Raw genomic sequence first — 55,715 nt, forward strand, 5'->3', positions numbered from 1 at the left:
CTGGAAGGCAGGGTTGGACGCAGCGAATGAGTAGGTTGCGAAAGCCGCAACGCCGGTGATGACCAGAGCCAGCGCCATCAGGTTGTAAACCTTCAGCATATAGGCGCGGAGACCTTCATCGATCATCGCACCAGTCTGTGCACGGGTCTGCGCCATGCGGTTCTGGTAGTTATTGAAGTCAGCCATTGTTTCCTCTTTTGAGCTCCGTAATTGCTACGGTGTCGGGATACCTCCCGGGCGCCGCTGCGGAGCTTCAGCAAGCCTGTCCAGAATATGATGGCAGAACGTGTCCGATACAAGGCCTTTTGCAGTCGAAAAGACACCATATGCGCGAAAAGCGCTCACGTTTTGGCGATCATTACAAAGAATTAATCGCTAAAGTTAAGCGGGGCACAACCGATGATCATTCCCCCGCCTGCCGCAGAACCGGCGCGGCCTTCTGGCCGAGAATGCGCCAGGTGCCGATGAGGCCTATGCCAACAGTCATGACGAGAGCGACAACGAGGGTCCCGATCGCCACATCCGGCAGGAAACTGGAAGGCAACTTCATGATGCGGGCGATCACGAACCATGCGGAGACGCCACCGGCGAAAAGCGCGAAGACGGCGGTGGCGAGACCGAGCATCATATATTCGTAGGAGAAAGCGCGAATGAGCAGATTTCGCGTGCCGCCCAGCGTTTTCAGGATGACGGCATCATGGGTGCGGGCTCGGTTTCCGGCAGCGAGTGCGCCGGCGAGAACGAGAACGGATGCTATCAATGCGACGGCTGCGGCAGCACGGATGGCGGTGGCGAGCTGGCCGACCAGCCGGTTGACGACATCGAGAGCGTCCTTCACGCGCACGCTTGTTATCGTCGGGTAGGTGTTGGTAACGGAGCGCAATATCCGGCCTTCGTCGCTTGCGGAAGCGGAAGGATCGGCAAGTGTCGCCAGCCAGGCATGGGGTGCGCCGCGGAATGTATTCGGCGAAAATACCATGACGAAATTGATCGACAGGGATTCCCATTCGACGTTGCGCAGATTGGCGATCTTTGCCGTAATGCTGCGGCCGAGGACGTTGACGGTTACTGTGTCGCCAATCTTGAGGCCAAGTTCCTGTGCCTCTTTTGCCGCGAAGGAGACCAGCGGTTCACCGCTATAGTCTGGCCCCCACCATGTACCTTCCGTGAGCTTCGTGTTTTCCGGCATGTTTTCGGAATAGGTTATGCCGCGATCGCCACGCAACAACCAGCGGCCGGATGGCGGCACCTCCATCTTCGTCACATCTTCGCCGTTGAGCGCCAGAATACGGCCGCGCAGCATTGGCACTTCGGTCAGTGTGCCTTGGGGTGCTTCCCGTTTCAGCAGATCACGGAAGCCCTGCACCTCGCTGCCCTGAATGTCGACGAAAAAGAAATTCGGTGCACGTTCCGGCAGGCTGTCGGTCAGCTCGCGGCGCAGATTGCCGTCGATCAGTGTCAGCGTCACGAGCAATGTCAGGCCAAGGCCAAGTGAGAGAACGACCGAAGGCGTGAGCGCTCCCGGCCGGTGAATATTGCCGATCGCCAGACGAAGGGCGGCGGAATGGACGCGCGGGCTGCGTTTGGCGATGGCCTTGACGCCGGAGGCCACCAGCCGCAGCACCACGAAGGCAAAAGCGATGGCGGCGAGGAACACCGAGGCTATGAAGCGATCTTCCGCCGAGAAGATCGCAAGGGCTGCCAGCGCTGCCAGCAACAGGCCCGTTGCTGCCAGATAGGGCCAGGACGGCCAGTTGCCTTCCTCGAAACCCTGTTCGCGGAAAAGTGCCGTTGCCGGAACCTCACGCGCCTGGCCTAGCGGCACGATGGCGAAAGCGAACGTCGTCAAGAGGCCGAACAAAGCGGCGAGACCGAGCGCACCGGGATAGAAGGCAAGCTCTTCCGGTACGGGCAGCACGCCTTCCAGAAACCGCATGGCAATCAGAGGTGCGATGGCGCCAACAACGAGACCGATGACGATACCGACGGCGGCAATGAACGCGATCTGGAAAAGATAGGTCATGGTGACCACGGAGGCCGGTGCGCCGAGACATTTCAGCGAGGCGATCGTGGTGCGCTTGGAATCGAGAAAGGCGCGAACGGCGTTGGCGACACCGACACCACCGACGATAAGGGCGGTGAGGCCCACCAATGTCAGGAATTGCGAGAAGCGGTTGACGTTTTCGGTCAGCGACGGTGCTGCCCGATCACTGGTGCGGATGGACCAACCGGCATTGGGAAAGGCCTTGTTGGCCGCGTCGGTCATCGTTGCCCGCGCTGCAGGGTCACTCAGCTTGATCTTGTAGGCGTGTTCGACGAGGCTGCCGGTCTGAACGAGACCGGAGGCGAAAAGGGCGTCGCGGCTGATCATCAGCCTTGGCGCGAAACCGAAACCGTCGGATAGCGCATCCGGCTCATCGACCACCGTGCCGGTCAGTTTCAGCTTTGTGTTACCAAGCAGGACTTCGTCGCCGATCTTGATGCCGAGCCGTTCCAGCAACAGCGGTGCGGCAATGGCGCCATAGGTGTCGCCATTGCCGGCCAGAAGTTCACTCAGCGGCCGGTTGGGATCGGCTACGAAGGTTCCATAGAGCGGATAGGCGCCGTCAATGGCTTTCACTTCCGTCAGCGTCTGTTCGGAACCATCCGCAAGGCGGGCCATGGAGCGAAGCCCGGTGGAAACCGCGACCGTGCCAAGGCCATCCAGATAGGCCTGTTCCTCCTGCGTCGCCTCCCTGTTGCGCAATTCGAAACGCACGTCGCCGGCCAGAATCGACTGGCCTTCGGTGGCAATGGCGCTGGTGACAGCGCGCGACACGGAATTGACGGCGGCAATAGCGCCGGTTCCCAGCGCGATACAGGCGAGGAAAATGTAAAAGCCGCTTAACCCGCCGCGAATTTCGCGCCGTGCGAGCCTCATGGCATTTCTGATATTGGCGAAAGACGGAAGAAGAGATCCGATCATGCCGATACCGCCCGCGCCATCTGGGGGCGGGCGCTGTCGCCCTCAATCTCGCCGGAGCGCACTTTGATCTGCCGAGAGCAGCGGGCGGCGAGCGACGGATCATGGGTAACGAGGACCATGGTCATGCCGCGTTCGGCCTGTTTGGTAAAAAGAAGATCGGCGATCTGTTTACCGGTATCGGTATCGAGATTACCCGTGGGTTCATCGGCGATCAGCACGGCCGGCGAGGGGGCAAGCGCGCGGGCGATGGCGACACGCTGCTGTTCGCCACCGGAGAGCTGGCCGGGATAGTGGTTGAGGCGTTCTCCGAGACCGACGGCGACGAGTTCACGCCTGGCGATCTCGAAGGGATTGGGGGTATTGGCCAGTTCCAGCGGAACGGCGACGTTTTCCAGCGCCGTCATATTGGCGATGAGGTGGAAGGACTGGAAAACGATGCCGATATTCTTGCCGCGAAAATCCGCCAGTGCATCCTCGCCGAGCCTGTGCAGTTGCGTATCCGCGATGATGATTTCACCGCTGTCCAGCCGTTCGAGACCGGCAAGCACCATCAGCAGCGTCGATTTCCCCGAGCCGGAAGGGCCGACAATGCCCACCGCTTCACCTTCACCGATCAAAAGATCGATGGATTTGAGAACGTGGACGGAGGCGGCGGCGTTGCCGAGCGTGAGGTCGGCCTTCTTCAGCTCTATGATGCTTTTCGTCACAATTCTCGTTCCTATATAAGGTGATGAAAATGGTCTGGCGGTGTCGATGCGGTCGGTATTTCAGACAATGGAAACCAAGTTAGGCCAAGTTAGGAAAGCCGTGATGAGATTTAAAGCTGCCCTGTTTCACTTCATCGTCATTTTCTCCGCCGCCCTTTCCGGCACGGCTGCCACCGCTCAGGAACGGACATTGCAACTGGTCGGCCTCGGCGACAGTCTCATGGCCGGGTATCAGCTGCCACCTACCGACAGCTACACCGTACAGCTTGAAGCTGCATTAAAGGCGAAGGGCGTCAGTGTCGCCATCGCCAATGCCGGCGTGTCCGGCGATACCTCATCCGGTGGTCTGGCGCGGGCGGAATGGTCGGTTCCTGATGGTACGGACGGAGTCATTCTGGAACTCGGCGCCAACGATGCGCTGCGTGGTATTGCCCCGGAACAGACGGAAAAGAACCTCGATTCCATCATTTCCGGTTTTCAGAAACGCAATATAGCGGTGCTGCTGGTCGGCATTATGGCGCCGCCGAATATGGGTGACGACTATGCCAGGCGCTTCAATCCGATCTTTCCGAAGCTTGCGGAAAAATACAACCTGCCGCTTTATCCCTTCTTTCTGGATGGCGTAGTGAGCGATGACAAGCTGAAACTGGATGACAAGATGCACCCCAATACCGAAGGTGTTGCCGTGATGGTGGAGAAATCTTTGCCGGCTGTTGAAAGCTTCATCAAGACAATCGGTGCGCAAAAAAAATAAGCACTTGCGCCCGTCTGCATTGCGTGATTCGCTATGCTTGTTCTGCCAAGAGATTCGGGGAGCTCGCCATGCCGAGACTGTTTACCGCCCTCGAAATTCCGCGCAATGCGGCTATGAGCCTCTCATTGTTGCGCGGTGGTCTGCCGGGAGCCCGGTGGATCGATGTGGAGAATTATCACATAACCCTGCGTTTTATCGGTGACATCGACGGACGGACCGCCGATGAGGTTGTCGATAGGCTGGATCGGATCGAGAGGCCGGAGTTCCAGCTTAATCTCACCGGTATGGGTTCCTTCGGCTCCAAGAAACCGCATTCCATCTGGGCCGGGGTTTCTCCCTCGCCGGAAATGCATGCGCTGCAGGCCGAAGTCGAGAGAATTTGTCAAAGGATCGGTCTCCCGCCTGATCCGCGCAAATTCATGCCGCATGTGACGCTGGCGCGGCTGCGCTCCTCGCGTCTGGACGATGTGGTGCATTATCTTTCCGGACGCGGCAATTTCCGCACATCGCCCTTCACCGTCGGACGTTTCGTGCTGATGTCGTCGAAGGAATCGGTAGGAGGCGGCCCCTATGTCGTGGAAGAGGCGTTCCCACTTCACGAAGCGCGGTCCAGCTCCATCTTTTCGAGCAACGAGCTGCATCCCGCCAAAAGCATGTTGTAGACGGTCAGAAATCCGTCTTCACCACCGAAATAGGGATCCGGGACGCTCTCGTGGCGTCCCGAAGCATAGTCCAGAAACAGGTGGATTTTGTGCCTGCGGTTTTCCGGCGCCTTTTGAAGCAGTTTCGCCAGATTGCTCGTATCCATGGCAAGGATGAGATCGAAGTTTTCGAAATCGGCCTGGCTGACCTGCCGCGCGCGCTGCCCTGAAATATCGATGCCATGCTTGCGGGCTATCGCGATGGATCGGCGATCCGGGGCATTGCCGGTATGCCAGCCGCCGGTGCCGGCGGAGTCGACCGTCAATTGGCGGGATACACCATCTCTATCGGCAAGGTTTGTCAAAACGCCTTCGGCAAGTGGTGAGCGGCAGATATTGCCCATGCAGACAAAAAGAACAGCTATATGTTTCATGGAATATGCGTCGATCCGGTCGTTGAGGCGTTAATGGGTATCAAGCGGAGGCAAGATTGATGAAATATCCCAGAGTTGAACCGGAAGCCATCCGGCAGGCATTGTCTAAACTCGAAGGCTGGGCCCTGCGAGAGGACGGGGCGGCGATCGTCAGGTCCTTCAAGTTCTCCAGTTTTGCGGAAGCCTTCGGTTTCATGGCGGAATCGGCTCTTGCGGCGGAAAGGCTCAATCATCACCCGGAATGGTCCAATGTCTATTCGCGCGTGAAAGTCTGCCTCACCACGCATGATTCACAGGGCGTAACCGAGCGGGATTTTCTTCTGGCCGAGGCCATGCAGAAGGCAGCGGAAGGCCGGGGGAATTGAACGGCGGGCGTTAACTCCCATATAATAGCCGTGACCGGAGGACCGTCGATCATGGATGATGTGAAAATCGGTGAAATTCTTCTGCCGGGTGAAACCGACAAGCAGCAGGAGCGCGAGAATGTCGTGCGCGCCAAATTCTGGCCCAAGCTGAAGCGGGTGATGACCAAGGTGCCGTTCGCGCGCGACGCGGCTGCGGCCTATTATTGCGCGATCGACCGTGACACGCCGCTGCGCGCCAAGGGCATTATTCTCGCTGCGCTCGCTTATTTCATCATGCCCATCGACGCCGTGCCGGATATGCTGGCGGTCGTCGGTTTTACCGATGATATCGCAGTCATCACTGCCGCGCTCGCCATGATCCGCGCCCATATCAAGATGGAGCATTACGATGCGGCGGATGCCATGCTGAAGAGACAGCAGGAAGCCGGGTAACGCCTCTGTGATGTGCCCGCCCGACGCAGCCTGACGGGTGACAAATTCTTGCCTGAATTTGTGTGTCATACACATGAAGGAAGGTCGTTCCGCGCCCTTCCTTCAGGGTGCGGGGAGTCGCCAATCTGTAACACTGCAAGACGTTTTAGGCATTTTATGCGTGTTGTTGACGGTTTGGTAACCGCTTCCCGACCACAATGAGAAAAGACGATCCGCACCTGAACGTGGCCGATCCAGAAAATGGAGCCCGCCGCTGCTTCGGGCTAATGGAAGACAATAACCCGGCAGGAAATTCTATGTTTGTAAGAAGTGTAGCAACCGCAGCGGCCATTTTGCTGACCAGCGTCGGCGTAGCATCTGCACAGTCGCCCACGCGCATCCAGCAGTTCAATGCTTGGGGTGCCTATTCGTACAAATCGGGCAACAGCACCGTCTGCTACGTTCTTTCCATTCCGACCGCCAAGGAACCGGCGAGCGTCGATCACGGCGATATCTTCTTCATCGTCTCGCAGCGTCCGGGCCAGAACATCTCCTATGAGCCGCAGGCCATGGTGGGTTATCCGCTGAAGCAGGGCTCCAAGGTCAATGTGACGATCGACAACAAGAACTTCGTCATGTTCACCAAGGACAAGGCTGCCTGGGTTGAAAACGCTGCCGAAGAGCCCGCTCTCGTGGCTGCGATGAAGGGCGGCAAGTCGATGACGGTCAAGGCGGTTTCCGGTCGCGGCACCGCGACGTCCTATTCCTATTCGCTCTCGGGTATTTCGGCTGCTCTCAAGCAGATCGAGAGCTGCAAGTAATCCTGACGCTTTATCGCGTTTGATAATGGCCGGTCATCGACCGGCCATTTGCGTTTTTGCTTGTTTGATGCTAAAGGCGCGGCAACATTGACAGGCGGATGCGCGAAAAGTGCTCCGCCTTTGATTTTCTCGACATGCAGACGATTTTCCGCCTATCCGACAGGCCGGTCGTGCGATGCATGGAACGATGGGATAGCGTGATGTCCGTAATGCAAGCCCCTGCCGGCCTGGCAGTCAAAACCCCGCTGATCGCCAATAGCGATCTCATGTCCGGCAAGCCGTCGCTGATCGGCCTGACGCGTGAGGAAATGGGCGAGGCGCTGGCCGAGATCGGCGTGCCGCAAAAGCAGGTGAAGATGCGCGTCAGCCAGTTGTGGAACTGGCTTTATGTGCGCGGCGTCTCGGATTTCGACAACATGACGAATGTCGCCAAGGAGCTTCGCGAGAAGCTGAAGGCGGCCTTCACCATCGCCCGTCCGGAAATCGTCGAGGAGCAGATATCCAATGACGGCACCCGCAAATGGCTGATGCGTTTTCCGCCGCGCGGTGCGGGACGTCCCGTTGAGATCGAAACGGTGTATATTCCGGAAGAAGGTCGCGGCACGTTGTGCATATCGAGCCAGGTCGGCTGTTCGCTCACCTGTTCCTTCTGTCACACCGGCACGCAGCGCCTGGTGCGCAACCTGACGGCCGAGGAAATTCTTGCCCAGCTGCTGCTGGCGCGTGACCGGCTCGGCGATTTTCCCGATGGTTCGACGCCGGTCGGCGCTTATGTGCCGAGCGAAGGCCGCAAGGTATCCAACATCGTGATGATGGGCATGGGCGAGCCGCTCTATAATTTCGAGCACGTTAAGACCGCGCTTCTGATCGCGACCGATGGTGACGGCCTGTCGCTTTCCAAGCGACGTGTGACGCTGTCCACCTCAGGCGCCGTGCCGGAAATCTTTCGTACCGGTGACGAAATTGGCGTGATGCTGGCGATTTCTCTGCATGCGGTGCGTGACGATCTGCGCGACATGCTGGTGCCGATCAACAAGAAATATCCGCTGAAGGAACTGATCGAGGCCTGCCGCAACTATCCGGGTCTTTCCAATGCCCGTCGCATCACCTTCGAATATGTGATGCTGAAGGACGTCAATGACAGCCTGGAAGACGCCAAGATGCTGGTGCAGCTGCTGAAGGGCGTTCCGGCCAAGATCAACCTCATTCCGTTCAATCCGTGGCCGGGCACGAACTACCAGTGCTCCGAATGGGCGCAGATCGAGAAGTTCGCCGATTTCATCAATCAGGCGGGTTATGCCTCGCCGATCCGCACGCCGCGCGGCCGCGATATTCTCGCTGCCTGCGGCCAGTTGAAGTCGGAATCGGAACGCATGCGCAAGACCGAAAGGCTGGCTTTCGAGGCGATGATGATCGCCAATCACGGTGCGGATGACTGAATCAGCCGCATTTGCGCCATAAAGCTGGTTTTCCGGCGGTTCTCCGATTGATTTCGGTCTGTCTTGTTCCTAGAAAGACGAAAACAGGGAACCAACAGGAGGATATCCATGCGCGCATTCATTCTGGCTCTCGCTGCTGCGAGCGCCATCGTTCTGCCGGCCAAGGCTGAAAACGTCACCGTTGCCGTCACCGCCATTGTTGAACATCCGGCGCTTGACGCTGCCCGTGACGGCGTCAAGGCTGCCCTTGCCGAAGCTGGCTACAAGGAAGGCGAGAACCTCAAATTCCTCTACGAGTCCGCGCAGGGCAATCCCGGCACCGCAGCGCAGATTGCGCGCCAGTTCGTCGGCGATGCGCCCAATGTCATCGTACCGATCTCTACGCCGTCGGCTCAGGCTGTCGTTGCGGCCACGCGTGATATCCCGGTTGTCTTCACGGCGGTTTCCGATCCCGTCGGCGCACAGCTCATCAAGAGCATGGAAAAGCCCGGCGGCAATGTGACCGGCCTTTCCGACATGCTGCCGGTTGGCGAACACCTGGCGCTCATCAAGGAAATTTCGCCGAACGCCAAGTCCATCGGCTTCATCTACAACTCGGCCGAAGCCAACTCAGCTTCGACGCTCGCCCTGCTGAAGGCCGAGGCCGAGAAGGCCGGCCTGAAGGTTGTCGAGTCCGTCGCCACCAAGTCCGCTGAAGTTCAGGGCGCGACCCGCGCTCTGGTTGGCAAGGCTGATGTGATCTACGTTCCGACCGACAACACCATCGTTTCTGCTTTCGAGGCGGCGGCGGGCGTTGCGAGCGAAGCCAAGATCCCGCTTTATGCCGCTGATACGGATTCCGTCGCGCGTGGTGCGGTTGCAGCCCTCGGCTTCAACTATTTCGACGTTGGCAAACAGACCGGCGGCGTTGTTGTCCGCATCCTCAAGGGTGAAAAGCCGGGCGACATTGCTGCAACCGTCGCTGTTGGCACCGATCTCGTGATCAACAAGAAGGTTGCCGAAAAAGTTGGCGTCACCTTCCCTGAAAGCGTGACGAAGCGCGCCACCAAGGTCATCGACTGAACCGAAACCGGACTGAATTGCGGGCGGCGGTATTACGCCGCCCGTTTTACGTGGCACGAGACGGTGCCCGTATCCGCCTGAGGGCGGCAATAACAAGGACATTACCGTGAGCCAAATCGCCTTCTGGGGTGCCGTGGAGCTGGGACTGGTCTTCGCTTTTGTGGCGATTGGCGTCTATCTCGCTTTCCGGGTGCTAGATTTTCCTGACCTGACCGTGGACGGTTCGTTTCCGCTTGGCGCTGCCGTTGCCGCCGTGCTGATCATCGCCGGTCTGAATGCCTGGGTGGCGACGGCGGTTGCGATGGTTGCCGGTGCCGCTGCGGGCATGGTCACCGCAACGCTCAACGTTCGTTTCAAAATCCTCAACCTGCTTGCTTCGATCCTGACGATGATCGCGCTGTTTTCCGTCAATCTGCGGGTGATGGGAAAGCCTAATGTGGCGCTGCTCAATCAGGATACGATGGTATCGCCGTTTTACGGCCTCGGCCTTTCCGAATATCTGGTGCGGCCGCTCTTCGTCGGCGCGCTGGTGCTGATCGCGGTCATTCTCGTCTGGCGTTTTCTTGAAAGCGATGCGGGCCTTGCCATGCGGGCGACGGGGGCCAATGCGCGGATGGCGCGGGCGCAGGGCGTGAAGACCGGCAACCAGATCTATCTCGGCATGGCGCTTTCGAATGCGCTGGTTGCACTCGGCGGTGCGCTGTTTGCACAGACCAACGGCTTTGCCGATGTGACCTCCGGTGTCGGCACCATCGTTGTCGGGCTTGCGGCCGTCATCATCGGTGAGACGCTGTTTGGCGCACGCGGCATTCTGATCGCGCTCATCGGCTGTGTCTTCGGCTCCATTGCCTATCGTCTTGCCATCCAGCTCGCTTTGTCGAGCGATGTGCTCGGTCTCAAGGCGTCCGATCTCAATTTCGTAACGGCGGTATTGGTGGCCATTGCATTGATCCTGCCCCGACTGCGCCGCGGGGGAGCAACATCGTGATTTCCCTTTCCGATATTCAGGTCGTCTTCGGACGTGGCACGCCGTTGCAAAAGCAGGCGCTGGCCAAGATCGATCTCACCATCGAGGATGGCTCCTTCGTCACTGTCATCGGTTCCAATGGCGCCGGCAAATCCACGCTTCTCGGCGTCTTGGCCGGCGACGTGCTGCCGACGGCGGGCAAGGTGATGATTGGTGGTGCCGACGTTACCCGTAAGCCGACCGCCAGCCGGGCCGGTCGGGTGGCACGCGTGTTTCAGGACCCGCTTGCGGGCAGTTGCGGCGCACTCACCATCGAAGAAAATCTGGCATTGGCGGCGTCGCGCGGCGAGCGTCGCGGGTTGTTGTCGGCGCTTGGACGCGGCAGGCGGGATTTCTTTAGAGAACGTATCGCCTCGCTCAATCTCGGTCTCGAAAACCGACTGAAGGATCGCATGGACCTGTTGTCCGGCGGGCAAAGACAGGCAGTGTCGCTTGTCATGGCGACGCTTTCCGGTTCGGATGTGCTGCTGCTCGACGAACATACGGCAGCACTCGATCCCGGCATGGCGGAGTTCGTGATGGAATTGACCCGTAAGGTGGTGTCGGAGCGCAAGCTGACAACGCTGATGGTCACGCATTCCATGCGTCAGGCGCTGGATTATGGTACCCGCACGATCATGCTGCATGCCGGTGAAATTGTACTCGACGTGTCCGGTGACAGCCGCAAGGACCTGGAAGTCGAGGATTTGATCGACATGTTCCGCAAGATACGCGGCCAGAAACTGGATGACGACGAGCTTTTGATCGGCTGATCATTCCCAAAGGCGCCTTCGGGCGCCTTTTTTATTTGCGCTCAGCGCGTCTGCGTGAAGAAAATCTTGACGGCGAAAAGCGAAAAGACGCCGGCGATCGTGTAATCCAGTCCGCGCAGAACCTTCCGGTTGCGTTGCAGCCAGGCGGAGAGAACATCTGCGGCAATCACGATGCCGATGCCGATCGGCAGCGCCACGATGATCGACCAGAGCCCTAGGAAAATAAGCTTGCCGGTGACATGCGGATCGGACGCGCTGACGAATTGCGGCAGGAAGGTCATGAAGAAGATGATGATCTTCGGGTTCAGGAGATTGACCCAGATGCCGTTCAGGAGCGCCGATTTCAGGGAGGACTGGGCTTTCTCGCCGGTGGTCTTGACCATCACGAAATCCGAGCCCTTGCGGATCGCCTGAATGGCGAGCCAGACCAGATAGGCGGCCCCGCCGGTCTTCAGGATCATGAAGGCCGTCGGCGAGGCGACAATGAGGGCGGCGACCCCGAAAGCGACCAGCATCGTGTGCACCGTGATGCCGATATTGGTTCCCAGAAGCGTCATGAAACCCGCTGTCCGGCCCTCGCGCAGCGACCGGCTGATCCACAGCGTCATGTCAGGCCCCGGCGTCACCGCCAGAAGCAGAATGGCGATGGTGAAGGCGATAAGTGTTGGCAGGCTCGGAACGAAATCCATCGCGGCACCCATGAAATCTGGAGATTGCCGTTGCTTAACGCGATTTCGTGTTCCTGCCAATGTTTTTGCGCGCCGGTGCGTTGGCGCGAAAGCAGCTGATCAATTAGAAAGCCGCCGCAATTTTCAAATCGCGGCGGCCGAGAACATTCAGTTTTTCAGGAAGCTGGTGAAGGCGGCGGAATATTCCGTGTGCCAGCGCGACAGCGGCGGGCGGTTCTGGACGATGTCCTGCGCCGCCCAGAGAATGCGTTTCTCGTCCGTCGGGCGGTCCACTTCGCCATCCGGGCAGAGAATGTAGAAATCGCCCCGGCTGATACTCTCGATCATGAAATCGACTGTCTGCTCGCCGGTCCATGCGCCCTGCGGCTTTTCCGTCCTGCCATTGGCGGTCAGGCCGGTGAAGACGAAACCGGGGATCAGCAGGTGGGCAGAAACCGCGCCGTTGGGAATATTGCGCAATTCGTGCTGAAGTGCCTCCGTGAAGGTTTTGACACCCGATTTGGAGACGTTATAGGCCGGATCCCCGGGCGGCGTGGTGATGCCCTGCTTCGAGCCGGTATTGATGATGAGCGACGCCTCGCCATGGGCAACCATGCCCTGGCCAAAGACGCGGCTGCCGTTCACCACCCCCATCAGATTGACGTTAATGACTTTTTCCCAATTGGCCTGTGGTCCGAAAATGGCGCTGCCGGGCTGGATGCCGGCATTGTTCATGAGGACGTGGATGCGTCCGAAACGCTGAATGACGGCGCGTTCCAGCGCCTCCAGCTCATCAAGTTTCGATACGTCGGTCGGGATGGTGACGATCTGCGCTTCACCGTTCTTGGCGACGTTCAGAATATCCGCATGCGCTGCGGCGAGCTTTTCACCGTCGAGATCGACGAGCACGACACTCATGCCGAAGCTTGCGAATTTGCGGGCGGCGGCAAGTCCGATGCCGGATGCCGCACCTGTTATGACAGCGACATTATCTTCCTTGAATGCAGGGTGGATGGTCGTCATAGGTTTCTCCTTCGCGTCGTTTCTGCTGTTTCCAGCGGTTTGCAACGTTGCCTGAACCTGAGTGGCTTCATTCACGGTCTTCAAGTCGATCGCGCCGCTTCATGATAAAGCGCGAATTTTCTAAATGCATGTGACAATCGCTTCGTTCCCAGCGGCGCGGCCTGTCATCACCCGTCGCCAGACGCCCCCATCAATTGTTTTGTCGCTTATCTCACGGAAAAGCGCTTCACACATTTCGGGTTGCACTGTAAAAGTGCCGAAATCCCAAGGAAATGGCGGTGCCCGGATGCCGTCATCATGCAGATGGACATCACTATGGCACTTCCGAAAGACGTTAAGAAAGTCGTTCTCGCCTATTCCGGCGGTCTCGACACCTCGATCATCCTGAAATGGCTTCAGACGGAACTCGGCGCTGAAGTCGTGACCTTCACTGCCGATCTCGGCCAGGGCGAAGAGCTTGAGCCGGCGCGCAAGAAGGCCGAGATGCTGGGCATCAAGGAAATCTTCATCGAGGACGTCCGCGAAGAATTCGTGCGCGATTTCGTATTCCCGATGTTTCGCGCCAACGCCGTTTATGAAGGCGTCTATCTGCTCGGCACCTCGATTGCCCGTCCGCTGATTTCCAAGCACCTGATCGAGATCGCCAAGAAGACCGGCGCTGACGCCATTGCCCATGGCGCCACCGGCAAGGGTAACGACCAGGTCCGTTTCGAGCTTTCGGCCTATGCGCTGAACCCCGACATCAAGATCATTGCGCCGTGGCGCGACTGGGCGTTCAAGAGCCGTACCGATCTTCTGGAATTCGCCGAACAGAACCAGATCCCGGTCGCCAAGGACAAGAAGGGCGAAGCGCCTTTCTCGGTTGACGCCAACCTGCTGCACTCCTCTTCCGAGGGCAAGGTTCTGGAAGACCCGGCACGGGAAGCGCCTGAATATGTGCATATGCGCACCATTTCCCCGGAAGCGGCGCCGGACAAGGCAACCGTCATCAAGGTCGGTTTCCGCAAGGGCGATGCCTGCTCCATCAACGGCGTTGAAATGTCGCCCGCGACGCTTCTCGCCACGCTCAACAATTACGGCCGCGAAAACGGCATCGGCCGTCTTGATCTGGTCGAGAACCGTTTCGTCGGCATGAAGTCGCGCGGCGTTTATGAAACGCCCGGCGGCACGATCCTGCTTGCCGCACATCGCGCCATCGAATCCATCACGCTCGACCGGGGTGCAGCGCATCTCAAGGACGATCTGATGCCGCGTTACGCTGAACTCATCTACTACGGCTTCTGGTTCTCGCCGGAGCGTGAAATGCTTCAGGCGCTGATCGACAAGAGCCAGGAACATGTGGAAGGCGAAGTGACGCTGAAGCTCTACAAGGGCAATGTCATGGTAACCGGCCGCGAGAGCGAAAAGTCGCTCTATTCCGACGCGCTGGTGACCTTCGAGGACGACCACGGCGCTTACGACCAGAAGGATGCGGCAGGCTTCATCAAGCTCAATGCACTGCGTCTTCGCACGCTCGCCAAGCGTAACCTCGGCAAATAATTCTGCTGTCGTGGAAATAATGAAACCCGCTGGCTGCGACGCCGGCGGGTTTTTTCATGTCTCTCTTCTGGAGACGATGCGGAAGCCGATATAGCTGGCGACGGCGGTGAATTCCATCACCGGAATGATGATGCCGAAGCCGGTCAAAGGTGAGCCGATGAGCGAGGCTGCCGCACCACCCGCAAAACCCGATCCCATCTGGATGAAGCCCATCATCGCCGAGGCCGAACCGGCAATATGCGGGAACGGTGCAAGGGCCGCCGTCACCATGGATGGCGTCAGCAAGGCTATGCCGACTGTTGCGACCGCCACGGGTCCCATGATCGAAAGGAAGGATGGCGGTATCAGGAATACCGACAGCAGGATGAGGAGACCGCCTGTTGCCGAAAAACAGAGACCAAGTATGACCGAACGGCGGTCACCCAATCGCGGCGCGATATAACGCAGGGCGATGGAGCCGAAGAAATAGGCGCCGGTTTGCATCAGCATGCCGATGCCGAATGCGGTGGGGGTCATGCCGACTTCATTGATGAGAATGAAGGTCAGCATGGTGGCCTGCGCATAAAGCGCGCCGATGGAACCGCCGAGCACGAGTGCGGCAAGAAGAAAACGTGGCTGTGTGAGCAATGTGCCATAGGCAGACAGGAGACGGCGGGGGCGGATCAGGTTTCTGTCCGGGACTGTCGTTTCGCGCAGAAAGACCACGACCGAAAAGATGGCGATGGCCCCGAGACCGGCCATGAGGAAAAACACCGATTGCCAGCCGAAGGCTGCAAGGGATAGCCCGCCGATTGTTGGTCCCATGGCCGGGCCGACGGCCAGCATGATGCCGATGAGGTTCATGATGCTGGAGGCGTCAGCGCCGGTGAACTGGTCGCGGACCACCGCGCGCGCCACTGTCATGCCGACGGAGGCGCCGATGCCCTGTACCAGCCGTGCGACGAGCAGGACTTCAATCGTCGGTGCAAAAACGGCAAGCAGCCCGCCGCCGAGAAAGATTGAAAGAAAGAACAGGCTGGCCTTTCGCCGTCCAAAAGCGTCGGATGCCGGTCCGGCTATCAACTGGGCGATGGCGAAACCGGCAAAATAAAGCGACAGGCTGAGTTTGACGGCGGGCTCGGTGGTGGCGAAAACCCGTGTCAGCTCCGGCATGGCAGGTGTATAGATCGCCATGGAAATGGGCGCCAGCGCCGTCAGTAACGCACCCAGTATTGCCGTACGCTTTCTGGACATGATCGTTTCTGGCGGCATTGCGATCAGCTGTTCTGGCTCGGCTGTTCCGGCTGCAGATTGTTACGAAGTGTCTGCAGGAAGCTGCGGAAGAGCGCAACTTCTTCCTCGTTCAGACCCTGGGTGGCGTGACGAACCAGCTGGTCGATTTCCTGCCGCACGGCTTCAAGCATGTCGGCAGATGTTTTCGTCAACACGATGCGCTTGGAACGTCTGTCCTGCGGGTCCTGCTGGCGCTCGATGAGGTCAAGCGATTGCAGCTTGTCGAGATAGGCGCAGATCGTCATGGGCTCAATGCCGAGGCGGGCGGCGATGTCAGATTGTTTACTGCCATCAACGACGGCAACCGTCAGCAATGCTCTTGCCTCGCCGGGGGTCAAGCCCAGTCCGGCTTCGGAAATGCGGCGCTCAAATGCACTGTTCAGCAGACGCGCGCCGCTGTTCAGCAAAAATGCCAATGAATCTTTTTCGCGTTTCGTGCCCATGCTTCGCCTTTTCGTAAGTCAGCCTTACTAAATTCCGGGCGATAATCAATGGTACACAAATCATATTGTCGAAAATCGAGTAAAGTATGTGTCAGTTCGGTTGCTATATGCTCAAAAAGATAGTCGAAGATCGTTACGCCAAAGCAAAAAAAGACAGGACGTCCTGCATTTTTTGCGCCTCTTCCGCCGTGCCGATGGAGCTGGCGATTTCGGCCCGGTCGGAAAAATACGACAGGAAGTCGAAATCCGTATCATCGGTCACGTCGGATATGTCGATTACCTCACCCTTGGCGTTCAGCGTCTGCACCGGCAGTTCGGAGGAAAGCTCAAGCCAGGTATCGTGGCCGATTTTCCCCGCATCGTAATATTCCCGGGCGATTTCGCGCAATTCGCGCGGGCTGATGCGGGTGAAATCGATGCGTTTCACCGTCTCCTCGAAGGCTGCACCTGCATCGGATTTGGCCGCCTTGCCGAAATCGGTATTGCCCACGGATCTGGCATTTCTGGAATTGTCCCTGAAAAGGAAATTATTAGAGGACCTTAAAGAATAAATCTCCATAATACATATCTCCATCATGGGATATTATTTCAATAAACCAGATCATGTCGCCGTGGCTCCGGTCAATACTTTGCCGTGCAGACATTGGCGTATTCCACACCAAATTCCGGATATTGAATTGGCGGTGGAGGCGTGCCCATATGGGTTTAAACCGGAATTGTACAAGGAAGATGAAATGCCATCCAAGACCGCGCTTTATCCCGCACTCGTTACCTGGAACGGTCACAACGGTCTGCCGAAATTCGATGCGGTCAAGGATGAGGATTTCGCTCCGGCCTTCGAAGCTGCCCTTCTGTCGCATGAACAGGAAATCGATGCGATTGCCGGCAATGCTCAGGCGCCGACGTTTGAAAACACCGTGACCGCGCTCGAAATAGCAGGCGACGAACTTTCGCGCATTTCAGCCCTGTTCTGGAACAAGGCGGGGGCGCATACCAATGGCGCCATTCAGGCACTGGAGCGGGAAATCGCACCGAAAATGTCGCGGCACTATTCGAAGATCGGCATGAATGAGGCCCTGTTCAAGCGTATCGATACGTTGTGGGAGAAGCGCGATTCGCTTGGGCTGACGGGCGAGGAAAAGCGTGTTCTCGAACGCCACTGGAAGGGTTTCGTGCGCTCCGGCGCCAAGTTGCAGAAGGACCGGCAGGAACGGCTGGCGACCATCAACGAGGAGCTTGCCGGTCTTGGCGCCAGCTTCGGGCAGAATGTGCTGGCGGATGAAAAGAGCTGGAAACTGCTACTTGCCACGGAAGAGGAGCTTGCCGGCATTCCCGGCTTTCTGCGCGATGCGATGGCGGGTGCTGCCCGCGAGCATGGCGAAGACGGGAAATTCGCCGTTACCCTTTCCCGCTCGATCATCGAGCCTTTTCTGACCTTTTCCGAGCGCCGGGATTTGCGCGAACAAGCCTTCAAGGCCTGGGCGGCGCGGGGTGAAAACGGTGGCGAGACCGACAATCGCGAGATCGTCCATCGCACACTCGAACTGCGTGAGGAGAAGGCAAAGCTTCTCGGTTACGCGAATTTTGCCGCCTATAAGCTCGACGACACAATGGCAAAAACGCCCGACGCCGTGAACGGCCTTCTCGGTCAGGTCTGGGAAAAGGCAGTTCTTCGCGCCGCTGAAGAAGAGGCCGAGCTTGCCGCCATCATTGCCGAGGAAGGCAGGAACCACGAGGTTTTGCCATGGGACTGGCGGCATTATGCAGAAAAGCTGCGGACACGGAAATTCAGCTTCTCCGAGACTGAGTTGAAACCCTATCTGCAACTGGAAAAGATCATCGAGGCCTGCTTCGATGTGGCCAACCGGCTCTTCGGAATTCGCGCCGTGGAAGCAAAGGGCGTTGCCGCCTACCATCCGGATGTGCGGGTTTTCGAAATCCGCGATGAACAGGGCGATCTGAAAGCCATGTTCCTCGGCGATTATTTCGCCCGTCCTTCCAAGCGTTCCGGCGCGTGGATGAGTTCGTTCCAGTCACAGCACAAGCTGCCGTTGAAGAACGGCACCGTTGGCGAAATACCGATCATCTACAATGTCTGCAATTTCGCGAAACCGGCCGAGGGAAAACCGGCGCTGCTCTCGCTCGACGATGCACGCACGCTGTTTCATGAATTCGGCCACGCGCTGCATGGCATGTTGTCTGATGTTACCTACCCTTCCGTGTCCGGAACGGGTGTCTCGCGCGATTTCGTCGAATTGCCGTCGCAGCTTTACGAACATTGGCTGACGGTTCCGGAAATCCTGGAAAAATATGCCCTGCATTATGAAACCGGTGCGCCGATGCCGAAAGCGCTGCTGGACAAGGTTCTGGCCGCGCAGACCTTCAATGCCGGTTTCAGCACGGTGGAATTTACTTCTTCGGCCATTGTCGACATGGCGTTTCACACCCGCGACAGCGTCGGTGATCCAATGGCCGTGCAGGGTGAGGTGCTTTCCGCGCTCAACATGCCGAAATCCATCGTCATGCGGCATGCGACGCCGCATTTCCAGCATGTGTTCTCCGGTGACGGTTATTCCGCCGGTTATTATTCCTACATGTGGTCGGAGGTGCTGGATGCCGATGCGTTTTCCGCTTTTGAGGAAACCGGCAATGCCTTTGATGGTGAGATGGCGCGCCGGCTGAAGGACAATATCTATTCTGTCGGCGGTTCCATCGATCCGGAGGAGGCCTATCTTGCCTTCCGCGGCAAGATGCCTAGCCCGGACGCCATGCTGTTGAAGCGCGGCCTCGTATAAGAGTACGCTATAAAAGACTGTCATATTTCTGAGCTAGAACCGGAGCGCAGGGGGCTTATGACAAGCCCCCCCTTTCGCATTTGCAAAAAAAAGGTTATGAGCGCGCCAAACTAAATTGGCGCATCTCACGATAGTAGCGCCCAACCTCAGAGATTTTGAACAATGGCACTTCGCAACATCGCGATCATCGCGCACGTTGACCATGGAAAAACGACGCTCGTGGACGAGCTTCTGAAGCAGTCCGGCTCGTTCCGCGACAACCAGCGCGTCGCCGAGCGTGTGATGGACAGCAACGATCTCGAAAAGGAACGTGGCATCACCATTCTCGCCAAGGCGACCTCGGTGGAGTGGAAGGGTGTTCGCATCAACATCGTCGACACCCCCGGCCACGCCGACTTCGGCGGTGAAGTCGAGCGTATCCTGTCGATGGTGGATGGCGCGATCGTTCTGGTCGATTCGTCCGAAGGCCCGATGCCGCAGACCAAGTTCGTGGTCAGCAAGGCGCTGAAGGTTGGTCTTCGCCCGATCGTCGCGATCAACAAGATCGACCGTCCGGATGGCCGTCATGAAGAAGTCATCAACGAAGTGTTCGACCTTTTCGCGAACCTCGACGCCACCGACGAGCAGCTCGACTTCCCGATCCTTTACGGTTCCGGCCGTGACGGCTGGATGAACGTCAACCCGGAAGGTCCGAAGGATCAGGGTCTTGCACCCTTGCTCGACCTGGTTCTCGAGCATGTTCCGGAGCCCAAGGTCGAAGAAGGCCCGTTCCGTCTTATCGGCACGATCCTTGAAGCCAACCCTTTCCTCGGCCGTATCATCACCGGTCGTATCGCCTCCGGTTCGATCAAGCCGAACCAGGCCGTGAAGGTGCTCGGCCAGGACGGCAAGACGATCGAAACCGGTCGTATTTCCAAGATTCTCGCATTCCGCGGTATCGAGCGCACCGCGATCGATGAGGCTCATGCGGGCGACATCGTTGCGATCGCCGGCCTTTCCAAGGGCACTGTCGCAGACACCTTCTGTGATCCCTCCGTCACCGAGGCGATGACCGCGCAGCCGATCGATCCGCCAACCGTTACCATGTCCTTCATCGTCAACGACAGCCCGCTTGCCGGCACCGAAGGTGACAAGGTTACGAGCCGCGTTATCCGCGACCGCCTGTTCAAGGAAGCCGAAGGCAACGTTGCGCTGAAGATTGAAGAAGCCGAAGGCAAGGATTCGTTCTTCGTGTCCGGCCGTGGCGAATTGCAGCTGGCCGTTCTGATCGAAACCATGCGCCGCGAAGGCTTCGAGCTTGCTGTGTCGCGTCCGCGCGTTGTGATGCACAAGGATGAGAACGGCACCCTGCTGGAGCCGATCGAAGAAGTCGTGATCGACGTTGATGAAGAGCATTCCGGCGTCGTCGTTCAGAAGATGTCCGAGCGCAAGGCTGAAATGGCCGAGCTTCGTCCTTCCGGCGGCAATCGCGTTCGCCTGAAGTTCTACGCCCCGACCCGTGGCCTGATCGGCTACCAGTCTGAACTTTTGACCGACACGCGCGGCACGGCGATCATGAACCGTCTGTTCCATGACTATCAGCCCTTCAAGGGCCAGATCGCTGGTCGCGTCAACGGCGTTCTGCTGTCGAATGGTTCGGGCGAAGCCGTCGCTTACGCCATGTTCAACCTTGAAGATCGCGGCCCGATGATCATCGAGCCGGGTGAGAAGGTTTATGCTGGCATGATCATCGGCATTCACACGCGCGACAACGATCTCGAAGTGAACGTGCTGAAGGGCAAGCAGCTGACCAACATTCGCGCCGCCGGCAAGGATGAAGCCGTCAAGCTGACCCCGCCGATCCGCATGACGCTCGATCGCGCTCTTTCCTGGATCCAGGAAGACGAGCTGATGGAAGTGACGCCGAAGTCCATCCGTCTGCGCAAGATGTTCCTCGATGCCAACGACCGCAAGCGTTTCGAAAAGGCCAAGCTTGCTGTCTGATTGCGACTTGTCGTGACGAATTTGAAAGAACCCGGCTTCGAGCCGGGTTTTTTTATGCATTCGTTTTTATGTGTGCATGAGTCGAAAGGTGCTTGTGTCAAAGGTTAAGGATGCGTTAATTTTTGCTGGTCGTCCACATGAATAGGCTGTGGGTAAGCTTGCCGGTGTTAACCTTTATGACTGGCAAGTTTCCGTGGCCGGGGCCAGAATCGCGTTATGAAAACGTTATCCATCGATGTTCGCCGTGCCGAGCCGCATGATGCGCGCGCCATCTCCGAAGCGCACCGTCTGTCGTGGCAACAGGCCTATGCGGGGCTGATCCCGCACCGGCCGTTGACGCAGATGCTGGAACGCCGCGGCGAAATCTGGTGGAAGAAGGCGACCAGAGGCTCCGCCACCATGCTGGTGGTGGAAGTGGCCGGTGTGGTTGCCGGATATGCGACGCTGGGCCTCAGCCGGGCGCGTGGGCTGCCGCATGACGGCGAGATTTACGAACTTTATCTGCGGCCGGAATATCAGGGCATCGGGCTCGGCTCGCTGCTGTTTACGGAGGCCCGCAGGCTGCTGACATCGCTCGGCTGCAATGGCATCGTCGTCTGGTGCCTCGAAGACAGTGACGTCGCCAATCGGTTCTTCCGTTCGCACGGCGGCCGAGACATTGCCGAAGGCATGGAAGATTTCGGCGGCAAGTCGTTACGCAAGGTTGGTTTCGTCTGGAACTGACAAAAGCTGCGGATGGATTGCGTATTGGCGTGGTTTTTCCCGTCGCCATGCGTAATCGCGATAACCTCAAATCCCGCATTCTGCCTAATCCGCTCAAAGCCATGTTGCAATGCGGCGACTTTCCCAGTATCGAAAACCAAATCCAACCCGTCGAATTGAGGGAAGCGAATGCGTATCGATGCAATTTCCATAGGCAAGAACCCGCCGGATGACGTGAATGTTATCGTTGAGGTGCCGGTCGGTGGCCATCCGATCAAGTACGAGATGGACAAAGACGCCGGTGCGCTGATCGTTGATCGCTTCCTCTACACGCCGATGACCTATCCGGGTAACTATGGCTTCGTGCCGCACACGCTGTCCGACGATGGCGACCCGATCGACGTTCTCATCTGCAACACCCGCCCGCTGGTTCCCGGCTGTGTTATCAACGTCCGTCCCATCGGCGTGATGATCATGGAAGATGATGGCGGCAAGGACGAGAAAATCCTCGCTGTTCCGGCTCCGAAGCTGACGCGCCGTTACGACAAGGTTCACAACTACACCGACCTGCCGGAAATCACGCTGAAGCAGATCGAGCACTTCTTCGAGCACTACAAGGATCTGGAGCCCGGCAAGTGGGTGAAGATGGGCGGCTGGCAGGATGTCGACGTTGCCAAGAAGCTGATCGTCGAAGCCATTGAGCGCTACAAGGCGCAGGGCTGATCGGCTTAACCCATCAGCTTTTTAAAGAGCTTTTCGAAATCCTCCGGGTCGGTGTCGATCCGGAGGATTTTTTTGCGCGCTGTTTCGCCTGAAATGATGGTGATGGACGATTTGGGCAGCCTGAGTTTTTTTGCCAGCAAAACAATCAGGGCCTTGTTCGCCTTGCCGTCTTCCGGCACGGCACTGACGCGGGCTTTCACATAGGCGCGTCCGTCCGCATGCTGCTCCACACCGTCAATCGCATCCCGCCCGCCGCCCGGTGTCAGGCGAACGGACAGGCGGACATGACCATCGTGTTTCTGCCAGCAGCCACTCAAACGGTCATCGGATAAAGCGTGTTCCACATGAAGGAGCGGATGAAGAAGATGATCAGCAGCAGGATGATCGGCGAAATGTCGATGCCGCCGAGATTGGGCAGAATGCGGCGGATGGGGCGCAGGGCCGGTTCCGTGACATTGACCAGGAAGCTGCCGATGGCATTCACAAACTGGTTGCGGGAATTGATGACGTTGAAGGCATACAGCCAGGAAAAAATGGCGCTGGCGATCAGCACCCACGTGTAGAGGTTCAAAGCCAGATCGATGGTCTGAAACAGGGCAAGCATCAATATCTCCGTATCTTGGTTGCAAGACATTTAGACATTCGCTGGTGAACGGGCAAGTGTTGCGCCAATAGGGCTGGCGATTCTTGTGATATCGCTCTATTGCAAACGTCTCATATTCTCTCGAGAGCACCCAGCCGATGTCCCTGCCTTCTGCCGAAAACCGTTTCGGTGCATTCCGGCATAGTTCCTATCGTCGCTTCTTCAGCGCCCGCTTTTTTTCAGCCTTCGCCATCCAGATTGTCAGCGTCTCAGTCGGCTGGCAGATGTACGAGGTGACCGGTAACGCCTTTTATCTCGGTCTGATCGGGCTTTTTCAGTTTCTGCCGTCGCTGCTTTTGATCCTCGTTACCGGAACAGTTGCCGATAGACACAATCGCAGGCGTATCATGGCCGTTTGCCTTGTGGTCGCGGCTGGCTGCGCCGCCGCCCTGCTTGGTTTGACGCTGACGCACAGCTTTTCTCCGTGGCCGGTTTTCGCCATTCTGGTCGTGTTCGGAATTGAGCGGGCGTTCATGGGGCCGGCGGTTCAATCGCTGGCACCCAATCTTGTGCCCGTCGAGGATTTGCCGAACGCCATAGCGTGGAATTCTTCTTCCTGGCAGATGGCATCCATTCTTGGCCCGGTTGCGGGTGGTCTGCTTTATGGTCTCGGCGCTTCCGTCGCCTACATTGTGGCATTCATGCTCTTCATCGTGTCAGCGACGCTGGCGGTGACAATCCGCAAGCCGGAACAACGCGGCCCGGCGAAAGCCATCAGCCTCGAAACAATGCTGGCAGGCTTCAAATTCATTTCGCAGGAAAAAATCGTCCTTGGCGCCATTTCGCTCGACCTCTTCGCGGTCCTGCTGGGCGGCGCAGTCGCCCTGATGCCGATTTTCGCCAAGGAAGTTCTGACGCTCGGGCCATGGGGTCTCGGGTTGTTGCGCGCCGCCCCCGGCATTGGTGCAATTACCGTTGCGGTCATTCTGGCCTTCAGGCCCATCCGCCACCATGCCGGCCTGCTGATGTTTATTGGTGTTGGCCTCTTCGGCATTTCTACTGTCGTGTTTGGTCTCTCCGAAACCGCGTGGGTGTCCATTGCCGCATTGGTGGTCATGGGCGCATCGGACATGGTGTCGGTTTATGTGCGGGAAACCCTGATCGCGCTCTGGACGCCGGATGAGGTGCGCGGGCGTGTGAATGCGGTGAACATGGTGTTTGTGGGTGCATCGAACGAGCTGGGTGAATTCCGTGCCGGCACCATGGCGCATGTCGTCGGGGCGGTGCCTGCCGTCGTCATTGGTGGAGCAGGCACGCTTGCTGTCGCGGTTATCTGGGCGCTCGGTTTTTCGAAACTGCGCAAGATCGACAATCTGGATGCGCCGCGCTGACGGCAACGGGCCTCAGCGCTGGGCCTTGCCCTCAAAAACCAGATCGAGGAAATTGCTGAGCCAAGAGCGGAGCGGCGTGTCGAACAACATGCGGCCCTCAAGGTGCTGGCTGCCGACCTGCGCATTCGGCATGCCAAAGCGCTGCGCGCCGCGCACCACCCAGCTGTGCATCATGGCGCGGGTGAGTTCGGCGTGAAACTGTAGCCCCCAGGCATTTTTACCATACCGATAAGCCTGGTTGGGATAGGTTTCGCCCGATGCTAGAAGCTCGGCTCCGCGCGGCAGCTCGAACCCTTCCTTGTGGAAATGATAAACCATCTTCGGCCAATGCGGCATCAAAAGCCGTCCGTGTTCGGTAGCGTGAAGCGGATACCAGCCGATTTCCACCTTGCCGTCCCGGTCGGCCTCAACCTTGCCGCCCAGATGTTTGGACAACATCTGCGCGCCAAGACAGATGCCAAGAAAGGGCTTGTTCTCCTTCAGCGGAACCTTCAGCCAGTCGATTTCGGTTTTGACATAATCATGCGGGTCATTGGCGCTCATTGGGCCGCCGAAGATGATGGCGCCCGCGTGTTTCTCGAGTGTCTGCGGCAGGTCGTCGCCGAGCGCGGGTCGCCTTATATCCAGCCGATACCCTTTTTCCACCAGCATCTGGCCGACGCGGCCGGGCGTGGAACGTTCCTGATGCAGGACGATGAGCAGCGAAGGTTGTTTTCCCTGTTGCCTGGAAGGGTCAAACAGCATCGTCTTCGTTTTCGCTTTCTTCAGCGGGCCCGGACCTCGTGGCGGCCTGCTGACGTTGCAGAACCCTGTCGCGCACTGAAACACCAAGCAGATCGGCAACTCGCCAGATCACATGGTCTTCCATTTCGCTTCGTTCGCCGTCAGCGTAAACAATATCCCATAATATGCCAATAAGCTCCACCCGCTGATCTTCATCGAGATGGCGGCGGATATCGGTGGTGAAGCGGTAATAATCGACCGCTTCCTTGCCCGCCTCCTGACCGGCGGCGAGAAGCGCATCAAGCTTGCCGGAATCGAGATGGTAATAATCCTGAAGGATTTCGCGCAGGCGGTCACGCTCGCTTTTCGAGACGGTGCCATCCGCTTCCATTACCTGAAAACAGAGGGCGGCGACTGCCACCCTTAAATCATCCGGGCTGAAATCATCCGCATGCGGGCCGACGAGGTTTTGAATAAACGACTGAATCCGGTTGAGCATCGATATCCTGTTCGTCAGAAGAGTTTGAGCCGGGTCTTGGGTTCGGCTTCTGCGCCGGGTTTCTTGACGCCGGGATCATCCGGCGCGCCGCCGAAGAAGGGTACCGCTTCCGCCTTCTCGTCCGCTGCTTTGGTTTCAACGGGCGCTTCGATAGTGGCGGGCTTTTTTTCCTTCGGAGCCGATACGGTAGGCGCGACCTCTATCGGTTCGGCGGGAACGGGTTTCGGCTCGGCGCGAGGCTCGGGAGCAGCTTCGACGACGATTGTTTTCGCAACCGGTTCCGCCCTTGCGGGTGCTGCGGCCATCGCATTTTCGATTGTCAGGTCTTCGACTGGACCTTCGAGCTGGCCAAAAGGTGCTTTCCATTCAAAGGCATCGAGACGGCCCGTCACTGGCGAAACCGGCAGCCATTTTTCCGAAACGACGCCATCCGCCACCCATGCGGGGTCACGCGGCGCGCGCAGCGCCTGCGCCATCCAGTAACGCACCCGGCCCTGATCACCCGTTTCAGCCTCTTCGATATCGGCCATCAGCAGGAAGATGCTTTCACGCGGCTCGATCCGGGCTGCGGCTTCGGCCTTGGCCCGCGCCTTGGCAAATTCCTTGGCATCGAGCGCCGCCTGCGCCACGGCGAACAGGGATTCGATATTGTTGGGCTTCAGGCTTTCCAGCCGCTCGGCGCGTTTCAGCCGGTCGATGGCGGTATCGCCGCTGCGGGCGCGGACATAAAGCTCGGCGATCTGCGGGTGCGGATCGGTTTTCCACACCGGCTCCAGAACCGTGGCGGCCTTGCGCAGATTGTCCTCGCGCAGATAGGATTTTGCTGCGATCAGCGCTGCCGGAACGAGGCTCTTTGCGAGCTTGAGGGCGTGTTTGGCGTCCTCGCGCGCGCCGACCGGATCGCTTTCCAGCTTTTCGCCGGCCTTGGCGGTGAGAAGCACCGCTTTCAGCCGTTCCGCCTCGCCTCGTTCGATGACGCTGGCTGCCTTCTGCTGGTCGAGCAGGCGGATCGCGTCATCCCATTGTCCGTTACGACAACGATTTTCCAGCGTCGCCTGGGCTGCCCAGGGCAGGTAGGGGGCTTTTTCCGCTGCATCCTCGGCATATTGCTGGGCGGCTTCATAAGCACCCTGACGGCGGGCCTCGATATAAAGGCCGCGAAGGCCAAGCTCTCGGGTTTCGGGATCGCGAGCCATGGCTTCGAACTTGCGGCGCGCTTCGTCATATTTGCCTTCGATGAGATCGGCCTGCGCATCGAGCAGGTGGATCAGCGGCTCCTGATCGGCGTTGAGCAATCCTTGCGTGCGGGCCGTCATCTTGCGGGCGAGGATGGCGTTGCCGGCGCCTGCGGCGATGAGGCCGGTGGAGAGCGCCTGGTAACCGCGGTCGCGCTTGCGGGCACGAAAATAGCGGCGGGCGGCATTGGGCGAGGTCCAGACGGCGTTGACGATCCACCAGACCAGCATGACGGCTGCAACCAGCGCCGCGATGATCGAGGCGGCGACCATCAGGCTCATTTCGATCAACTGGCCCTGCCAGACGATGGAAAGCACGCCCGGCCGGTCCGCAAGCCAGGAAAAACCGAAACCAAGCGCCAGAACGATAAGGGCGAAAGTCAGAATTCTGGTCATGCCCTTACCCCTGCCTGCCGGTGCTGGTGATGGCGCGGTTCAATGTGCCGCCGACCAGATTTTCGACCTCGATGCGCGCATCCAGAGATTTCTTGTAATCGGCGGATGCCGTTTTGGCCGCCTCTGGAAGCCCGTTCCATTCAAGTGCTGCGCCCTGCAGATCACCGTTGCGCAGCTTGTTTTCCATGCGTGCGATCATGGCGTCGGGTGTCTCACCCTCGATATTTCCGACCGGGCGGACCTTCACCAGCGAAAAGGCGCTTTCTGTCAGGCGCTCCATGATGCCCTGATTGGGGTCGGGCTGGTTGATGGCCGACAGCATCGCATTGGCGACATCAGGGAATTTCTGCATCAGCTCCGACCGCGACGGCACGCCGGTTGCGGCAAAGGATTGCAGCGATGTGATGGCTGGATCGTCAGGCGTGACCTTGGAGAGCGTGTCGAGTTCCGTCAGGAACGGCCCGCCACGATCGATCGCGGCCTTCAACGCGGCCGAGGCGATGGCGCGGGCGACTTCGATATCGTCGCGTGGTTCGTTGATCTTGGTTTCCGCATCGGTAAGGCGGCGCGTCAGTTCCGCCGTTGCCGAGGCCTGTGCGGATCGTTCCGATTGCAGGGCGGCTTCCAGCGCGGTGACTTTTTCCGAAAGCCCATCCACCTGCGGGGCCTCACCCTTTGCGCCTTCGAGCGTCGCGATGCGCTGCTCCAGTGCCGACGTGTCCGCTGCCGGGGCATTGGCGAGTTGCTGCCGCAGGCCGGTGATATCGGTTTTCAGTGCAGCGATCTCATCGCTTCCGGCTCTTCCGGAATTGGAGGAGGGCAGTATACCTGCATATTGCATGCTGCCGGCGGCGGCGAGTGCTATGAGGCCGCCGACGATACCCGCCGCGATAAGGCCGGAGGTCGCCGCCTGTTTGCGGTCCGCCTGCTGCGGGGTGGACGGTTTGGCCGGTCCCGAAGACGAGGTCGTGGTCGAGGGTTTGGCAGCGGAGGCGTTGCCGGATGTGCTGGAGGAGGCGGTGGAGCCGAAGGCCGGTTTCGAAGCCGCAGCAGCGGTTGCGGCGGCACTCGTTCCGGCTGTATCCGTGGTCGGTTTTGCCTCGGCTTTGGGCGGAACAGTGGCCTGTGATACCGGCTCTTTCTGCTTGTCCCCGGGGGTCTCGGCCTTCGGTTCGGCGGCTGCGGGGTCCGCTTTGCCAACATTGGGCTCGGGCTCGATAGGGGTTTTCCCGGGCTGGTCCCAGATGGGGGCGGGATTGCCCGTTGCGGCTGCCTCAGGCTTTGTTGCCGGAGTGCCCGGTTCTACAGGCGACGACGGCGTTTTGTCATCGGGCTTTTTGTCCATCCTGGCAGCGTCCCCATCGGCGGAAATTGCTTTCACGTCTTTTGCGTCCAGGTCGATTGTGACCGGTTCGGCTTTGGACTTGGAGTGGCGTGGCGGCTTTCCCGATACCATGACAACCTCATTTCTGCCTGCAGTACTCTAAACCTAGTCAGTGACGGCGGCAAAGGAAAGGGGCGAACGCCAATTAGGTTCCAGAGTACTGGCACAGAAGTTCGAACATCGCCGCCTCGCTCGGCTCTTCGGCGGCGATGGCCTTTGAGCGGAAAATTTCCGGAACCAGAGAAAGCACATTGCGGCTGATGCAGATGAACTGGACCGCCGCCAGCGCTGCCGCATATTTTTCCGCCGACGCATGGCTAAAAAAGGCCCGTGCCGCTTCGGACGAATAGAGCAGGACTACATCGGCAGCGGTGTCGAGAAGGGCCGTTTCAAGCATGGTTTCGGGGATGTTCGAGGGCAGCATCTCGTAACAGTCGACCGTTCTGAAGGGAATGCCCGCTGCGGCAAGGCCTTCCTCGAAGACGGAGCCACGTGGCCTGCCGGCGAGATAGATCAGGGGTTGCCCTTCGGAAAGAAGAGCGCGGTGCTCCGTCACCAGCGCCGTCAGACCCAAGGCATCTCCGGAGGCGGTGAGTATCTGCCCGAAGCCGGTATTTTTCGCCGCTTGCGCTGTTGCTCCACCGACGGCAAAAAGTGGTTTCGACAGATGCGGTGCCAGCTGCTCTTCGAATGTATCCAGCGCCCGCAATGCCTCTGCGCTGGTTACCGCGATGGCCGCCAGGGGGGCGGACAGCGCTGAGATGGCGCGTTCGCCATGATGGATGGGATGAAACAGTGGAAGAAGCACCGGCCGATGGCCGAGCGCTTCAAGCTTTGCGGCCGTCCTTTCGCCCGAACGCTGCGGCCGGGTGACGACGATCCGCATCGGCTCAGCTCCAGCCTTCGAAGAAATTGCTGCCCGCCTTGGCGCGCACGTCTTCGCCGGCCTGTCGGCCGAGTTTTGCCGCGTCCCTGCGGTTGCCGGAGATTTCAATGCCGTGGTTTGTCTGGCCATCGGGGGTAAGGATGAGCCCGGAAAAATGCAGATCTTCGCCTTCGCAGGTCGCATAACCGGCGATCGGCGTGCGACAGGAGCCGTCAAGCGCGGCCAGAAAGGCGCGCTCACAGGTCACGGCGTCAAAGGTCGGCCTGTCATTTATGGGGGCAAGCAGCTCGTCCATGCGCGTATCGCCGATGCGGCTTTCCACACAGATCGCGCCTTGCGCCGGAGCAGGGGGGAATTCCTTCGGATCGAGAATTTCCGTCGGGACATTCTCCTTGCCGAGCCTTTTCAGGCCGGCAAAGGCAAGAAGCGTTGCATCCGCCTGGCCTTCTTCCAGCTTGCGCAGGCGGGTATCGACCAGGCCGCGAAAGATGATGACGCTCAGATCCGGCCGCAGGCGGCGGATCAGCGCCTGACGGCGCAGGGAGGCGGAGCCGACAACGGCGCCCTGCGGCAGCTCCAGAAGCTTCGGCGCGGTGCGGCCGATGAAGGCGTCGCGCATGTCTTCGCGTGGCAGGAAGGCGGAAAGATAGAGGCCTTCGGGCAAAACGGTCGGCATGTCCTTGGACGAATGCACGGCAATATCAAGTTCGCCTGACAGAAGCTGGCTCTCCAGTTCTTCCGTGAACAGGCCCTTTCCGCCGATTTCCGACAGAGCGCGGTCGGTTATCCGATCACCCTTGGTGGACAGCACGACGATTTCGAACATGTCTTCCGGCAGGCCATGCGCCGACATCAGCCGGTTGCGCGTCTCGTAAGCCTGCGCGAGCGCCAGCGGGCTGCCGCGCGTGCCGATTCGGAAAGGTTTTGTTTGCATCCGCGTCTATCCATTGTTACCGGAGTTGTCTTAGACCAACTCAGCGCATGATCGCAATGAACGAACAGATTTGATGACCCCCTTTCTTCGTATCCTCGGCATAGAGACCAGTTGTGACGAAACCGCTGCATCCATTGTGGTTCGGCATGCGGACGGCCGTGGCGAGATCGTCTCCGACGTCGTTTTGTCGCAGCTTGAGGAACACAGCGCCTATGGCGGAGTGGTGCCGGAAATTGCTGCGCGCGCCCATGTCGAGGCGCTGGACACGCTGGTGGAAGAGGCGCTGGAGCAGGCGGGCGTGACACTTGCCGATATCGACGCCATTGCCGCCACATCCGGTCCCGGCCTTATCGGCGGCTTGCTGGTGGGGCTGATGACGGGCAAGGCGATTGCCATGGCGGCAGACAAGCCGCTTTACGCCATCAACCATCTGGAGGGCCATGCGCTGACGGCGCGGCTGACGGACGGTCTTTCCTTCCCTTATCTGATGCTGCTGGTGTCCGGCGGCCACACACAACTCGTGCTGGTGCGTGGCGTGGGGGATTATGAGCGCTGGGGCACCACTATCGATGACGCTTTGGGTGAGGCCTTTGACAAGACGGCGAAACTTTTAGGCCTGCCCTATCCCGGTGGCCCAGCGGTCGAGAAGGCGGCAGTGAAGGGTGACCCGAACCGGTTTCCGCTGCCGCGTCCGATGGTCGGCGAAACCCGTTTGGATTTTTCCTTCTCCGGCTTGAAGACGGCGGTGCGGCAGGCCGCAACAGCCATCGCGCCGCTTTCGGAGCAGGATATTGCCGATATCTGCGCGTCCTTCCAAAAAGCGGTGTCGCGCACCCTCAAGGATCGCATCGGCCGCGGCCTTGCCCGTTTCAGCCAGGAATTTCCGCATCTGGAAAGCAAACCGGCGCTGGTCGTGGCCGGCGGCGTTGCGGCCAATCAGGAAATCCGCCAGACGCTGCAGGCGCTTTGCGATACGCATGGCTTCCGTTTCGTTGCGCCGCCACACCGGCTTTGCACCGATAATGCCGCGATGATCGCCTGGGCGGGACTGGAGCGCATGGCGGATGGCAGGCAGGCAGATCCGCTGGAGATACCGCCGCGCTCCCGCTGGCCACTTGATGGCAATGCGGAGACTTTGATAGGTTTCGGCAAAAGGGGAGCCAAGGCCTGATGCAGCGGGAAAAAATCGTCGTCATCGGTGCTGGCGCCTTCGGAACCGCGCTTGCCGTCGTCATTGCGCTGGAAAACCGGCATGACGTCACCCTGCTCGGCCGTGATGCGTCCCTGATGGCCGATCTGAAGGTTGATCGTGTTCACGATGCGGCTCTGCCGGGTGTCGAGCTGCCGGATGCGCTTGAATTTTCGGCCGAGCCGGATGTGCTGGCTGGCGCCAGTATCGTGCTCTTCGCCATGCCCTCGCAGGCCCATGCGGATGCGGCGCGTCATTACGGTCCTTATCTGGCTAATGACTCTATCATCGTCACGTGCGCCAAAGGCATCGACCGCAACTCCGGTCGCCTGCTGACGGAGCTTCTGGAAGCGGAACTGCCGCATCACCCGATTGCGGTCCTTTCCGGTCCGGGATTTGCGGCGGATATCGCGCGCGGGCTGCCGACCGCCATGGCGATTGCGGCGGAAGACGCAGCGGTTGCCGAACGGCTGGCGACCACGATTTCCGGCAGGACCTTCCGGCTTTATGCCTCCACTGACCGCATCGGCGTGCAGCTTGGCGGGGCGCTGAAGAATGTTCTCGCCATCGCCGCCGGCATCGTCGAAGGCGCGGGTCTTGGCGATTCCGCCCGGGCGGCGTTGATTTCGCGCGGGCTTGCCGAGATGTCGCGTCTCATCGTCGCCATGGGCGGCAAGGCTGATACTGTACGCGGTCTTTCCGGTCTTGGTGATCTGGTGCTGACCGCCACCAGCCACCAGTCGCGCAACCTGCGTTTCGGCATCGCGCTTGGCCGGGGTGAAGGCAAGGACATGTCCGGCGGGTTGGTGGAGGGCGCTTTTGCGGCTGCCGTCGCCGCCCGACTTGGAGAAAGTCACGCCGTCGACATGCCGGTTACCGAAGCGGTGGCTGCCATCATCGACGGAAATCTGGATGTGGCGAGCGCCATGCAACAATTGATGACACGGCCCATTACCACCGAATGAGGGTGGGGCCTTTGAATAGTTTTTACGCATGTCCTGGTCCCAAAACCGCTGACACTTTTGGGAGACATGCTCTAGCGAGGAGACTGAAATGCTGTTTGCCTTTATCTGCAAGGACAAGCCCGGCCATCTGAACGTGCGTATGGAAACGCGCCCGGCCCATCTGGAGCACCTGAACAAGCTGAATGCCGAGGGCACGCTGAAGATCGCCGGCCCGTTTCTGGATGCCGAAGGCAAGCCGAATGGCAGCCTCGTGATCGTTGAAGCCGCTGATATAGATGCGGCGAAGGCGCTGGCTGATGCCGATCCCTATGCAAAGGCCGGCCTGTTCGAAAGCGTCGATGTGAAGCCCTATAACTGGGTCTTCAACAATCCGGGAGCTTGAGCGGGCATGGCGAATTACTGGCTTTACAAGTCCGAGCCGTTCAAATGGTCCTGGGAGATGCAGAAGGCCAAGGGCGAGGCGGGTGAAGAATGGACTGGCGTGCGCAACTATCAGGCGCGCAACAACATGCGCGCCATGAAGATCGGCGACAAGGGTTTCTTCTACCACTCCAATGAGGGGCTGGATGTCGTCGGCATCGTCGAAGTCTGCGCATTGTCGCATCCGGACTCGACCGCCGAAGGCGATCTGAAATGGGACTGCGTGGACATCCGCGCCGTTTGCGATATGCCGCAGCCGGTTTCGCTGAAGGATGTGAAGGCCAACCCCAAGTTGGAGAAGATGTCGCTCGTCACCTCCATGCGGCTTTCCGTGCAGCCCGTGACGGAAGAGGAATATCTCGAGGTCTGCCGCATGGGCAGCCTTGCCAATCCGCCGAAGTCAACGGACTGATCCTTCGGTGAAGACTGATCCCGAACGCTTCATTCTCGACAATGCTGCGATCATGCATCCACCGCATGTGCCGGAATTGCGCCTTTATCTTGCCACCGAAGCTCATGAGCTGTGGCTGAAGACGGAGGAGGAGCTGGAAGAGATCGGTCTGCCGCCGCCTTTCTGGGCCTTTGCCTGGGCCGGCGGGCAGGGGCTTGCCCGTTATGTTCTCGATCATCCTGAAAGCGTTTCCGGTAAGCGCGTGCTGGATTTCGCCAGTGGCTCCGGTTTAGTCGCTATTGCTGCGGCGAAGGCCGGCGCAGCCAGGGTTCTCGCCGCCGATATCGACCCGTGGACACAAACCGCCATTCGGTTGAATGCGGCGCTCAACGGCGTGGATATAGGGTTTACTGGCCTTGATCTGGTTGGCAAACCGGTAGAGGCGGATGTTCTGCTGGCGGGAGATGTGTTTTACGATCGCGCCTTCGCCGACCTTCTCCTGCCATGGTTTCTGGAATTGACGGCGAAGGGCGTGAGCGTGCTTGTCGGCGATCCGGGGCGGGCTTATCTGCCCAAACAGCGGCTTTTCGCCGAGGCTACCTATCAGGTTCCGGTGACGCGGGCTCTGGAAGACAGCGAAGTCAAGAAGACCACCGTTTGGCGTTTTGTCTGATTGTTTGATTTAAGGCCGGATGATGCAGACGCCGTGCTCGTAGGCGCAGGCATCGCTGGCGGTTTCGGCACGAACATTTATTATCTTCGCCCTGGGCGCAAACTGCGCGGCCGTTGTTACGCCTGCGCCGTTTCGCGCAAGCCGACCGCCTACCGCGAAATAATTGCCGTTGCCGCGTATGCGAAGCCCCGATATCGCCCCTACATAGGTGCCGCCGGGAAGAGTGGAAGGCAACCCGTCGGTAGAGAAACTTGCCTGCGATTGTTGATGCCGATAATCATGGCGGCCGTGAAAATCCTCTGCCTTTGCGGGCGGCATTACGGTGAAAATGACGCCTGCGACCATCATGGTCAGAGCGGCGATTCGGCGCTGTAACATGAGCCTCATTCTCCGGATTTTCTTGGTTAATCAAAGGTAAATTACACGATTTATGAATTACGTAAAGGTAAATATTTCGAGGGTGTAAATCTTGGAAACGCTCGATTTTTTATTTTGAGGCAAAAAAATCCAAAAAAAATTCGTGAACCAATCGATTAAATTCGAATCGGTCTTGAAATATGCTTGTCGTGACGCCCCCATGTGATTAAACGTCGCGGTTGGTGCAATGCACATTCTTTCGTCATGTGTAGTTGCTTGGGGGCGTCCGGTTTGAAGGGCGCACGGGAAAACGCCGCGAGGTTCTGATGGCGAATCTGACAAATAACCGGCCTCTGTCGCCGCATCTTCAAGTTTACAAGCTGATTCCGACGATGGTCTCATCCATCGTGCACCGCATCACCGGCGGCGCACTTTATTTCGGAACGCTGCTGGTTGCCTGGTGGCTGATCGCGCTTGCTTCCGGCCCGGCCTATTACGACTGGGTCAACTGGGCGATGGGCACGATCATCGGCAGGCTTATCCTGATCGGTTATACATGGGCTCTCGTCCATCACCTGGTGGGTGGTCTTCGTCACTTCATGTGGGATCTGGGATACGGCTTCGAAAAGCATTTTACCACCAAGCTGGCAAAGGCCTCGTGGGTGGTGTCGATCTGTCTGACCGCGCTGATCTGGGTCGTCGCCCTGATCGTGCGCTGAGGAGATTTATCATGGATATGCGTACCCCTCTCGGAAAGGTTCGCGGCCTCGGCTCCGCCAAGGAAGGCACCGACCATTTCTGGCGCCAGCGACTGACGGCGGTTGCCAACGTTCCGCTGCTGATCTTCTTCGTGGTCTTCCTCATCCAGTATGCCGGCGCGCCCTATGCGGAAGTCGTCGCGGCGCTGTCGAACCCGCTTGTTGCTGTTATCATGGCTCTCGTGCTGGTTTCCGGCCTCATCCACATGAAGCTCGGCATGCAGGTCATCATTGAAGACTATATTCACGCCGAGGTTTCGAAGCTCGTTCTTCTGATGCTCAATACGTTTTTCGCGATTCTTATTGGCGGTCTTTGCATCTTCGCCATTCTGAAAATCGCATTCGCAGGATAATTCCGCCATGGCATCGATCAGTTCACCTTCCCAGAATGGCAAAGCTTACACCTATGTCGATCACTCCTATGACGTGATCGTGGTGGGCGCCGGCGGCGCGGGTCTGCGCGCAACGCTCGGCATGGCGGAACAGGGTTTCCGCACGGCCTGCATCACCAAGGTTTTCCCGACGCGCTCGCATACGGTTGCGGCGCAGGGCGGCATTGCAGCATCACTCACCAACATGACGCCTGACTGTTGGCAGTGGCACCTTTACGACACCGTGAAGGGCTCCGACTGGCTGGGCGACGTTGATGCGATGCAATATCTCGCCATGGAAGCGCCGAAGGCTGTCTATGAGCTGGAGCACTACGGCGTGCCCTTCTCGCGCAATGCCGAAGGCAAGATCTACCAGCGCCCGTTCGGCGGTCACATGCAGAATTACGGTGAAGGCCCGCCCGTGCAGCGCACCTGCGCCGCTGCAGACCGCACCGGCCACGCCATTCTGCACACCCTTTATGGCCAGTCGCTGCGCAACAATGCGGAATTCTTCATCGAGTATTTCGCGCTCGACCTCATCATGTCGGAAGACGGTCGTTGCACCGGCGTCGTGGCGTGGAACCTCGATGACGGCACGATCCATCGCTTCTCCGCCAAGATGGTGGTGCTGGCGACCGGCGGTTACGGCCGCGCCTATTTCTCGGCAACGTCTGCCCATACCTGCACCGGCGACGGCGGCGGCATGATCGCCCGTGCCGGCCTGCCGCTTCAGGATATGGAATTCGTGCAGTTCCACCCGACCGGCATTTATGGCGCGGGCTGCCTGATCACCGAAGGCGCACGCGGCGAAGGCGGTTATCTCGTCAACTCCGAAGGCGAACGCTTCATGGAGCGTTATGCGCCGTCCGCGAAGGACCTTGCCTCGCGTGACGTGGTGTCGCGCTGCATGACGATGGAAATCCGTGAAGGCCGCGGCGTCGGCAAGAACAAGGACCACATCTTCCTGCATCTCGATCATCTCGATCCTGCGATCCTGCATGAACGTCTTCCGGGCATTTCCGAAAGCGCCAAGATTTTCGCCGGTGTCGATGTTACGCGCGAACCGATCCCGGTCCTGCCGACCGTTCACTACAATATGGGCGGCATTCCGACCAATTATTGGGGTGAAGTGTTGAATGCCGATGCCAACAACCCGGAACGTATCGCGCCCGGCCTGATGGCTGTCGGCGAAGCCGGTTGCGCCTCGGTTCATGGTGCGAACCGCCTCGGCTCCAACTCGCTGATCGACCTCGTGGTCTTCGGCCGTGCCGCCGCCATTCGCGCCGCACAGGTTATCGACCGCGACGCGGCGGTTCCGGCGCTCGACATTGCTGCCTGCGACAAGATCATGGAACGCTTCGACAGCCTGCGTTTCGCCAATGGCTCGACGCCGACGGCGGTGCTGCGCGACAAGATGCAGCGCGCCATGCAGGACGATGCGGCGGTGTTCCGCACGCAGGAATCGCTGGAAAGCGGATGCCAGCGTCTTTCCGCCATCTGGAAGGAACTGCCTGACGTCAAGGTCACCGACCGTTCGATGGTCTGGAATTCCGATCTGGTCGAAACGCTTGAGTTGCACAATCTGATGGCGAACGCGATCACCACGGTCTATGGCGCGGAAGCGCGCAAGGAAAGCCGCGGTTCGCATGCTCGTGAGGATTTCGTCGATGGTCCATTCGCCGGTCGCGACGATGTGAACTGGCGCAAGCACACGCTTGCCTGGGTCAGCCCCGAAGGCGACGTCAAGCTCGATTATCGCCCGGTTCACACCGACCTGATCGCCGACGGCATCGATCCGAAAAAGATCGAGCCGAAGGCGCGCGTCTACTGATTTGAGGAACTGGATATGGTTGAACTCGCTCTCCCCAAGAATTCCCAGATCAACGAAGGCAAGGTCTGGCCGAAGCCTGACGGTGCCAAGAATGTGCGCGAATACCGCATTTATCGCTGGAACCCGGATGACGGCCAGAACCCGCGCATCGATACCTATTATATCGATGTCGACGATTGTGGACCGATGGTTCTCGATGCTCTTCTCTACATCAAGAACAATATCGACCCGACGCTGACGCTGCGCCGCTCCTGCCGTGAAGGCATTTGCGGTTCCTGCGCCATGAATATCGACGGTACCAACACGCTTGCCTGCACCAAGGGCATGGAAGAGATCAACGGCACGGTGAAGGTTTATCCGCTGCCGCATATGCCTGTGGTGAAGGACCTCGTTCCTGACCTGTCGAACTTCTACGCCCAGCATCGTTCCATCGAGCCCTGGCTGAAGACGGTTTCGCCGACGCCCGCCAAGGAATGGAAACAGAGCCATGAGGACCGCCTGAAGCTGGATGGTCTCTATGAGTGCATTCTGTGCGCCTGCTGCTCCACCTCCTGTCCCAGCTACTGGTGGAATGGTGACCGTTATCTCGGTCCCGCCGTTCTGCTGCAGGCCTATCGCTGGCTGATCGACAGCCGCGATGAGGCAACCGGTGAGCGTCTCGACAATCTCGAGGACCCGTTCCGCCTTTATCGCTGCCACACCATCATGAACTGCGCGCAGGCCTGCCCGAAGGGTCTTAACCCGGCCAAGGCGATCGCGGAAATCAAGAAGATGATGGTCGAACGCCGCGTCTAAAAGCGATTCGCTGGCGACGGCGATTTATCCGGGCCGCGGTCTCCACCGCGGCTCTTTTTTCAACCGGGCCCGGGAATTTTCGGTAAAAATTGACCGAAATGGTAATTATCCCGGCCATCGCTTGCGCAAGGTAAGGCTTTAGTAATAATTCAGCCTTCTTGTTCGATCATGGTCTTTCCGGAAGCGAGAGAATCGGGAGCTTGATATGCAATTCAGATATGTGGTGACGGGCCTTGCGGTTGTAATGAGCCTTGCCGGTTGCCAACGTACCTCCTACGATTACAACAACAACGGCAGCAATAATCCCGGTTATACGCCGCCGCTGCAGGCGCAGCCGGTTCCCTCCGTTCAGTCCGGCGCCCTGCCACCGCCCGGCGGCGCTTCGGGCAGCCAGTTCCCGTCGGCGCCCGCCTCGGCAACGCCTGGCGGCACCGATGTCGCTTCTGCCGCTCCGCCGACGACAGCGCTCGACGTCACCAAGGAATCCATGGTCGGCAACTGGCGCATTTCCAATGGTGGCGCAAATTGCGACATGTTCCTGACGCTCACCAATCTCGGCAGCGGTTCGCGCGGCGGCACACGTGGCTGCTCCGGCGAGCTGACGGCTATGGGTTCCTGGGAAGTGTCCGGCAAGATGGTTCTCTTCAAGAACCGTGCAGGTGACACGATCGGCCGCGTCTACAAGAGCGCCGATGCGCGCTTTGACGGAACGACCAATAGCGGCCAGCCGCTCAGCCTCAGCCGATAGAGCATTTCCGGTGTATCCGGATCGCCTTGCCTGTTCTGAGCCATTCCATTCGTCGCGGAAGCCTGTCGCTGTCCGCGACCGGAGCGCTTTTCCATGAAGCCATTGCCCGATTACAATCATAGTGTCGTTGAACAGCTCAACGCATTAACGGCGGCTGGCACCTTGCAGGCGGATGCGGCACAACTCGGTGTAGCAGCCCACCTCGACCGTATCCTTGCCGACCTGAAGGCACGCAAACCCGCCAAGAAAAAAAGCGCGCTCGGCTGGATGTTTGCGCGCAAGGCCGGGCCTGCCGCCGCCGTCAAGGGACTGTATGTCTATGGCAGCGTCGGCCGTGGCAAGACGATGCTTATGGATATGTTCTATGAGATGGCGCCCGTCTCTTCCAAGCGGCGCTGCCATTTTCACGAGTTCATGGCGGACGTGCATAATCGCGTGCATGCGCATCGGCAGAAGCTGAAGAATGGCGAAACCAAACAGGCCGATCCCATTCCGCCCGTCGCGGCCCAGCTGCTGGCGGAAGCGGAACTTCTGTGCTTTGACGAGTTTACTGTCACGGATATTGCCGATGCGATGATCCTTGCCCGACTGTTCAGCGAGCTCTTCGCCAATGGCTGCACATTGGTGACGACCTCCAACGTCGTGCCCGACAATCTTTACAAGGACGGCCTTAATCGCGGCCTGTTCCTGCCCTTCGTCGATCTGCTGAAGAAGTATGTGGATGTGGTGACGTTGGACAGCCCGACCGATTACCGGATGGAAAAGCTGGAAAGCCTGCCGGTCTATGTCACGCCGCTCGACGGTTCGGCGGATCAGGCGATGGATATGGCCTGGCGTCACATGACCGGTGGCCATCTCGTCGCGCCGACGGAAATACCAATGAAGGGCCGCTCCATTCTGGTGCCGCGTGCCAGCGGCCGGGTCGCCCGTTTCTCGTTTTCCGACCTTTGTGAAAAGCCACTCGGGGCTTCCGACTTCCTCGCCATTGCCAATCGGTTCGATACGGTCTTCATCGATCATATCCCGCTGCTCAATGCGGACAAGCGGAACGAGACCAAACGTTTCATCATCCTCATCGATGCGCTTTACGACCACAGTGTCCGGCTTTTTGCCTCCGCCGCAGCCATGCCGGAGGACCTGCTAGGCAAGCGCAAGGGGACGGAGGGTTTCGAGTTCGATCGTACGGCCTCGCGGCTGTTTGAGATGCGCAGTGCGGATTATCTCGCTCTGCATCACGAAAAGCGGCAGAAAGTTTGACACTTTCGTGACGCATTTTCTTACGTTTACGTAAGAAAATAATGATCTAAACGATTGAAAATATTCATCACAAAAGAATCTGTTGCCAATTTTGGCCAATGGGGCTAATCGAAGTGCGACAATTTGGCTGCCGGTTTGGCGCGGTGAAATTGAATTGAAGCTCAAGAGGAAGCATTCGATGGCTCGCAAAAAAATTGCACTTATTGGTTCTGGCATGATCGGCGGTACGCTGGCACATCTCGCCAGCCTGAAGGAACTGGGCGATATCGTCCTCTTCGACATCGCCGACGGCATTCCGCAGGGCAAGGGTCTGGATATTGCCCAGTCCGGCCCGGTTGAAGGTTTCAATGCGAAGCTCACCGGTGCTTCCGATTACGCCGCCATCGAAGGCGCAGACGTCTGCATCGTCACCGCTGGCGTTGCCCGCAAGCCGGGCATGAGCCGCGACGATCTTCTCGGCATCAACCTCAAGGTCATGGAACAGGTCGGCGCCGGCATCAAGAAATATGCCCCGAACGCTTTCGTCATCTGCATCACCAACCCGCTCGACGCCATGGTCTGGGCGCTGCAGAAGTTCTCCGGCCTGCCGAAGAACAAGGTCGTCGGCATGGCCGGCGTTCTCGACAGCGCGCGTTTCCGCCTGTTCCTGGCTGAAGAATTCAACGTTTCGGTTCAGGACGTCACGGCGTTCGTGCTCGGCGGCCATGGCGATACGATGGTGCCGCTGGCACGTTATTCCACCGTTGGCGGCATTCCGCTGACCGATCTCGTCAAGATGGGTTGGCTGACCGCCGAACGCCTTGAGCAGATCATCCAGCGCACCCGCGACGGCGGTGCGGAAATCGTCGGCCTGCTGAAAACGGGCTCGGCCTATTATGCGCCGGCCGCTTCGGCAATCGAAATGGCTGAATCCTACCTCAAGGACAAGAAGCGCGTTCTGCCCGCCGCTGCTCATCTCTCGGGCCAGTATGGTGTTGACGACATGTATGTCGGCGTGCCCACCATCATCGGTGCCGGCGGTATCGAGCGCATCATCGAGATCGAACTGAACAAGGAAGAAGAAGCCGCCTTCCAGAAGTCCGTCGGCGCTGTCGCTGGTCTTTGCGAAGCCTGCGTCAACATCGCTCCGTCGCTGAAGTAATACTCCAAGCGGCTCCAAACAGGGATTATTCCATGAATATTCACGAATATCAGGCCAAGGCTCTTCTGAAGGGCTACGGTGCGCCGGTTGCTGAAGGCGTCGCCATCCTCAAGGTCGAAGAAGCCGAAGCTGCCGCAAAGCAGCTTCCCGGCCCGCTTTACGTCGTCAAGAGCCAGATCCATGCTGGCGGCCGTGGCAAGGGCAAGTTCAAGGAACTCGGCCCCGACGCCAAGGGCGGCGTTCGTCTGGCAAAGTCGATCGAGGAAGTCGTTTCCCACGCCAAGGACATGCTCGGCAACACGCTGGTAACGGCCCAGACGGGCGATGCCGGCAAGCAGGTCAACCGCCTCTATATCGAAGACGGCGCTGACATTGCCCGCGAACTTTATTGCTCGCTGCTGGTTGACCGTTCGGTCGGCCAGGTCGCTTTCGTGGTTTCCACCGAAGGCGGCATGGATATCGAGGCTGTCGCCCACGACACGCCGGAAAAGATCCACACCATCGCCATCAACCCGGAAAAGGGTGTGAGCGATGCTGACGTTGCCGCGATCTCCAAGGCTCTCGAGCTTGAGGGTGCTGCAGCCGAAGACGCAAAGTCGCTGTTCCCGATCCTCTACAAGGCCTTCAACGAGAAGGACATGGCTCTCCTCGAGGTCAACCCGCTGATCGTCATGGAAAATGGCCATCTGCGCGTTCTCGACGCCAAGATGTCCTTCGACGGTAACGCCCTGTTCCGCCATGACGATGTCAAGGCGCTGCGCGACGAGACCGAAGAAGACGCCAAGGAAATCGAAGCCTCGAAGTGGGACCTCGCTTACGTGGCTCTCGACGGCAACATCGGCTGCATGGTCAATGGTGCAGGTCTTGCCATGGCGACGATGGACATCATCAAGCTTTACGGCAAAGAGCCGGCTAACTTCTGCGACGTCGGCGGTGGCGCTGGCAAGGAGAAGGTTGCGGCAGCCTTCAAGATCATCACGGCTGACCCGAAGGTCGAGGGCATCCTCGTCAACATCTTCGGCGGCATCATGAAGTGCGACGTCATCGCCGAAGGCGTGATTGCCGCGGTGAAGGAAGTCGGCTTGCAGGTTCCGCTCGTTGTTCGCCTCGAAGGCACCAACGTCGAACTTGGCAAGAAGCTCCTGAACGAATCTGGCCTTGCGATTACGGCTGCTGACGATCTGGACGACGCAGCCAAGAAGATCGTCGCGGCGATCAACGGCTAATTGAGGGACCGGAAATAATGTCTATTCTCGTTAATAAAGACACGAAGATCCTTGTTCAGGGTCTGACCGGCAAGACCGGTACCTTCCACACCGAACAGGCGCTTGCCTATTACGGCACGCAGATGGTCGGCGGTATTCACCCGAAGAAGGGTGGCGAAACCTGGACCGGATCGAAGGGCGAAAGCCTGCCGATCTTCGCAACGGTTGCCGAAGCCAAGGAAAAGACCGGTGCAGACGCATCCGTGATCTACGTTCCGCCTGCAGGTGCCGCTGACGCCATCATCGAAGCCATCGAAGCGGAAATCCCGTTCATCACCTGCATCACCGAGGGTATTCCGGTTATGGACATGGTGCGCGTCAAGGCTCGCCTCGACCGTTCGAAGTCGCGCCTGCTCGGCCCGAACTGCCCCGGCATCATGACGCCGGAAGAATGCAAGATCGGCATCATGCCGGGCTCCATCTTCCGCAAGGGTTCGGTCGGTATCGTTTCCCGTTCGGGTACGCTCACCTATGAAGCCGTGTTCCAGACTTCCAACGAAGGCCTCGGCCAGACGACGGCTGTCGGCATCGGCGGCGACCCGGTCAAGGGCACCGAGTTCATCGACATCCTGGAAATGTTCCTTGCCGACGAAGCCACGCAGTCGATCATCATGATCGGCGAAATCGGCGGCTCGGCTGAAGAAGATGCGGCGCAGTTCCTGATCGACGAAGCCAAGAAGGGCCGCAAGAAGCCGATGGCCGGCTTCATCGCGGGCCGTACGGCTCCGAAGGGCCGCACCATGGGCCACGCTGGCGCTGTCGTTTCCGGCGGCAAGGGCGATGCAGAGTCCAAGATCGCTGCCATGGAAGCAGCCGGCATCAAGGTATCGCCTTCCCCGGCGCGCCTCGGCAAGACGCTGGTTGAAGTCCTTAAGGGCTGAGACCACATGAGACCGGTAACGGGCGGTGCGGCTTCAACGCTGCGCTGCCCGATGCCGCAAAGACGATAGACAGAACCAGCATACCGCCCCGGCGGCAGACAGCAGTAATCAAAGCGGCAGGCCGGTGAAACGGCCGTAACGGCATCGAGGAGGCGGACGGACAAGTCCGCAGGAACACAATGGCAAGGCAAGAAGCGAACGAGCAGTTTCAGATCACGTCGTTTCTGGACGGCGCGAATGCAGCCTATATCGAGCAGCTCTATGCCCGGTACGAAGAGGATCCCTCTTCCGTGTCGCCGGAGTGGCAGAGCTTCTTCAAGGCGTTGTCCGACAATCCGGAAGACGTGAAGAAGGCCGCACAAGGCGCCTCCTGGAAGCGCGCCAACTGGCCGATCCCGGCAAATGGCGAACTGGTATCCGCACTCGACGGCAACTGGGCCACGGTCGAGAAGGCCATCGAGAAGAAGGTTCAGGCAAAGGCCGAAACGAAGAGCGCCGCTACCGGCAAGCCCGTCAGCGAAGCGGAAGTGCTGCAGGCGACCCGTGACAGCGTTCGCGCCATCATGATGATCCGCGCCTACCGTATGCGCGGCCACCTGCATGCCAAGCTCGATCCGCTCGGCATCGCCAGCGCCGTCGAAGATTACAACGAGCTTTCGCCGAAGTCCTACGGCTTTGAGGAAAGCGATTACGACCGCAAGATTTTCATCGATAACGTGCTCGGCCTCGAATATGCGAGTGTGCGCGAGATGGTCGAGATTCTCGAGCGTACCTATTGCTCGACGCTCGGCGTTGAATTCATGCACATGTCCAACCCGGAAGAAAAGGGCTGGATTCAGGAGCGCATCGAAGGCCCAGACAAGGGTGTGGACTTCACGCCCGAGGGCAAGAAGGCCATTCTGTCCAAGCTGGTCGAGGCTGAAGGTTACGAACAGTTCCTCGACGTGCGTTTCAAGGGCACCAAGCGTTTCGGCCTCGATGGCGGTGAATCGCTGATCCCGGCGCTGGAACAGATCATCAAGCGCGGCGGCCAGGAAGGCCTGGAAGAGGTCGTTCTCGGTATGGCCCACCGTGGCCGCCTGAACGTTCTGACGAACGTCATGGGCAAGCCGCACCGCGCCGTGTTCCACGAGTTCAAGGGCGGTTCGTTCAAGCCTGACGATGTCGAGGGTTCGGGCGACGTGAAGTACCATCTCGGTGCCTCCTCCGACCGCGAATTCGACGGCAACAAGGTTCACCTGTCGCTGACTGCCAACCCGTCGCACCTTGAAATCGTCAACCCCGTTGTCATGGGCAAGGCGCGCGCCAAGCAGGACCAGCTGGCCAAGCAGTGGGACGGCGACATCATTCCGCTTTCCGAACGTGCCAAGGTGCTGCCGCTGCTTCTACATGGTGATGCCGCTTTTGCCGGTCAGGGCGTGGTTGCTGAAATTCTTGGCCTGTCCGGCCTGCGCGGTCATCGCGTTGCCGGCACCATGCATTTCATCATCAACAACCAGATCGGTTTCACGACGAACCCGGCCTTCTCGCGCTCGTCGCCTTATCCGTCCGACGTCGCCAAGATGATTGAAGCGCCGATCTTCCACGTCAATGGTGACGATCCGGAAGCTGTTGTCTATGCGGCCAAGGTTGCGACCGAATATCGCATGAAGTTCCACAAGCCTGTCGTCATCGACATGTTCTGTTACCGCCGCTTCGGCCATAACGAAGGCGATGAGCCGGCGTTCACGCAGCCGAAGATGTACAAGGTCATCCGTGGCCACAAGACCGTCGCCCGCATCTATGCCGACCGCCTGATTGCGGAAGGCCTGATCACCGAAGGTGATTTCGAGAAGGTTAAGGCCGATTGGCGCGCCCATCTCGAGCAGGAATTCGAGGCAGGCCAGTCCTACAAGCCGAACAAGGCTGACTGGCTGGATGGTCAGTGGTCGGGCCTGCGCGCTGCCGACAATGCCGATGAGCAGCGTCGTGGCAAGACCGGCGTGCCGATGAAGCAGCTGAAGGAAATCGGCAAGAAGCTGTCGACCATTCCTGAAGGTTTCACCGCGCATCGCACGATCCAGCGTTTCATGGAAAACCGCTCGCAGATGATCGAGACGGGTGAAGGCATCGACTGGGCGATGGCGGAAGCGCTTGCTTTCGGTTCGCTCGTCGTTGACGGTCACAAGATCCGCCTTTCCGGTCAGGATTGTGAACGTGGCACCTTCTCGCAGCGCCATTCGGTTCTCTACGATCAGGAGACCGAAGAGCGTTACATCCCGCTCGCCAATCTCGCCCCGACGCAGGCCCGTTACGAAGTCATCAACTCGATGCTTTCGGAAGAAGCCGTTCTCGGCTTCGAATATGGCTACTCGCTCGCCCGCCCAAATGCGCTGACGCTTTGGGAAGCACAGTTCGGTGACTTCGCCAACGGCGCGCAGGTCGTGTTCGACCAGTTCATCTCGTCTGGCGAGCGCAAGTGGCTGCGTATGTCCGGTCTCGTCTGCCTTCTGCCGCATGGTTATGAAGGTCAGGGTCCGGAACATTCGTCTGCCCGTCTGGAGCGCTGGTTGCAGATGTGTGCGGAAGACAACATGCAGGTCGCCAACGTGACGACACCTGCCAACTACTTCCACATCCTGCGCCGTCAGATGAAGCGTGACTTCCGCAAGCCGCTGATCCTGATGACGCCGAAGTCCTTGCTGCGTCACAAGCGCGCCACCTCGTCGCTGGCGGAGCTTGCCGGCGAGTCCTCCTTCCACCGTCTCCTGTGGGACGATGCGGAGGTCATCAAGGATGGTCCGATCAAGCTGCAGAAGGATTCGAAGATCCGCCGTGTCGTCATTTGCACGGGCAAGGTCTATTACGATCTTCTCGAAGAGCGTGAAAAGCGCGGTATCGACGACATCTACCTGCTGCGCGTCGAACAGCTTTATCCGTTCCCGGCAAAGGCGCTCATCAACGAGCTTTCCCGTTTCCGCCACGCGGAAATGGTCTGGTGCCAGGAAGAGCCGAAGAACATGGGTTCGTGGTCGTTCATCGATCCTTACCTGGAATGGGTTCTGGCGCATATCGACGCCAAGTACCAGAAGGTCCGTTACACGGGCCGTCCGGCTGCCGCCTCTCCGGCGACCGGCCTGATGTCCAAGCACCTGGCGCAGCTTGCTGCGTTCCTGGAAGACGCGCTGGGAGAGTGAGAACTCTCCCGCATCGCCCCGCAAAAAAGACACCTGAATAACGGAACTAGATCATGGCCACTGAAATCCGCGTACCAACCCTCGGCGAATCCGTCAGCGAAGCGACCGTCGGCACCTGGTTCAAGAAGGTCGGCGATACCGTCAAGGCCGACGAACCTCTCGTTGAACTGGAAACCGACAAGGTTACCGTCGAAGTCCCGGCGCCCGCTTCCGGCGTGCTGACCGAAATCGTTGCACAGAACGGCGAGACCGTCGGTCTCGACGCGCTTCTCGGCCAGATCGCCGAAGGTGCTGCTGGCGCTGCGACCGCCGCACCGGCTGCAAAGCCTGCTGCCGCTGCCGCACCGGCACCCGCAGCAACCGCTGCTGCGCCCGCCGCCGGCGGCATGCCGCCGGCACCTGCCGCCGGCAAGCTGCTTGCTGAAAACAACCTGTCTGCCGATCAGGTCGATGGTTCCGGTAAGCGTGGCCAGGTTCTGAAGGGCGACGTTCTCGCCGCTGTCGCCAAGGGCGTTTCGGCGCCTGCCGCCGCGCCGGCTCCGGTTGCTGCTGCTCCCCGTCCGGTTTCCGCCGAGCAGGATCAGGTTCGCGAAGAGCGCGTGAAGATGACCCGCCTGCGCCAGACCATCGCCCGCCGCCTGAAGGACGCACAGAACACCGCCGCCATGCTGACCACCTATAACGAGGTGGACATGAGCGCGGTCATGGACCTGCGCAACCGTTACAAGGACGTGTTCGAGAAGAAGCATGGCGTCAAGCTCGGCTTCATGGGCTTCTTCACCAAGGCCGTGACCCACGCGCTGAAGGAACTGCCGGCTGTTAACGCTGAAATCGACGGCACGGACATCATCTACAAGAACTATTGTCACGTCGGCATGGCTGTCGGCACCGACAAGGGTCTCGTTGTTCCTGTCATCCGCGATGCCGACCAGCTCTCCATCGCCGGCGTCGAAAAGGAACTCGGTCGCCTCGCCAAGGCAGCGCGCGACGGTTCGCTCGGCATGGCCGACATGCAGGGCGGCACCTTCACCATCACCAATGGCGGTGTTTACGGTTCGCTGATGTCTTCGCCGATCCTCAATGCGCCGCAGTCTGGCATTCTCGGCATGCACAAGATCCAGGAGCGTCCGGTCGCCATCGGCGGTCAGGTCGTCATCCGCCCGATGATGTATCTTGCGCTCTCCTACGATCACCGTATCGTTGACGGCAAGGAAGCCGTGACCTTCCTCGTTCGCGTCAAGGAAAGCCTGGAAGATCCGGAACGTCTGGTTCTCGATCTCTAATCGGTCTTGCTTTTCCTTTCAGCGGGATTTCAACTGAGGTCCCGCTGAAATCGCATCAGGAGAGCGAAAGTGCAGCCGACATTTCTTGCCGCTTCCCCCTTTTTACCGTTGATCGGTCTCAGCGTCCTGTTGCTTGTGGTGCATGTAATGCTGCAAGCCATGACGGCGACGCGGGAACTGGGGCTGGACTGGAATGCCGGGCCACGGGATGCGGAGAAGAAACCGGAAGGCAGGCTTACAGGCCGCGCAGCCCGCGCGTCTGAAAATTTCCGGGAGACCTATCCCGCTTTCATAGCACTCGCCTTCGGCGTCATCATGGCTGGCGATCCATCCGGACTGGCACTGACCGGCGCGTGGATATGGCTGATCTGCCGGGTGATTTACATACCGCTTTATCTGGCCGGCGTGCCTTATATCCGCTCACTGGTCTGGCTCGGCTCCATGCTCGGCCTCGCGCTGATGCTTTTCGTGTTGATGTTCTAGAGGCTTGTTTCAGATGCATCAGTATTTGATCGAACTTGCATCCCTGATGGCGATCTTCGCTTTCGCGATCGTGTCCCCCGGCGCCGATCTGGCAATGGTCATGCGCCAGGCCATGGTGCATGGGCGCAGGCAGGCCATCATCACCAGCTTTGGTGTCGGCACATCGCTGATGTTCCACGTCACCTATACGATCCTCGGGCTTGGTCTCATCATTTCCCAGTCGATCTATCTCTTCAACATCGTCAAGTGGCTTGGCGTCGCCTATCTTATCTATATCGGCATCAAGGCGCTGCGCGCCGGCAAGACGGAATTGCCGTCGGCTGAAGGCGAGGGCGGTGTTCAGGTCAAAAGCAGCCAGACGGCACTCAAGGCCTTCACGCTCGGTTTCGCCGCCAATGCGCTCAATCCCAAACCGGTGTTTTTCTTCCTGTCGATCTTTTCGACGGTGGTTCATGCCCATACGCCGGTCGCCATCAAATTCGGATACGGTCTCGTCATGGCGAGCTGCCTTATTCTGTGGTTCGTCGGCGTCAGTCTGTTCATGACGACGCCGCGCATGCGCGCTGCATTTCAGCGTGCCAGCCAATGGATAGACCGCACCAGCGGCGTGGTCTTCATTGCACTCGGTATAAAACTCGCAACTGAAAAAGCGGCCTGAGTTTCAGGTCAAACGCAAGCAGGGCAATGATCCGGTATCTTGCCCGACATCAATCAGGAAAACGAACATGGCATATGATGTAGTTGTAATCGGCACGGGTCCCGGCGGTTATGTTTGCGCGGTCAAGGCGGCACAGCTCGGCCTGAAGGTCGCTGTCATCGAGAAGCGTGCGACCTATGGCGGCACCTGCCTGAATGTCGGCTGCATTCCCTCCAAGGCGCTGCTGCACGCGTCCGAAACATTTGCGCATGTTGCCCATGGCGTCGATTCGCTCGGTATCGAAGTCGCCGCGCCGAAACTGAACCTTGAAAAGATGATGGGCCACAAGGACGGCGTGGTGAAGGCCAATGTCGATGGCGTCGCCTTCCTGTTCAAGAAGAACAAGATCGATGCCTTCCAGGGCACTGGCAAGGTCGTTTCCGTCGGCAAGGTCTCCGTCACCAACGACAAGGGTGAAGTTCAGGAGATCGAAGCCAAGAACATCGTCATCGCCACCGGTTCGGATGTTGCCGGCATTCCGGGCGTTCAGGTCGATATCGATGAAAGCGTCATCGTCTCCTCCACTGGCGCGATCGCTCTCTCCAAGGTTCCGGAAAAGCTCATCGTTGTTGGCGGCGGCGTTATCGGCCTCGAGCTCGGTTCGGTCTGGTCGCGTCTCGGCGCGAAGGTCACCGTTGTCGAATATCTCGACAATATTCTCGGCGGCATGGATAGTGAAGTTTCCAAGCAGGCGCAGCGTCTGCTGGCCAAGCAGGGTCTCGATTTCAAGCTCGGCGCCAAGGTGACGGCCGTTGAAAAGACCGCTGCCGGTGCAAAGGTCGTGTTCGAGCCGGTCAAGGGCGGCGCTGCCGAAACGCTGGAAGCGAATGTCGTGCTGATCTCCACCGGCCGCAAGCCCTACACCGAAGGTCTTGGCCTTGCGGAAGCAGGCGTGGTGCTGGACAGCCGTGGCCGCGTCGAAATCGACGGCCACTACAAGACCAATGTCGACGGTATCTATGCGATCGGTGACGTGGTGAAAGGCCCGATGCTGGCGCACAAGGCGGAAGATGAGGGCGTTGCTCTTGCGGAAATCCTCGCTGGCCAGCGCGGCCATGTGAATTACGACGTCATTCCGGCAGTCGTCTATACGCAGCCGGAAATCGCTTCCGTCGGCAAGACCGAGGAAGAACTGAAGGCCGCTGGCGTTGCCTACAAGGTCGGCAAGTTTCCCTTCACCGCCAATGGCCGTGCCCGCGCCATGCAGGTGACGGATGGTTTCGTGAAGATCCTTGCCGACAAGGAAACCGACCGGGTTCTCGGCGGCCACATCGTCGGCTTCGGCGCTGGCGAAATGATCCACGAGATTACTGTGCTGATGGAGTTCGGCGGTTCTTCGGAAGATCTCGGCCGCACCTGCCACGCGCACCCGACCATGTCGGAAGCCGTGAAGGAAGCAGCACTTGCGACGTTCTTCAAGCCGATCCACATGTGATCGGCGTTTGAGCCTGACGCTCAAATATTAAATTTCAGTCATCTGCTGAACCCCGGCTTGCCATGCAGGCCGGGGTTTTTCATACTCGCGCCATAGCCTGTCTAACCTTTTGATAAAAGGCAATAAAATGGCGTATTCCAGTCAAGTTTCCTTCTCCGTTCCGCAACGTGTCATCCATTGGGCGATGGCGCTTCTGATCTTCTTCAACCTGCTGTTTCCCGACGCCATGGCCCATGCCTATCGGCTGATGCGGCGGGGTGAAACCTTGACGCCGGAGCAGATTTCTTCGGCCAATATTCACGCTTATGTCGGTTTTGCCGTGCTGCTGCTTGCGGTTCTGCGCCTCTGTCTACGCTTCTTTCAGGGTGTGCCGCCGCATCCCGCCGAGGAGCCTCGACCATTCCAGATCGCCGCCAAAGTGGCGCATTTCACCTTTTATGCCCTGTTCTTTGTGCTGCCCCTGTCCGGTATCGCTGCCTATTACTTTGGTGCTCAGCCGGCGGGGCAGTTACATTCCGGCCCCTTCAAGGCGCTGATGTGGGTGTTGATCGTCGGCCATGTTGCAGCTGTCCTGGTTCACCAGTTCTATTGGCGCACCAATGTCCTGAAACGGATGACGCACGGCTAGAGCGGGATGGCGAAAAGTGTAAGCGGTTTTCGCCTGAAATTCCGCTCTAACTTCATGATCTAGGACACGCGTCGTACTTTTGCCGGAAATGCCAAGCGGCGGTTTGTCGCGTTTTCTGTCTGGCTGAAAAAGAAGATGATGAGCCTCGCCGCATCGCGCGGTTGGGGGTTCCGGGATGCCGGATAGCGAAGACATATTGCCGGGCGCTGACTGGCGGGATTGTTTTGAGGGCGAGATGGTGACGCCGGAATCATCATCGCTGGATGTGAGCAGGCTTCTTCTCGATCATCCCCCGGCATGGATCACCAGCCTGATGGCGCTTCGAAACGGCGTCGTCTCGCTTTTCGGCTTGAAAACGGTCGAACTGGCGGCGGGCACTTCGGCGGGCGGTTTTCCGGTTCTGTCATCCACGCCGCAGCGGACAATTCTCGGCTTCGATGACCACCATCTCGATTTCCGGATCGTTGTCGATCTCGAAGGGAGCCCTAACTGCCGGTTGGTGAATGTCACCACCATCGTCAGGCGCAAGAACGCCTTCGGGCGGCTTTACATTTTCGTGGTCGGACCGTTTCATCGGCGCATCGTGCCAGCGACGATGCGCCCGTTTTGCACCAACGTTCGGCCCGTCAAGATTAGGGATGAGACGGTCAGTCGACCCGTGTGAGCGTAAGGCCCTTTGCGCGCAGCAATTCGATCACGCCTTCCTCACCCGGCAGGTGCAACGCGCCGACGGCCATGAAGACGTTGCCTTTGGCAAGCTCGGGGGTCGCCCGATCCGCCATGACGTGATTGCGATCGGTGATGATGCGTTGCTCGAAGGCGGCATAACCCTGATCGCCCTCTGCCGGTTTTTTGGTGTCGAGGCTTTTCAGCATGGGCATGGTCATGCCGATATCACCAGCGACATAGAGATCGGTCATGGTGGTCATGATGTCGTCCATGCGATCGCCGAGTTCCAATGTTTCGATCAAAGCCTGCAGATGAAACTCCATCGGCAGTTCTGACATGGCCGTCAACTGCTCGACCATCGTTTCCAGACCGACGAGACGTTTTCCGTCCGCGAGCGCGTCTTCGGCCAGTTTCTTGTCGAGAAAGGAGAGGCCGGTTGCCTTGCGGGCGAACTCGCAGGCCGGAAGGGCGACGAAGCTTGACAGCATCCAGGGCTTCATGCGCGAAACGGCATTCAGCGGAATGCCACGCTCCTTGAGACCCTTTTCCAGGCGCGTGACATTTTCGGATGACAAAATGTCGGTGATCGACTTGCCATCCAGAAACATGGTGAGTTCGGGTTTGCTCAGCAGCGAGGTCGCGACCTTCTTGTCGTCGACGATTTCGTCCGATTCCACGATGACGGTCGCGGATTTTTCGAAGGCAGGTGTCGCGGCGGCAGGCATTCCCAGGACGCGTGGGTCGGTGACATGCATCGTACCGAGAAGATAGGACGGTTCCGTTCCGGCCTTTTCGATGCGCCAGAAATTGCCCTTGCCATTGGGGATCGCGGCCGCTTCCTGTTCGATCTTCGCGAAGGCCTGCGGATCGGTCTTGCGCATGTCCACGAGAATATCGCTGCCGGTGCAAGTGATCTGTTGCTCCGCGGCTTCCGCTTCACCCAGCGAAAGCAACGTCATGAGCAGGATGGCGATGGCCGTGACATGCAGGGCCGCCAGCAGCCAAAGCAGGGCGTCGCCGGTTTTGCCCATCAGGGTGGCGGTGAAGTTTTGTGGCTTTATCAGGCTGTGCATGGGTCCAATCCGGTTCTTGTTTGCTTATAGAACGGCGGTTTGGATGTCTGGTTAATGATTGTGGTTAACCATTTCCTGCTTCATGCACGCGGGTGGGCGTTGTCGTAGATTTCCAGCAATCTTGCGGTATCGACGCCGGTATAGACTTGGGTAGTGGACAGGCTGGCATGGCCCAGCAGTTCCTGAATGGTGCGCAGATCGCCGCCGCCGGCCAAAAGGTGTGTGGCGAAGGAATGGCGCAGTGCATGCGGTGTGGCGTTTTCCGGCAGGCCGAAAGCGCCTCTTAGCTTCTGCATTTCCCGCTGGATGATGGCAGGCTGGAGTTTTCCGCCGCGTGCGCCAAGGAACATCGGTTCATTCGCCGCCAGAGCATAGGGGCAAAGCTTCTTGTAGGCGTCGACCACTTCCGTCACAACCGCCAGCAGCGGCACGATACGCGTCTTGTTGCCCTTGCCGGTGATGCGAAGGCTGCGGGCACCGGGCGGGATATCGGCCGGTGTCAGACCGAGCGCTTCGGAAATACGAAGTCCGCAGCCATAAAGCAGTGAGAGGACCGCTGCATTGCGGGCGGCGATCCATGGCTCTTCGTTCAATTGCGCCTCGGCCGTGGTGATTTTCAACGCCTGCCGGTCAGTTAGTGGTTTCGGCAGGGATTTCGGCTGTTTTGGCGCGCGCATGGCGGTGGCGCCGGCCGCATTGACGAGGCCCTTTTTTTGCAGGTGGTGAAGAAGGGAGCGCAGTCCCGCCAGATGCCGGCCGAGTGAACGCGCACCAACACCTTCCTTGCGCCGGTTGGCCAGAAAGGCGCGAAGATCGACCGGGCGCAGATCGGCTATATCGGCAATGGCGGCGGGCTTGCCAATGTAACCGGTAAGGAACGTCAGGAACTGGCGGGTGTCGCGCTCATAGGCCTCTACGGTATTGTCCGAAAGACGGCGTTCGCCGGCAAGGGCAGCAAGCCAGGACTGGCGTTCGTTCAACAGATCCGGTTCGGCAAATGTCAGGATTTCAGTCACGCAGCGCTCCATTCCGTGTCTTGACGCTATGCTCTTATGGTCAGCATTTGGTTAAGAGATGGACTTTGCTAAGCCCGCCCACTACATGCGAGCGGTTTCCTTTTTCATTTCGCCGGGGCATGGTCGCCACATCATGGCAAAAGATTCGTCCGATCTGTTTGGGGCTCTGTTCGACCCGCCGTCGCCCACGCGCACGGTGCCCGTTCTCGTGCCCATGCCGGCGCCCGGGCCTTATAGTTATGCCGTGCCGGAAGATATGGTGGTGGAGACGGGCTCTGTCGTGCAGGTGCCGCTCGGCCCGCGGCAGGTCTTCGGCGTGGTGTGGGACGATGCCGGAGAGAAGGGCGTCGATCCGAAGAAATTGCGGCCCATCACCAAGAGTTTCGAGTGCCCGCCGCTGAAGGCGGAGATGCGCCGCTTCGTTGACTGGGTCGCCGCCTATACGCTTTCGCCGCCCGGTCTCGTGGCGCGCATGGCGCTTCGAGCGCCCGCCGCCTTCGATCCAGAACCGATGATCGAGGGCCTCCGGCTGACCGAAGGCCGGCCGGAGCGCCTTACCCCCGCCCGCGAACGGGTGATGGAACTGGCGGCGGAAGGGCATGGCTGGACGAAGAGCGGGCTTGCCCATGCCGCCGGCGTTTCCACCAGCGTTGTCGATGGCCTCGTCAAGCAGGGCGTATTCGAGACGGTTTTTCTGCCGGCGCCGCCTGTTGTGGCCGAGCCTGATCCTGACTATGCCGAGCCGCGACTGGAAGGCCCGCAGAAACAGGCGGCATCGGAAATCCTCGAGGACGTGCGCAAGGGCGGCTTTCATGTCTCGCTGATCGACGGCGTGACCGGCTCCGGCAAGACGGAGGTCTATTTCGAGGCGGTGGCCGAGACGCTCCGGCAAGGCAGGCAGGTGCTGATCCTGCTGCCCGAAATTGCCCTGACGGCCGCGTTTCTGGAGCGTTTTCAGGATCGTTTCGGCGCGAAACCGGCGGAATGGCATTCGGATCTGTCGCCGCGCATGCGTGAAAAGGTCTGGCGGCAGGCGGTGACGGGCGAAGTGAAGGTGGTGGCTGGCGCACGCTCGGCGCTTTTCCTGCCCTTCGACAATCTTGGTCTCATCATTGTCGATGAAGAGCACGACCCAGCCTACAAGCAGGAAGACCGTGTCTTTTATAATGCCCGTGACATGGCCGTCGTCCGGGCGCGAATAGCAGAATTTCCTGTCGTGCTGGTGTCGGCCACGCCATCGGTGGAAAGCCAGGTCAATGGCAGTTCGGGGCGTTACAACACAATCCACCTGCACACGCGGTTCGGCGATGCGGCGATGCCCGATCTGCATCTTGTCGATATGCGCCGTCATCCGCCGGAGAGGGGAGGGTTTCTCTCACCCGTCCTGCTGCGCGGCATCGGCAAGACCATCGAGAAGGGTGAGCAGGCGCTGCTTTTCCTCAATCGCCGCGGTTATGCGCCGCTGACGCTCTGCCGGGTTTGCGGCCACCGTTTCCAGTGCCCGCAATGTTCCAGCTGGCTGGTGGAGCACCGGTTCCGCAATCAATTGCAGTGCCACCAGTGCGGCCACAGTGAGCCGACGCCCGATCATTGCCCGGAATGCGGTACCTTCGATCACCTGGTGGCGTGCGGGCCGGGTGTGGAGCGCATTGCCGA

General features: G+C 59.1%; 57 protein-coding genes (2 of these 57 cut by a window edge). 37 read left to right on the top strand and 20 right to left on the bottom strand.

Going from position 1 to position 55,715, the window contains the following annotated elements; genetic code table 11:
* The 3 genes from AKG12_RS10460 to AKG12_RS10470 form a co-directional block, all read right to left on the bottom strand.
* Positions 1-186, bottom strand: the 5' end (the start) of a protein-coding gene (locus AKG12_RS10460) for a Bax inhibitor-1/YccA family protein (protein ID WP_046799573.1). Its footprint begins 552 nt before the window's first position; only the first 186 of its 738 coding nucleotides appear in the window; it begins with the start codon at positions 184-186; its stop codon lies beyond the left edge, outside the window.
* Between the two features lie 217 nt (positions 187-403).
* Positions 404-2,965, bottom strand: a complete 2,562-nt coding sequence (locus tag AKG12_RS10465; RefSeq protein WP_052818729.1) for an ABC transporter permease — start codon at positions 2,963-2,965, stop codon at positions 404-406.
* Complete coding sequence (locus tag AKG12_RS10470) at positions 2,962-3,672, bottom strand: ABC transporter ATP-binding protein (RefSeq protein ID WP_052818730.1); 711 nt, start codon at positions 3,670-3,672, stop codon at positions 2,962-2,964. The genes AKG12_RS10465 and AKG12_RS10470 overlap by 4 nt, the downstream gene beginning before the upstream one ends.
* Before the next feature lie 103 nt (positions 3,673-3,775).
* Between AKG12_RS10470 and AKG12_RS10475 the strand changes: the two genes are divergently transcribed.
* On the top strand, positions 3,776-4,426 hold the full coding sequence (locus AKG12_RS10475) for an arylesterase (RefSeq protein ID WP_052818731.1): 651 nt from the start codon (positions 3,776-3,778) through the stop codon (positions 4,424-4,426).
* A gap of 68 nt (positions 4,427-4,494) precedes the next feature.
* Entirely contained in the window at positions 4,495-5,088 is a 594-nt protein-coding gene (thpR, locus tag AKG12_RS10480; RefSeq protein WP_052818732.1) for an RNA 2',3'-cyclic phosphodiesterase, read from the top strand.
* Here the strand turns inward: thpR and AKG12_RS10485 are convergent.
* The gene (locus AKG12_RS10485; protein ID WP_052818733.1) at positions 5,022-5,501 is read right to left on the bottom strand and encodes a low molecular weight protein-tyrosine-phosphatase; all 480 of its coding nucleotides are present in this window, start codon (positions 5,499-5,501) and stop codon (positions 5,022-5,024) included. The two genes, thpR and AKG12_RS10485, sit on opposite strands and share 67 nt — an antisense overlap.
* Positions 5,502-5,560: 59 nt before the next feature.
* On the opposite strand from AKG12_RS10485, the gene AKG12_RS10490 reads away from it, so the two are divergent.
* The 7 genes from AKG12_RS10490 to AKG12_RS10520 all read left to right on the top strand — a co-directional run bounded on the left by AKG12_RS10490 (position 5,561) and on the right by AKG12_RS10520 (position 11,378).
* Complete coding sequence (locus AKG12_RS10490) at positions 5,561-5,866, top strand: 4a-hydroxytetrahydrobiopterin dehydratase (RefSeq protein ID WP_052818734.1); 306 nt, start codon at positions 5,561-5,563, stop codon at positions 5,864-5,866.
* A 51-nt stretch (positions 5,867-5,917) separates the two neighbouring features.
* The gene (locus tag AKG12_RS10495; RefSeq protein ID WP_046799567.1) at positions 5,918-6,298 is read left to right on the top strand and encodes a YkvA family protein; all 381 of its coding nucleotides are present in this window, start codon (positions 5,918-5,920) and stop codon (positions 6,296-6,298) included.
* A 296-nt stretch (positions 6,299-6,594) separates the two neighbouring features.
* Positions 6,595-7,098 carry an invasion associated locus B family protein gene (locus AKG12_RS10500; protein ID WP_003523183.1) on the top strand — a complete coding sequence of 168 codons (504 nt, stop codon included), beginning with the start codon at positions 6,595-6,597 and terminating at the stop codon, positions 7,096-7,098.
* Between the two features lie 266 nt (positions 7,099-7,364).
* Entirely contained in the window at positions 7,365-8,537 is a 1,173-nt protein-coding gene (gene rlmN, locus AKG12_RS10505) for a dual-specificity RNA methyltransferase RlmN (protein ID WP_082178807.1), read from the top strand.
* Positions 8,538-8,645: 108 nt separating this feature from the next.
* The gene (locus tag AKG12_RS10510) at positions 8,646-9,599 is read left to right on the top strand and encodes an ABC transporter substrate-binding protein (RefSeq protein ID WP_052818735.1); all 954 of its coding nucleotides are present in this window, start codon (positions 8,646-8,648) and stop codon (positions 9,597-9,599) included.
* Positions 9,600-9,705: 106 nt separating this feature from the next.
* On the top strand, positions 9,706-10,587 hold the full coding sequence (locus AKG12_RS10515) for an ABC transporter permease (RefSeq protein ID WP_046799565.1): 882 nt from the start codon (positions 9,706-9,708) through the stop codon (positions 10,585-10,587).
* On the top strand, positions 10,584-11,378 hold the full coding sequence (locus AKG12_RS10520; protein ID WP_046799564.1) for an ABC transporter ATP-binding protein: 795 nt from the start codon (positions 10,584-10,586) through the stop codon (positions 11,376-11,378). The genes AKG12_RS10515 and AKG12_RS10520 overlap by 4 nt, the downstream gene beginning before the upstream one ends.
* Before the next feature lie 41 nt (positions 11,379-11,419).
* Here AKG12_RS10520 and AKG12_RS10525 read toward each other — a convergent pair whose 3' ends face one another.
* Positions 11,420-12,067: a LysE family translocator gene (locus AKG12_RS10525; protein ID WP_046799756.1), complete on the bottom strand. Its 648-nt coding sequence runs from the start codon at positions 12,065-12,067 to the stop codon at positions 11,420-11,422.
* A gap of 147 nt (positions 12,068-12,214) precedes the next feature.
* Positions 12,215-13,069 (bottom strand): SDR family NAD(P)-dependent oxidoreductase, encoded by an 855-nt coding sequence (locus tag AKG12_RS10530; protein ID WP_052818736.1) that lies wholly within the window; start codon positions 13,067-13,069, stop codon positions 12,215-12,217.
* Between the two features lie 315 nt (positions 13,070-13,384).
* Between AKG12_RS10530 and AKG12_RS10535 the strand changes: the two genes are divergently transcribed.
* Positions 13,385-14,608, top strand: coding sequence for an argininosuccinate synthase (locus AKG12_RS10535; protein WP_052818839.1), 1,224 nt, complete (start codon positions 13,385-13,387; stop codon positions 14,606-14,608).
* Between the two features lie 54 nt (positions 14,609-14,662).
* Here the strand turns inward: AKG12_RS10535 and AKG12_RS10540 are convergent, their stop codons facing one another.
* The 3 genes from AKG12_RS10540 to AKG12_RS10550 form a co-directional block, all read right to left on the bottom strand.
* Entirely contained in the window at positions 14,663-15,859 is a 1,197-nt protein-coding gene (locus AKG12_RS10540) for a multidrug effflux MFS transporter (RefSeq protein ID WP_197283314.1), read from the bottom strand.
* A gap of 5 nt (positions 15,860-15,864) precedes the next feature.
* Positions 15,865-16,323, bottom strand: a complete 459-nt coding sequence (locus AKG12_RS10545) for a MarR family winged helix-turn-helix transcriptional regulator (protein WP_046799562.1) — start codon at positions 16,321-16,323, stop codon at positions 15,865-15,867.
* Positions 16,324-16,456: 133 nt separating this feature from the next.
* Positions 16,457-16,813 (bottom strand): hypothetical protein, encoded by a 357-nt coding sequence (locus tag AKG12_RS10550; RefSeq protein ID WP_285277733.1) that lies wholly within the window; start codon positions 16,811-16,813, stop codon positions 16,457-16,459.
* A gap of 244 nt (positions 16,814-17,057) precedes the next feature.
* On the opposite strand from AKG12_RS10550, the gene AKG12_RS10555 reads away from it, so the two are divergent.
* The 4 genes from AKG12_RS10555 (at position 17,058) to ppa (ending at position 22,526) form a co-directional block, all read left to right on the top strand.
* Positions 17,058-19,118, top strand: coding sequence for a M3 family metallopeptidase (locus AKG12_RS10555; protein ID WP_052818738.1), 2,061 nt, complete (start codon positions 17,058-17,060; stop codon positions 19,116-19,118).
* Between the two features lie 162 nt (positions 19,119-19,280).
* Positions 19,281-21,101 (top strand): translational GTPase TypA, encoded by a 1,821-nt coding sequence (typA, locus tag AKG12_RS10560; RefSeq protein ID WP_046799559.1) that lies wholly within the window; start codon positions 19,281-19,283, stop codon positions 21,099-21,101.
* A gap of 216 nt (positions 21,102-21,317) precedes the next feature.
* Positions 21,318-21,824, top strand: coding sequence for a GNAT family N-acetyltransferase (locus tag AKG12_RS10565; RefSeq protein WP_006310825.1), 507 nt, complete (start codon positions 21,318-21,320; stop codon positions 21,822-21,824).
* Between the two features lie 168 nt (positions 21,825-21,992).
* A complete protein-coding gene (ppa, locus tag AKG12_RS10570) occupies positions 21,993-22,526 on the top strand; it encodes an inorganic diphosphatase (protein WP_003492422.1) in 534 nt (177 codons plus the stop codon).
* Positions 22,527-22,531: 5 nt separating this feature from the next.
* Here the strand turns inward: ppa and AKG12_RS30705 are convergent, their stop codons facing one another.
* Both AKG12_RS30705 and AKG12_RS30710 read right to left on the bottom strand, forming a co-directional pair.
* Positions 22,532-22,843, bottom strand: coding sequence for a DUF167 domain-containing protein (locus AKG12_RS30705; protein WP_052818739.1), 312 nt, complete (start codon positions 22,841-22,843; stop codon positions 22,532-22,534).
* On the bottom strand, positions 22,840-23,130 hold the full coding sequence (locus AKG12_RS30710) for a YggT family protein (RefSeq protein WP_003492418.1): 291 nt from the start codon (positions 23,128-23,130) through the stop codon (positions 22,840-22,842). Before AKG12_RS30710 ends, AKG12_RS30705 begins: the two co-directional genes overlap by 4 nt.
* Positions 23,131-23,267: 137 nt before the next feature.
* Between AKG12_RS30710 and AKG12_RS10585 the strand changes: the two genes are divergently transcribed.
* Positions 23,268-24,500 (top strand): MFS transporter, encoded by a 1,233-nt coding sequence (locus AKG12_RS10585; RefSeq protein ID WP_052818740.1) that lies wholly within the window; start codon positions 23,268-23,270, stop codon positions 24,498-24,500.
* A 12-nt stretch (positions 24,501-24,512) separates the two neighbouring features.
* Here the strand turns inward: AKG12_RS10585 and AKG12_RS10590 are convergent, their stop codons facing one another.
* From AKG12_RS10590 to hemC, 6 genes are all read right to left on the bottom strand, one after another.
* A complete protein-coding gene (locus tag AKG12_RS10590; protein ID WP_052818741.1) occupies positions 24,513-25,244 on the bottom strand; it encodes a glutamine amidotransferase in 732 nt (243 codons plus the stop codon).
* Entirely contained in the window at positions 25,234-25,722 is a 489-nt protein-coding gene (locus AKG12_RS10595) for a tellurite resistance TerB family protein (protein ID WP_052818742.1), read from the bottom strand. Before AKG12_RS10595 ends, AKG12_RS10590 begins: the two co-directional genes overlap by 11 nt.
* A gap of 14 nt (positions 25,723-25,736) precedes the next feature.
* The gene (locus tag AKG12_RS10600) at positions 25,737-27,353 is read right to left on the bottom strand and encodes a heme biosynthesis protein HemY (RefSeq protein WP_052818743.1); all 1,617 of its coding nucleotides are present in this window, start codon (positions 27,351-27,353) and stop codon (positions 25,737-25,739) included.
* A 4-nt stretch (positions 27,354-27,357) separates the two neighbouring features.
* Positions 27,358-28,809: a COG4223 family protein gene (locus AKG12_RS10605; RefSeq protein ID WP_052818744.1), complete on the bottom strand. Its 1,452-nt coding sequence runs from the start codon at positions 28,807-28,809 to the stop codon at positions 27,358-27,360.
* Positions 28,810-28,882: 73 nt separating this feature from the next.
* The gene (locus AKG12_RS10610) at positions 28,883-29,623 is read right to left on the bottom strand and encodes a uroporphyrinogen-III synthase (RefSeq protein ID WP_052818745.1); all 741 of its coding nucleotides are present in this window, start codon (positions 29,621-29,623) and stop codon (positions 28,883-28,885) included.
* Positions 29,624-29,627: 4 nt separating this feature from the next.
* Positions 29,628-30,557, bottom strand: coding sequence for a hydroxymethylbilane synthase (hemC, locus tag AKG12_RS10615; protein ID WP_052818746.1), 930 nt, complete (start codon positions 30,555-30,557; stop codon positions 29,628-29,630).
* A gap of 73 nt (positions 30,558-30,630) precedes the next feature.
* Here hemC and tsaD point away from each other — a divergent pair, with 73 nt between their 5' ends.
* From tsaD to AKG12_RS10640, 5 genes are all read left to right on the top strand, one after another.
* The gene (gene tsaD / locus AKG12_RS10620; RefSeq protein WP_052818747.1) at positions 30,631-31,728 is read left to right on the top strand and encodes a tRNA (adenosine(37)-N6)-threonylcarbamoyltransferase complex transferase subunit TsaD; all 1,098 of its coding nucleotides are present in this window, start codon (positions 30,631-30,633) and stop codon (positions 31,726-31,728) included.
* Positions 31,728-32,711: an NAD(P)H-dependent glycerol-3-phosphate dehydrogenase gene (locus AKG12_RS10625; RefSeq protein ID WP_046799549.1), complete on the top strand. Its 984-nt coding sequence runs from the start codon at positions 31,728-31,730 to the stop codon at positions 32,709-32,711. The genes tsaD and AKG12_RS10625 overlap by 1 nt, the downstream gene beginning before the upstream one ends.
* 88 nt (positions 32,712-32,799) lie before the next feature.
* A complete protein-coding gene (locus AKG12_RS10630; protein WP_052818748.1) occupies positions 32,800-33,093 on the top strand; it encodes a YciI-like protein in 294 nt (97 codons plus the stop codon).
* Between the two features lie 6 nt (positions 33,094-33,099).
* A complete protein-coding gene (locus AKG12_RS10635) occupies positions 33,100-33,543 on the top strand; it encodes an EVE domain-containing protein (RefSeq protein ID WP_052818749.1) in 444 nt (147 codons plus the stop codon).
* A 7-nt stretch (positions 33,544-33,550) separates the two neighbouring features.
* Positions 33,551-34,195, top strand: coding sequence for a class I SAM-dependent methyltransferase (locus AKG12_RS10640; RefSeq protein ID WP_052818750.1), 645 nt, complete (start codon positions 33,551-33,553; stop codon positions 34,193-34,195).
* Between the two features lie 9 nt (positions 34,196-34,204).
* Here AKG12_RS10640 and AKG12_RS10645 read toward each other — a convergent pair whose 3' ends face one another.
* Positions 34,205-34,573 carry a hypothetical protein gene (locus AKG12_RS10645; protein WP_052818751.1) on the bottom strand — a complete coding sequence of 123 codons (369 nt, stop codon included), beginning with the start codon at positions 34,571-34,573 and terminating at the stop codon, positions 34,205-34,207.
* A 305-nt stretch (positions 34,574-34,878) separates the two neighbouring features.
* Here AKG12_RS10645 and sdhC point away from each other — a divergent pair, with 305 nt between their 5' ends.
* The 16 genes from sdhC to AKG12_RS10725 all read left to right on the top strand — a co-directional run bounded on the left by sdhC (position 34,879) and on the right by AKG12_RS10725 (position 51,965).
* Positions 34,879-35,271, top strand: a complete 393-nt coding sequence (gene sdhC / locus AKG12_RS10650) for a succinate dehydrogenase, cytochrome b556 subunit (RefSeq protein ID WP_046799544.1) — start codon at positions 34,879-34,881, stop codon at positions 35,269-35,271.
* Between the two features lie 11 nt (positions 35,272-35,282).
* A complete protein-coding gene (sdhD, locus tag AKG12_RS10655; RefSeq protein WP_052818752.1) occupies positions 35,283-35,663 on the top strand; it encodes a succinate dehydrogenase, hydrophobic membrane anchor protein in 381 nt (126 codons plus the stop codon).
* A gap of 7 nt (positions 35,664-35,670) precedes the next feature.
* The gene (gene sdhA, locus AKG12_RS10660) at positions 35,671-37,512 is read left to right on the top strand and encodes a succinate dehydrogenase flavoprotein subunit (RefSeq protein ID WP_052818753.1); all 1,842 of its coding nucleotides are present in this window, start codon (positions 35,671-35,673) and stop codon (positions 37,510-37,512) included.
* A gap of 15 nt (positions 37,513-37,527) precedes the next feature.
* Positions 37,528-38,307, top strand: coding sequence for a succinate dehydrogenase iron-sulfur subunit (locus tag AKG12_RS10665; RefSeq protein ID WP_052818754.1), 780 nt, complete (start codon positions 37,528-37,530; stop codon positions 38,305-38,307).
* Between the two features lie 205 nt (positions 38,308-38,512).
* Complete coding sequence (locus AKG12_RS10670) at positions 38,513-39,055, top strand: protease inhibitor Inh/omp19 family protein (RefSeq protein ID WP_052818755.1); 543 nt, start codon at positions 38,513-38,515, stop codon at positions 39,053-39,055.
* Positions 39,056-39,148: 93 nt separating this feature from the next.
* Complete coding sequence (gene zapE / locus AKG12_RS10675; RefSeq protein WP_052818756.1) at positions 39,149-40,312, top strand: cell division protein ZapE; 1,164 nt, start codon at positions 39,149-39,151, stop codon at positions 40,310-40,312.
* Between the two features lie 178 nt (positions 40,313-40,490).
* On the top strand, positions 40,491-41,453 hold the full coding sequence (gene mdh, locus AKG12_RS10680) for a malate dehydrogenase (RefSeq protein WP_003504984.1): 963 nt from the start codon (positions 40,491-40,493) through the stop codon (positions 41,451-41,453).
* A 32-nt stretch (positions 41,454-41,485) separates the two neighbouring features.
* Entirely contained in the window at positions 41,486-42,679 is a 1,194-nt protein-coding gene (gene sucC, locus AKG12_RS10685) for an ADP-forming succinate--CoA ligase subunit beta (RefSeq protein WP_046799539.1), read from the top strand.
* 17 nt (positions 42,680-42,696) lie between these two features.
* A complete protein-coding gene (gene sucD / locus AKG12_RS10690) occupies positions 42,697-43,599 on the top strand; it encodes a succinate--CoA ligase subunit alpha (RefSeq protein ID WP_046799538.1) in 903 nt (300 codons plus the stop codon).
* Positions 43,600-43,778: 179 nt separating this feature from the next.
* Positions 43,779-46,775 (top strand): 2-oxoglutarate dehydrogenase E1 component, encoded by a 2,997-nt coding sequence (locus AKG12_RS10695; RefSeq protein ID WP_046799537.1) that lies wholly within the window; start codon positions 43,779-43,781, stop codon positions 46,773-46,775.
* Between the two features lie 53 nt (positions 46,776-46,828).
* A complete protein-coding gene (odhB, locus tag AKG12_RS10700; RefSeq protein ID WP_046799536.1) occupies positions 46,829-48,058 on the top strand; it encodes a 2-oxoglutarate dehydrogenase complex dihydrolipoyllysine-residue succinyltransferase in 1,230 nt (409 codons plus the stop codon).
* Between the two features lie 69 nt (positions 48,059-48,127).
* Positions 48,128-48,541: an MAPEG family protein gene (locus AKG12_RS10705; RefSeq protein ID WP_052818757.1), complete on the top strand. Its 414-nt coding sequence runs from the start codon at positions 48,128-48,130 to the stop codon at positions 48,539-48,541.
* Between the two features lie 13 nt (positions 48,542-48,554).
* Positions 48,555-49,199, top strand: a complete 645-nt coding sequence (locus AKG12_RS10710) for a LysE family translocator (protein ID WP_046799534.1) — start codon at positions 48,555-48,557, stop codon at positions 49,197-49,199.
* A gap of 67 nt (positions 49,200-49,266) precedes the next feature.
* On the top strand, positions 49,267-50,673 hold the full coding sequence (lpdA, locus tag AKG12_RS10715) for a dihydrolipoyl dehydrogenase (RefSeq protein ID WP_052818758.1): 1,407 nt from the start codon (positions 49,267-49,269) through the stop codon (positions 50,671-50,673).
* 127 nt (positions 50,674-50,800) lie between these two features.
* Positions 50,801-51,301 (top strand): cytochrome b, encoded by a 501-nt coding sequence (locus AKG12_RS10720; protein WP_046799532.1) that lies wholly within the window; start codon positions 50,801-50,803, stop codon positions 51,299-51,301.
* A 175-nt stretch (positions 51,302-51,476) separates the two neighbouring features.
* A complete protein-coding gene (locus AKG12_RS10725) occupies positions 51,477-51,965 on the top strand; it encodes a DUF2867 domain-containing protein (protein WP_052818759.1) in 489 nt (162 codons plus the stop codon).
* Here the strand turns inward: AKG12_RS10725 and AKG12_RS10730 are convergent.
* Both AKG12_RS10730 and AKG12_RS10735 read right to left on the bottom strand, forming a co-directional pair.
* A complete protein-coding gene (locus AKG12_RS10730; protein WP_052818760.1) occupies positions 51,949-53,043 on the bottom strand; it encodes a TraB/GumN family protein in 1,095 nt (364 codons plus the stop codon). The genes AKG12_RS10725 and AKG12_RS10730 overlap by 17 nt on opposite strands.
* Positions 53,044-53,123: 80 nt before the next feature.
* The gene (locus tag AKG12_RS10735) at positions 53,124-54,071 is read right to left on the bottom strand and encodes a tyrosine recombinase XerC (RefSeq protein ID WP_082178793.1); all 948 of its coding nucleotides are present in this window, start codon (positions 54,069-54,071) and stop codon (positions 53,124-53,126) included.
* Between the two features lie 121 nt (positions 54,072-54,192).
* Here AKG12_RS10735 and AKG12_RS10740 point away from each other — a divergent pair, with 121 nt between their 5' ends.
* Positions 54,193-55,715, top strand: the 5' portion of a protein-coding gene (locus AKG12_RS10740; RefSeq protein ID WP_052818842.1) for a primosomal protein N'. The gene runs 694 nt beyond the window's last position; only the first 1,523 of its 2,217 coding nucleotides appear in the window; it begins with the start codon at positions 54,193-54,195; its stop codon lies beyond the right edge, outside the window.

This window comes from Agrobacterium sp. SUL3, assembly GCF_001263295.1.
Classification (GTDB): domain Bacteria; phylum Pseudomonadota; class Alphaproteobacteria; order Rhizobiales; family Rhizobiaceae; genus Agrobacterium; species Agrobacterium tomkonis.

Bases quoted from the DNA above. Each gene is read 5' to 3' on its own strand.
- AKG12_RS10465 (WP_052818729.1), bottom strand. From the start codon at position 2,965: ATGATCGGATCTCTTCTTCCGTCTTTCGCCAATATCAGAAATGCCATG.
- AKG12_RS10475 (WP_052818731.1), top strand. From the start codon at position 3,776: ATGAGATTTAAAGCTGCCCTGTTTCACTTCATCGTCATTTTCTCCGCC.
- thpR (WP_052818732.1), top strand. From the start codon at position 4,495: ATGCCGAGACTGTTTACCGCCCTCGAAATTCCGCGCAATGCGGCTATG.
- AKG12_RS10485 (WP_052818733.1), bottom strand. From the start codon at position 5,501: ATGAAACATATAGCTGTTCTTTTTGTCTGCATGGGCAATATCTGCCGC.
- AKG12_RS10490 (WP_052818734.1), top strand. From the start codon at position 5,561: ATGAAATATCCCAGAGTTGAACCGGAAGCCATCCGGCAGGCATTGTCT.
- AKG12_RS10495 (WP_046799567.1), top strand. From the start codon at position 5,918: ATGGATGATGTGAAAATCGGTGAAATTCTTCTGCCGGGTGAAACCGAC.
- AKG12_RS10500 (WP_003523183.1), top strand. From the start codon at position 6,595: ATGTTTGTAAGAAGTGTAGCAACCGCAGCGGCCATTTTGCTGACCAGC.
- rlmN (WP_082178807.1), top strand. From the start codon at position 7,365: ATGTCCGGCAAGCCGTCGCTGATCGGCCTGACGCGTGAGGAAATGGGC.
- AKG12_RS10510 (WP_052818735.1), top strand. From the start codon at position 8,646: ATGCGCGCATTCATTCTGGCTCTCGCTGCTGCGAGCGCCATCGTTCTG.
- AKG12_RS10525 (WP_046799756.1), bottom strand. From the start codon at position 12,067: ATGGATTTCGTTCCGAGCCTGCCAACACTTATCGCCTTCACCATCGCC.
- AKG12_RS10530 (WP_052818736.1), bottom strand. From the start codon at position 13,069: ATGACGACCATCCACCCTGCATTCAAGGAAGATAATGTCGCTGTCATA.
- AKG12_RS10535 (WP_052818839.1), top strand. From the start codon at position 13,385: ATGGCACTTCCGAAAGACGTTAAGAAAGTCGTTCTCGCCTATTCCGGC.
- AKG12_RS10540 (WP_197283314.1), bottom strand. From the start codon at position 15,859: ATGCCGCCAGAAACGATCATGTCCAGAAAGCGTACGGCAATACTGGGT.
- AKG12_RS10545 (WP_046799562.1), bottom strand. From the start codon at position 16,323: ATGGGCACGAAACGCGAAAAAGATTCATTGGCATTTTTGCTGAACAGC.
- AKG12_RS10555 (WP_052818738.1), top strand. From the start codon at position 17,058: ATGCCATCCAAGACCGCGCTTTATCCCGCACTCGTTACCTGGAACGGT.
- typA (WP_046799559.1), top strand. From the start codon at position 19,281: ATGGCACTTCGCAACATCGCGATCATCGCGCACGTTGACCATGGAAAA.
- AKG12_RS10565 (WP_006310825.1), top strand. From the start codon at position 21,318: ATGAAAACGTTATCCATCGATGTTCGCCGTGCCGAGCCGCATGATGCG.
- ppa (WP_003492422.1), top strand. From the start codon at position 21,993: ATGCGTATCGATGCAATTTCCATAGGCAAGAACCCGCCGGATGACGTG.
- AKG12_RS30710 (WP_003492418.1), bottom strand. From the start codon at position 23,130: ATGCTTGCCCTGTTTCAGACCATCGATCTGGCTTTGAACCTCTACACG.
- AKG12_RS10585 (WP_052818740.1), top strand. From the start codon at position 23,268: ATGTCCCTGCCTTCTGCCGAAAACCGTTTCGGTGCATTCCGGCATAGT.
- AKG12_RS10590 (WP_052818741.1), bottom strand. From the start codon at position 25,244: ATGCTGTTTGACCCTTCCAGGCAACAGGGAAAACAACCTTCGCTGCTC.
- AKG12_RS10595 (WP_052818742.1), bottom strand. From the start codon at position 25,722: ATGCTCAACCGGATTCAGTCGTTTATTCAAAACCTCGTCGGCCCGCAT.
- AKG12_RS10600 (WP_052818743.1), bottom strand. From the start codon at position 27,353: ATGACCAGAATTCTGACTTTCGCCCTTATCGTTCTGGCGCTTGGTTTC.
- AKG12_RS10605 (WP_052818744.1), bottom strand. From the start codon at position 28,809: ATGGTATCGGGAAAGCCGCCACGCCACTCCAAGTCCAAAGCCGAACCG.
- AKG12_RS10610 (WP_052818745.1), bottom strand. From the start codon at position 29,623: ATGCGGATCGTCGTCACCCGGCCGCAGCGTTCGGGCGAAAGGACGGCC.
- hemC (WP_052818746.1), bottom strand. From the start codon at position 30,557: ATGCAAACAAAACCTTTCCGAATCGGCACGCGCGGCAGCCCGCTGGCG.
- tsaD (WP_052818747.1), top strand. From the start codon at position 30,631: ATGACCCCCTTTCTTCGTATCCTCGGCATAGAGACCAGTTGTGACGAA.
- AKG12_RS10625 (WP_046799549.1), top strand. From the start codon at position 31,728: ATGCAGCGGGAAAAAATCGTCGTCATCGGTGCTGGCGCCTTCGGAACC.
- AKG12_RS10630 (WP_052818748.1), top strand. From the start codon at position 32,800: ATGCTGTTTGCCTTTATCTGCAAGGACAAGCCCGGCCATCTGAACGTG.
- AKG12_RS10635 (WP_052818749.1), top strand. From the start codon at position 33,100: ATGGCGAATTACTGGCTTTACAAGTCCGAGCCGTTCAAATGGTCCTGG.
- AKG12_RS10645 (WP_052818751.1), bottom strand. From the start codon at position 34,573: ATGTTACAGCGCCGAATCGCCGCTCTGACCATGATGGTCGCAGGCGTC.
- sdhC (WP_046799544.1), top strand. From the start codon at position 34,879: ATGGCGAATCTGACAAATAACCGGCCTCTGTCGCCGCATCTTCAAGTT.
- sdhD (WP_052818752.1), top strand. From the start codon at position 35,283: ATGGATATGCGTACCCCTCTCGGAAAGGTTCGCGGCCTCGGCTCCGCC.
- sdhA (WP_052818753.1), top strand. From the start codon at position 35,671: ATGGCATCGATCAGTTCACCTTCCCAGAATGGCAAAGCTTACACCTAT.
- AKG12_RS10665 (WP_052818754.1), top strand. From the start codon at position 37,528: ATGGTTGAACTCGCTCTCCCCAAGAATTCCCAGATCAACGAAGGCAAG.
- AKG12_RS10670 (WP_052818755.1), top strand. From the start codon at position 38,513: ATGCAATTCAGATATGTGGTGACGGGCCTTGCGGTTGTAATGAGCCTT.
- zapE (WP_052818756.1), top strand. From the start codon at position 39,149: ATGAAGCCATTGCCCGATTACAATCATAGTGTCGTTGAACAGCTCAAC.
- mdh (WP_003504984.1), top strand. From the start codon at position 40,491: ATGGCTCGCAAAAAAATTGCACTTATTGGTTCTGGCATGATCGGCGGT.
- sucC (WP_046799539.1), top strand. From the start codon at position 41,486: ATGAATATTCACGAATATCAGGCCAAGGCTCTTCTGAAGGGCTACGGT.
- sucD (WP_046799538.1), top strand. From the start codon at position 42,697: ATGTCTATTCTCGTTAATAAAGACACGAAGATCCTTGTTCAGGGTCTG.
- AKG12_RS10695 (WP_046799537.1), top strand. From the start codon at position 43,779: ATGGCAAGGCAAGAAGCGAACGAGCAGTTTCAGATCACGTCGTTTCTG.
- odhB (WP_046799536.1), top strand. From the start codon at position 46,829: ATGGCCACTGAAATCCGCGTACCAACCCTCGGCGAATCCGTCAGCGAA.
- AKG12_RS10710 (WP_046799534.1), top strand. From the start codon at position 48,555: ATGCATCAGTATTTGATCGAACTTGCATCCCTGATGGCGATCTTCGCT.
- lpdA (WP_052818758.1), top strand. From the start codon at position 49,267: ATGGCATATGATGTAGTTGTAATCGGCACGGGTCCCGGCGGTTATGTT.
- AKG12_RS10720 (WP_046799532.1), top strand. From the start codon at position 50,801: ATGGCGTATTCCAGTCAAGTTTCCTTCTCCGTTCCGCAACGTGTCATC.
- AKG12_RS10725 (WP_052818759.1), top strand. From the start codon at position 51,477: ATGCCGGATAGCGAAGACATATTGCCGGGCGCTGACTGGCGGGATTGT.
- AKG12_RS10730 (WP_052818760.1), bottom strand. From the start codon at position 53,043: ATGCACAGCCTGATAAAGCCACAAAACTTCACCGCCACCCTGATGGGC.
- AKG12_RS10735 (WP_082178793.1), bottom strand. From the start codon at position 54,071: ATGGAGCGCTGCGTGACTGAAATCCTGACATTTGCCGAACCGGATCTG.